Annotated in this window: 54 protein-coding genes (2 of these 54 cut by a window edge); 23 read left to right on the top strand and 31 right to left on the bottom strand. The window is 69.9% G+C overall.

What is annotated here, in order from left to right:
- From AAHG09_RS19235 to AAHG09_RS19205, 7 genes are all read right to left on the bottom strand, one after another.
- Nucleotides 1–295 carry the 5' portion of a nitrate reductase gene (locus AAHG09_RS19235; RefSeq protein ID WP_342109052.1) on the bottom strand. 2402 nt of this gene lie to the left of the window's left edge, so only the first 295 of its 2697 coding nucleotides appear in the window; the start codon lies at nucleotides 293–295; its stop codon lies off the left edge, out of view.
- Between the two features lie 177 nt (nucleotides 296–472).
- A complete protein-coding gene (locus tag AAHG09_RS19230) occupies nucleotides 473–2077 on the bottom strand; it encodes a sulfite reductase subunit alpha (protein WP_342109051.1) in 1605 nt (534 codons plus the stop codon).
- The gene (locus AAHG09_RS19225; protein ID WP_342109050.1) at nucleotides 2074–3891 is read right to left on the bottom strand and encodes a NirA family protein; all 1818 of its coding nucleotides are present in this window, start codon (nucleotides 3889–3891) and stop codon (nucleotides 2074–2076) included. The genes AAHG09_RS19230 and AAHG09_RS19225 overlap by 4 nt, the downstream gene beginning before the upstream one ends.
- An 11-nt stretch (nucleotides 3892–3902) precedes the next feature.
- Nucleotides 3903–5171 carry an NAD(P)/FAD-dependent oxidoreductase gene (locus AAHG09_RS19220; RefSeq protein WP_342109049.1) on the bottom strand — a complete coding sequence of 423 codons (1269 nt, stop codon included), beginning with the start codon at nucleotides 5169–5171 and terminating at the stop codon, nucleotides 3903–3905.
- A 515-nt stretch (nucleotides 5172–5686) separates the two neighbouring features.
- On the bottom strand, nucleotides 5687–5848 hold the full coding sequence (locus AAHG09_RS19215; RefSeq protein WP_342109048.1) for a hypothetical protein: 162 nt from the start codon (nucleotides 5846–5848) through the stop codon (nucleotides 5687–5689).
- 146 nt (nucleotides 5849–5994) lie between these two features.
- Nucleotides 5995–6996, bottom strand: a complete 1002-nt coding sequence (locus AAHG09_RS19210; protein ID WP_342109046.1) for a CmpA/NrtA family ABC transporter substrate-binding protein — start codon at nucleotides 6994–6996, stop codon at nucleotides 5995–5997.
- Nucleotides 6993–7580: an ANTAR domain-containing response regulator gene (locus tag AAHG09_RS19205; RefSeq protein ID WP_342109044.1), complete on the bottom strand. Its 588-nt coding sequence runs from the start codon at nucleotides 7578–7580 to the stop codon at nucleotides 6993–6995. Before AAHG09_RS19205 ends, AAHG09_RS19210 begins: the two co-directional genes overlap by 4 nt.
- Nucleotides 7581–7808: 228 nt before the next feature.
- On the opposite strand from AAHG09_RS19205, the gene AAHG09_RS19200 reads away from it, so the two are divergent.
- The 8 genes from AAHG09_RS19200 to AAHG09_RS19165 all read left to right on the top strand — a co-directional run bounded on the left by AAHG09_RS19200 (nucleotide 7809) and on the right by AAHG09_RS19165 (nucleotide 19438).
- On the top strand, nucleotides 7809–8471 hold the full coding sequence (locus AAHG09_RS19200; protein ID WP_342109043.1) for a hypothetical protein: 663 nt from the start codon (nucleotides 7809–7811) through the stop codon (nucleotides 8469–8471).
- Nucleotides 8472–8593: 122 nt separating this feature from the next.
- On the top strand, nucleotides 8594–10483 hold the full coding sequence (locus tag AAHG09_RS19195) for a glycoside hydrolase family 15 protein (protein WP_342109042.1): 1890 nt from the start codon (nucleotides 8594–8596) through the stop codon (nucleotides 10481–10483).
- On the top strand, nucleotides 10480–12555 hold the full coding sequence (gene tkt, locus AAHG09_RS19190) for a transketolase (RefSeq protein WP_342109041.1): 2076 nt from the start codon (nucleotides 10480–10482) through the stop codon (nucleotides 12553–12555). The genes AAHG09_RS19195 and tkt overlap by 4 nt, the downstream gene beginning before the upstream one ends.
- Nucleotides 12556–12724: 169 nt before the next feature.
- Nucleotides 12725–15571 carry a bifunctional transaldolase/phosoglucose isomerase gene (locus AAHG09_RS19185; RefSeq protein WP_342109040.1) on the top strand — a complete coding sequence of 949 codons (2847 nt, stop codon included), beginning with the start codon at nucleotides 12725–12727 and terminating at the stop codon, nucleotides 15569–15571.
- 281 nt (nucleotides 15572–15852) lie between these two features.
- Nucleotides 15853–16830, top strand: coding sequence for a phosphogluconate dehydrogenase (NAD(+)-dependent, decarboxylating) (gene gnd / locus AAHG09_RS19180; RefSeq protein ID WP_342109039.1), 978 nt, complete (start codon nucleotides 15853–15855; stop codon nucleotides 16828–16830).
- 9 nt (nucleotides 16831–16839) lie between these two features.
- A complete protein-coding gene (gene pgl / locus AAHG09_RS19175; protein WP_342109038.1) occupies nucleotides 16840–17565 on the top strand; it encodes a 6-phosphogluconolactonase in 726 nt (241 codons plus the stop codon).
- Between the two features lie 102 nt (nucleotides 17566–17667).
- Nucleotides 17668–18732, top strand: a complete 1065-nt coding sequence (locus tag AAHG09_RS19170) for an HD-GYP domain-containing protein (RefSeq protein WP_342109037.1) — start codon at nucleotides 17668–17670, stop codon at nucleotides 18730–18732.
- Between the two features lie 184 nt (nucleotides 18733–18916).
- Nucleotides 18917–19438, top strand: a complete 522-nt coding sequence (locus AAHG09_RS19165) for a cysteine dioxygenase family protein (protein ID WP_342109036.1) — start codon at nucleotides 18917–18919, stop codon at nucleotides 19436–19438.
- 16 nt (nucleotides 19439–19454) lie between these two features.
- Here the strand turns inward: AAHG09_RS19165 and AAHG09_RS19160 are convergent, their stop codons facing one another.
- Both AAHG09_RS19160 and AAHG09_RS19155 read right to left on the bottom strand, forming a co-directional pair.
- Entirely contained in the window at nucleotides 19455–19916 is a 462-nt protein-coding gene (locus AAHG09_RS19160) for an Lrp/AsnC family transcriptional regulator (protein ID WP_091719498.1), read from the bottom strand.
- A gap of 126 nt (nucleotides 19917–20042) precedes the next feature.
- Nucleotides 20043–21167, bottom strand: a complete 1125-nt coding sequence (locus AAHG09_RS19155; RefSeq protein WP_342109035.1) for a 2'-deoxycytidine 5'-triphosphate deaminase — start codon at nucleotides 21165–21167, stop codon at nucleotides 20043–20045.
- Between the two features lie 274 nt (nucleotides 21168–21441).
- On the opposite strand from AAHG09_RS19155, the gene apaG reads away from it, so the two are divergent.
- The 3 genes from apaG to speG are packed head-to-tail and all read left to right on the top strand — an operon-like array spanning nucleotide 21442 to nucleotide 23604.
- On the top strand, nucleotides 21442–21834 hold the full coding sequence (gene apaG, locus AAHG09_RS19150; RefSeq protein WP_043355208.1) for a Co2+/Mg2+ efflux protein ApaG: 393 nt from the start codon (nucleotides 21442–21444) through the stop codon (nucleotides 21832–21834).
- 37 nt (nucleotides 21835–21871) lie between these two features.
- Entirely contained in the window at nucleotides 21872–23041 is a 1170-nt protein-coding gene (gene argE, locus AAHG09_RS19145) for an acetylornithine deacetylase (protein WP_342109034.1), read from the top strand.
- Nucleotides 23038–23604, top strand: a complete 567-nt coding sequence (gene speG, locus AAHG09_RS19140) for a spermidine N1-acetyltransferase (protein WP_342109033.1) — start codon at nucleotides 23038–23040, stop codon at nucleotides 23602–23604. The genes argE and speG overlap by 4 nt, the downstream gene beginning before the upstream one ends.
- Nucleotides 23605–23647: 43 nt before the next feature.
- Here speG and AAHG09_RS19135 read toward each other — a convergent pair whose 3' ends face one another.
- The 4 genes from AAHG09_RS19135 to AAHG09_RS19120 form a co-directional block, all read right to left on the bottom strand.
- Nucleotides 23648–24874 carry a hypothetical protein gene (locus tag AAHG09_RS19135; protein ID WP_342109032.1) on the bottom strand — a complete coding sequence of 409 codons (1227 nt, stop codon included), beginning with the start codon at nucleotides 24872–24874 and terminating at the stop codon, nucleotides 23648–23650.
- A 170-nt stretch (nucleotides 24875–25044) separates the two neighbouring features.
- Entirely contained in the window at nucleotides 25045–26070 is a 1026-nt protein-coding gene (locus tag AAHG09_RS19130) for an Hsp33 family molecular chaperone (protein ID WP_342109031.1), read from the bottom strand.
- A 233-nt stretch (nucleotides 26071–26303) separates the two neighbouring features.
- Nucleotides 26304–27284, bottom strand: coding sequence for an ornithine carbamoyltransferase (argF, locus tag AAHG09_RS19125; protein ID WP_342109030.1), 981 nt, complete (start codon nucleotides 27282–27284; stop codon nucleotides 26304–26306).
- Between the two features lie 170 nt (nucleotides 27285–27454).
- On the bottom strand, nucleotides 27455–28645 hold the full coding sequence (locus AAHG09_RS19120; RefSeq protein WP_342109029.1) for an aspartate aminotransferase family protein: 1191 nt from the start codon (nucleotides 28643–28645) through the stop codon (nucleotides 27455–27457).
- Between the two features lie 269 nt (nucleotides 28646–28914).
- Between AAHG09_RS19120 and AAHG09_RS19115 the strand changes: the two genes are divergently transcribed.
- The 3 genes from AAHG09_RS19115 to AAHG09_RS19105 are packed head-to-tail and all read left to right on the top strand — an operon-like array spanning nucleotide 28915 to nucleotide 30529.
- Complete coding sequence (locus AAHG09_RS19115) at nucleotides 28915–29388, top strand: RidA family protein (protein ID WP_342109028.1); 474 nt, start codon at nucleotides 28915–28917, stop codon at nucleotides 29386–29388.
- 2 nt (nucleotides 29389–29390) lie between these two features.
- Entirely contained in the window at nucleotides 29391–30137 is a 747-nt protein-coding gene (locus tag AAHG09_RS19110) for a glycerophosphodiester phosphodiesterase family protein (RefSeq protein WP_342109027.1), read from the top strand.
- The gene (locus AAHG09_RS19105) at nucleotides 30134–30529 is read left to right on the top strand and encodes a lysozyme inhibitor LprI family protein (RefSeq protein ID WP_342109026.1); all 396 of its coding nucleotides are present in this window, start codon (nucleotides 30134–30136) and stop codon (nucleotides 30527–30529) included. The genes AAHG09_RS19110 and AAHG09_RS19105 overlap by 4 nt, the downstream gene beginning before the upstream one ends.
- 126 nt (nucleotides 30530–30655) lie before the next feature.
- Here the strand turns inward: AAHG09_RS19105 and AAHG09_RS19100 are convergent, their stop codons facing one another.
- A complete protein-coding gene (locus tag AAHG09_RS19100) occupies nucleotides 30656–30976 on the bottom strand; it encodes a hypothetical protein (RefSeq protein ID WP_342109025.1) in 321 nt (106 codons plus the stop codon).
- A 218-nt stretch (nucleotides 30977–31194) separates the two neighbouring features.
- On the opposite strand from AAHG09_RS19100, the gene AAHG09_RS19095 reads away from it, so the two are divergent.
- Both AAHG09_RS19095 and AAHG09_RS19090 read left to right on the top strand, forming a co-directional pair.
- Nucleotides 31195–32463: a GNAT family N-acetyltransferase gene (locus tag AAHG09_RS19095; protein ID WP_342109024.1), complete on the top strand. Its 1269-nt coding sequence runs from the start codon at nucleotides 31195–31197 to the stop codon at nucleotides 32461–32463.
- Nucleotides 32460–33620 (top strand): M20 aminoacylase family protein, encoded by a 1161-nt coding sequence (locus tag AAHG09_RS19090; protein WP_342109023.1) that lies wholly within the window; start codon nucleotides 32460–32462, stop codon nucleotides 33618–33620. Before AAHG09_RS19095 ends, AAHG09_RS19090 begins: the two co-directional genes overlap by 4 nt.
- 118 nt (nucleotides 33621–33738) lie before the next feature.
- On the opposite strand, the gene AAHG09_RS19085 is transcribed toward AAHG09_RS19090, so the two are convergent.
- The 7 genes from AAHG09_RS19085 to modC form a co-directional block, all read right to left on the bottom strand.
- Entirely contained in the window at nucleotides 33739–34392 is a 654-nt protein-coding gene (locus tag AAHG09_RS19085) for a TetR/AcrR family transcriptional regulator (protein WP_412760056.1), read from the bottom strand.
- A 5-nt stretch (nucleotides 34393–34397) separates the two neighbouring features.
- Nucleotides 34398–34868 (bottom strand): nuclear transport factor 2 family protein, encoded by a 471-nt coding sequence (locus AAHG09_RS19080; protein ID WP_342109171.1) that lies wholly within the window; start codon nucleotides 34866–34868, stop codon nucleotides 34398–34400.
- 76 nt (nucleotides 34869–34944) lie between these two features.
- Nucleotides 34945–35511, bottom strand: a complete 567-nt coding sequence (locus AAHG09_RS19075; protein WP_342109022.1) for a helix-turn-helix transcriptional regulator — start codon at nucleotides 35509–35511, stop codon at nucleotides 34945–34947.
- 184 nt (nucleotides 35512–35695) lie between these two features.
- Nucleotides 35696–36601: an alpha/beta hydrolase gene (locus AAHG09_RS19070; RefSeq protein ID WP_342109021.1), complete on the bottom strand. Its 906-nt coding sequence runs from the start codon at nucleotides 36599–36601 to the stop codon at nucleotides 35696–35698.
- A 327-nt stretch (nucleotides 36602–36928) separates the two neighbouring features.
- On the bottom strand, nucleotides 36929–38569 hold the full coding sequence (locus AAHG09_RS19065) for a TadG family pilus assembly protein (RefSeq protein WP_342109020.1): 1641 nt from the start codon (nucleotides 38567–38569) through the stop codon (nucleotides 36929–36931).
- On the bottom strand, nucleotides 38566–38943 hold the full coding sequence (locus tag AAHG09_RS19060; RefSeq protein ID WP_342109019.1) for a TadE/TadG family type IV pilus assembly protein: 378 nt from the start codon (nucleotides 38941–38943) through the stop codon (nucleotides 38566–38568). Before AAHG09_RS19060 ends, AAHG09_RS19065 begins: the two co-directional genes overlap by 4 nt.
- Before the next feature lie 187 nt (nucleotides 38944–39130).
- Nucleotides 39131–40234, bottom strand: coding sequence for a molybdenum ABC transporter ATP-binding protein (modC, locus tag AAHG09_RS19055; protein WP_342109018.1), 1104 nt, complete (start codon nucleotides 40232–40234; stop codon nucleotides 39131–39133).
- Between the two features lie 62 nt (nucleotides 40235–40296).
- Here modC and AAHG09_RS19050 point away from each other — a divergent pair, with 62 nt between their 5' ends.
- A complete protein-coding gene (locus AAHG09_RS19050; RefSeq protein WP_342109017.1) occupies nucleotides 40297–40977 on the top strand; it encodes a glutathione S-transferase in 681 nt (226 codons plus the stop codon).
- Between the two features lie 48 nt (nucleotides 40978–41025).
- Here the strand turns inward: AAHG09_RS19050 and modB are convergent, their stop codons facing one another.
- The 3 genes from modB to AAHG09_RS19035 form a co-directional block, all read right to left on the bottom strand.
- Nucleotides 41026–41718 carry a molybdate ABC transporter permease subunit gene (modB, locus tag AAHG09_RS19045; RefSeq protein WP_342109016.1) on the bottom strand — a complete coding sequence of 231 codons (693 nt, stop codon included), beginning with the start codon at nucleotides 41716–41718 and terminating at the stop codon, nucleotides 41026–41028.
- Between the two features lie 11 nt (nucleotides 41719–41729).
- Nucleotides 41730–42545: a molybdate ABC transporter substrate-binding protein gene (modA, locus tag AAHG09_RS19040; RefSeq protein ID WP_342109015.1), complete on the bottom strand. Its 816-nt coding sequence runs from the start codon at nucleotides 42543–42545 to the stop codon at nucleotides 41730–41732.
- A gap of 487 nt (nucleotides 42546–43032) precedes the next feature.
- Nucleotides 43033–43176: a hypothetical protein gene (locus AAHG09_RS19035; RefSeq protein WP_342109014.1), complete on the bottom strand. Its 144-nt coding sequence runs from the start codon at nucleotides 43174–43176 to the stop codon at nucleotides 43033–43035.
- Nucleotides 43177–43465: 289 nt separating this feature from the next.
- Here AAHG09_RS19035 and AAHG09_RS19030 point away from each other — a divergent pair, with 289 nt between their 5' ends.
- Nucleotides 43466–44398: a 50S ribosomal protein L11 methyltransferase gene (locus tag AAHG09_RS19030; protein ID WP_342109013.1), complete on the top strand. Its 933-nt coding sequence runs from the start codon at nucleotides 43466–43468 to the stop codon at nucleotides 44396–44398.
- Nucleotides 44399–44428: 30 nt separating this feature from the next.
- Nucleotides 44429–44617, top strand: coding sequence for a ribosome modulation factor (locus AAHG09_RS19025; protein WP_342109012.1), 189 nt, complete (start codon nucleotides 44429–44431; stop codon nucleotides 44615–44617).
- Nucleotides 44618–44636: 19 nt separating this feature from the next.
- Here AAHG09_RS19025 and AAHG09_RS19020 read toward each other — a convergent pair whose 3' ends face one another.
- The gene (locus AAHG09_RS19020; RefSeq protein WP_342109011.1) at nucleotides 44637–44918 is read right to left on the bottom strand and encodes a hypothetical protein; all 282 of its coding nucleotides are present in this window, start codon (nucleotides 44916–44918) and stop codon (nucleotides 44637–44639) included.
- A 176-nt stretch (nucleotides 44919–45094) separates the two neighbouring features.
- Between AAHG09_RS19020 and AAHG09_RS19015 the strand changes: the two genes are divergently transcribed.
- The 4 genes from AAHG09_RS19015 (at nucleotide 45095) to AAHG09_RS19000 (ending at nucleotide 50150) form a co-directional block, all read left to right on the top strand.
- Nucleotides 45095–46939 (top strand): aminopeptidase P family protein, encoded by a 1845-nt coding sequence (locus AAHG09_RS19015; protein ID WP_342109010.1) that lies wholly within the window; start codon nucleotides 45095–45097, stop codon nucleotides 46937–46939.
- Nucleotides 46940–47074: 135 nt separating this feature from the next.
- Complete coding sequence (locus AAHG09_RS19010) at nucleotides 47075–47359, top strand: hypothetical protein (protein ID WP_342109009.1); 285 nt, start codon at nucleotides 47075–47077, stop codon at nucleotides 47357–47359.
- Nucleotides 47331–47858 carry a hypothetical protein gene (locus tag AAHG09_RS19005; protein ID WP_342109008.1) on the top strand — a complete coding sequence of 176 codons (528 nt, stop codon included), beginning with the start codon at nucleotides 47331–47333 and terminating at the stop codon, nucleotides 47856–47858. The genes AAHG09_RS19010 and AAHG09_RS19005 overlap by 29 nt, the downstream gene beginning before the upstream one ends.
- A 135-nt stretch (nucleotides 47859–47993) precedes the next feature.
- Entirely contained in the window at nucleotides 47994–50150 is a 2157-nt protein-coding gene (locus AAHG09_RS19000) for a protein-disulfide reductase DsbD family protein (protein WP_342109007.1), read from the top strand.
- Nucleotides 50151–50301: 151 nt separating this feature from the next.
- On the opposite strand, the gene phoB is transcribed toward AAHG09_RS19000, so the two are convergent.
- The 6 genes from phoB to pstS all read right to left on the bottom strand — a co-directional run.
- Nucleotides 50302–50997 carry a phosphate regulon transcriptional regulator PhoB gene (phoB, locus tag AAHG09_RS18995; protein WP_243997091.1) on the bottom strand — a complete coding sequence of 232 codons (696 nt, stop codon included), beginning with the start codon at nucleotides 50995–50997 and terminating at the stop codon, nucleotides 50302–50304.
- A 131-nt stretch (nucleotides 50998–51128) separates the two neighbouring features.
- Nucleotides 51129–51848, bottom strand: a complete 720-nt coding sequence (gene phoU, locus AAHG09_RS18990) for a phosphate signaling complex protein PhoU (RefSeq protein ID WP_342109006.1) — start codon at nucleotides 51846–51848, stop codon at nucleotides 51129–51131.
- 74 nt (nucleotides 51849–51922) lie between these two features.
- A complete protein-coding gene (gene pstB, locus AAHG09_RS18985) occupies nucleotides 51923–52753 on the bottom strand; it encodes a phosphate ABC transporter ATP-binding protein PstB (RefSeq protein ID WP_342109005.1) in 831 nt (276 codons plus the stop codon).
- A 25-nt stretch (nucleotides 52754–52778) separates the two neighbouring features.
- A complete protein-coding gene (gene pstA, locus AAHG09_RS18980; protein ID WP_342109004.1) occupies nucleotides 52779–53666 on the bottom strand; it encodes a phosphate ABC transporter permease PstA in 888 nt (295 codons plus the stop codon).
- 7 nt (nucleotides 53667–53673) lie between these two features.
- Nucleotides 53674–54651, bottom strand: a complete 978-nt coding sequence (pstC, locus tag AAHG09_RS18975) for a phosphate ABC transporter permease subunit PstC (RefSeq protein WP_342109003.1) — start codon at nucleotides 54649–54651, stop codon at nucleotides 53674–53676.
- Nucleotides 54652–54736: 85 nt separating this feature from the next.
- Nucleotides 54737–55669: the 3' portion of a phosphate ABC transporter substrate-binding protein PstS gene (gene pstS, locus AAHG09_RS18970; protein WP_342109002.1), read on the bottom strand. Its footprint extends 108 nt past the window's final position; 933 of the gene's 1041 nt are visible here — the last part of the coding sequence; its start codon lies off the right edge, out of view — the gene reads right to left on this strand; the stop codon is at nucleotides 54737–54739.

Here is a 55669-nt window from a genome sequence, read left to right as displayed (position 1 = left end):
CATCCGGGCCATGCTCCTCGGCCACCGCGCGGAGCTGTTCGGTGAGCGTGTCGAGGGCCGCATCCCAGGAGACCCGCGTGCCGTCGATCTGCGGGTGGAGCAGGCGGTTCTCCAGCGACAGGGTCTCGCCGAGCGCCGAGCCCTTCGAGCACAGGCGGCCGTAATTGGCCGGGTGGTCGGAATCGCCCGCGATGCCGGCGCCGCCCTGCCCGTCCGGGGTCGCGAGCACGCCGCACCCGACCCCGCAATAGGGGCAGGTGGTCCGCACCGTCTGCGCCGCCGCAGGTTGGGTCATGGCTTCTTCCTCGAAGGGTCGTCCTGGGCGGGAGCAAGCTCCGCGCCGCCGTTTCCCCTCCCCCTTGCGGGGAGGGGTCAGGGGTGGGGGTGGCGCAGAAGGCACCGCCCGAGCCCCATCCTGCGCCACCCCCACCTCCGGCTCCTCCCCGCAAGGGGGAGGAGAGCACGTCGCGCCTCAGTACACGTCGGCCTGATACCGCCCGGCCTTCTTTAAGGCCGCGAGATACGCCACCGCGTCCTCGGGGCTCTTGCCGCCGAACTGCGCCGCCACGTCGATGATCGCCCGCTCCACGTCCTTGGCCATCCGCTTGGCATCGCCGCAGACGTAGAAATGCGCGCCGCCCTCGAGCCACTTCCACAGGTCGGCACCGTTCTCGCGCATCCGGTCCTGGACGTAGGTCTTCTCGGTGCCGTCCCGGGACCACGCCAGGGACAGGCGGGTGAGCACCTTGTCGTCCTTCAGCCTGGTCAGCTCGTCCTTGTAGAAGAAGTCGCTGGCCTGACGCTGGTGGCCGTAGAACAGCCAGTTGCGGCCAGGCGCCTGCGTGGCGGCGCGCTCGCGCAGGAAGGCCCGGAACGGCGCGACGCCGGTGCCGGGGCCGCACATGATCACGTCCTTCGACAGATCCTCCGGCAGGCCGAAGCCGTGTGCCTTCTGGAGATAGACCTTCACCCGGGTCTGCTCGGGCAGGCGCTCGCCGAGATGGGTCGAGGCCACGCCGAGCCGCAGCCGCGAGCGGTGGTTGTAGCGAACCGCATCCACGGTCAGCGACACACGGCTGACATCCATCTTGGGCGAGGACGAGATCGAGTAGAGCCGCGGCTGCAACTCGTCGAGCGCCTCTAGGAACACTTCGGCGTTGGGCCGCGCGCCGGGGAACTTGTGGAGCGCGCCGAGCACGTCGAGATAGGCGGCGTCGCCGTCCGGATCCTCGCCGGAGGCCAGCGCCTGCGCCTTCTTGCGGGCCGGTCCCGAGGTGAGGAGCGACAGGAGCTGGTAGAGGTTGTCGGGCGCGGCACCCAGCGCGTAGTTCATCAGCAGGTGCTCGCGCAGGGTCCGCTCGCCGATCAGCCGCTCGGGCCGGGCGCCGAGTTCCGCGATCACCGCATCCACCAGCGCCGGCGCGTTGGCAGGGAACAGGCCCAGCGAATCGCCGACCTCGTACTGGATCGGCGTGCCGTCCAGCCCGATCTCGATGTGCCACGTCTCCTTCTCGCCGCCCGGATCGTTCAGGCGGCGGCGGGACAGGAACAGGGCCTCCACCGGGTTCTCGCGGCAATAGCCGAGCGGTCCGAGATCGGCCGCCGCCTTCGGGGCGTCGTCGTCCGCCTTGGGCGCGGCGGGGGCGCCGCCTGCGGCGCCGAACTCCTCGTCCAGCTTCTTGAGCATGCGCAGGGTCTCTTTGCCGCCGGGCTGGCAAAGGTTCAGGCGCGCCTCGTTCTTCAGGAAGATCGCGTTGGCGTAGTCGGCGCAGTTGTAGCCGCACTGGCCGCAATCCTGCTGGGCCATGGCGGCCATCAGCTTCTGCGGTTCGGGCCGGTCCTTGGCCATCGCCATCCGGTCGGCGATCGGCACGGAGGGGTCGTGCCAGGGGGCGTCGTCGTTGTCGGCGAGTCTCGGGCCGGTCGACGGCGCTTCGCCCGTCGCGAGCGCCGTGGCGCCCGCGACGGCGGGGCCGAGGAGCGCCGCGAAGTAGCCCGACAGCCACGCGCGCTGATCCTCGTTGAAGGGCGCGGTCTCGGGGATCAGGACGAGGGGGGGCGAGACGTGCTGGGTCATGCGGCGGCCTTCAGGGCGGGCTGGTCCTCGGCGGCGTCGCGGAGCGCCTCCGCGCCGGTGCGGCTGGTGAAGGCCTGGAAGCTCTCCTCGGGGCCCTCGCGGCGGGCGAGGTAGGCGCGCAGCAGCGCCTCCACCCGGGCGGGGCAATCCTCGGCCTTGACGGCCTTCCAGATCTCGGTGCCGATCTTCGGGTTCTCGGCGAAGCCGCCGCCGACCACGATGTCGTAGCCCTCGACGGTGTCGCCCTCCTCGGAGACGACGACCTTGGCGCCGATCAGCCCGATATCGCCGATGTAGTGCTGGGCGCAGCTGTGATGGCAGCCGGTGAGGTGGACGTTCACCGGCACGTCGAGGTTCGGCATCGCCTGCTCGATGTGGTCGGCGATGATCAGGGCGTGGCCCTTGGTGTCGGAGGCCGCGAACTTGCAGCCGCGGGCGCCCGTGCAGGCCACGAGGCCGGAGCGGATGCCCGCCGCCTTGGTGGTGAGTCCAAGATCGAGCACCCGCTGCTCCACCTCGGCGACCTTCGCATCCGGAACCCCGGAAAAGATGAAGTTCTGCCAGACGGTGAGGCGGATCTGGCCGTCGCCGCACTCGGCCGCGATCCTGGCCAGCGCCCGGACTTGATCGCTCGTCATCTTGCCCACGGGCAGGACCACGCCGATCCAGTTGAGGCCGGGCTGCTTCTGGGCGTGCACGCCGACATGGGCGAAGCGGTCGGTGGCCTTGCGCGGCGCGACGTGCTCCGGCGCGACCCGGTCGAGCTTGCGGCCGAGCTTGTCCTCGACGGCGGCGAGGTACTTGTCGAAGCCCCAGGCGTCGAGGACGTACTTCATCCGGCTCTTGTTGCGGTTCGTCCGGTCGCCGTGCTCGATGAACACCCGGATGATCGCGTCGGCGACCGCGTTGCAGTCCTCCGGCCTGAGAACGATGCCGGTGTCGCGGGCGAGGTCCCGGTGGCCCGAGATGCCGCCGAGGACGAGGCGCATGTAGATGCCCGGCGGCACCGAAGCGCCCTCCAGAACTTCCACGGCCTGGAAGCCGATGTCGTTGGTCTCCTCCAGGGTCGGCATCACGCCGCTGCCGTCGAAGGCGACGTTGAACTTGCGCGGCAGGCCGTAGAGCGAGCGGTCGTTCAGGATCCAGTTGTGCCAGGACTTGGCGAGCGGGCGCGTGTCCAGCAGCTCCTGCGCGTCGATGCCGGCGGTGGACGAGCCGGTGACGTTGCGGATGTTGTCGGCCCCTGCGCCCTGGGCGGTCAGCCCGATATCGGTGAGCCCATCGAGGAAGGGCTGGGCGTGCTCCGGGCTGATTTCCCGCACCTGCAGGTTCGCCCGCGTGGTCACGTGGACGTAGCCGCCGCCATGCTGGTCGGCGAGGTCGGCGACGCCCGCGAACTGCCAGTGGTGCAGGATCCCGTTGGGGATCCGCATCCGGCACATGTACGAGACCTGGTTCGGCGCGACCCAGAACATCCCGTGGTAGCGCCAGCGGAAATTGTCCTCGGGCTTGGGCTGCTTGCCGGCGGCCGCCTCCTGGATGAGCCGGTTGTGGCCGTCGAACGGGCTTTCGGCGCGCTTCCACTTCTCCTGCTCGCAGAGCTTGCCGCCGTCCTTGACGGTCCTGTCCTGCGCCTTGATGTGGATCGCGTCCGGGCCGGTCGGCTCGGCGGGCGGGGCGGAGGCCCCGGCCCCGCCGCTCGCGAGGCCGCCGGTCATGCGGACGGCGGCGATGCCGGAGGCGAAACCTTCGAGGTAGCGCTTCTGCTCGGCGTCGAACGTGCCTGCGGCGGTCTGGGTGTTGGTCTCGGCCATCGCGTGCCTCCCTAAGCGGCCAGCGGCTCGGGCGCGGGGCACCCGAACATCACGTCGTCCACGTTCTCGATCGGATCGCCCGTGCGGATCAGGCGCTTGCACGCGGCCTGCTCCGCGATGTCGCCCACGAACACCGCGCCGATCAGCTTGCCGTCGCGCACCAGCAGCTTGCGGTAGAGACCGGCCCCGGGGTCGGAGAGCACGATCGCCTCGGCGTCGTCGGGCGTGTCCACGATGCCGGCCGAGAAGACCGGCAGGCCGGAGACCTTGAGGCTCGTCGCCAGGGACGTGCCCCGGTACTCGGCCGGCTGGCCGGCGAGGTGGCGGGCCAGCGTGTCGGCGTGCTCGTAGGCGGGCTCGACGAGGCCGTAAACCAAGCCACGGTGCTCGGCGCATTCGCCGAGCGCGAAGATGCGCGGATCGGAGGTGGTCATCCGGTCGTCGACCGTGATGCCGCGGTTTGTCGCGAGCCCCGCGGCCTGCGCCAGCGCCACCGAGGGGCGCACGCCCACCGACATCACCACGAGGTCCGCGGGAAGCACGGTCCCGTCCGCCAGGACGAGGCGCTCGACGCGGCCGTCGCCTTCGACTTGTGCGGTATCGGCCTGGAGCCGCACCGTCACGCCGCGGGCCTCCAGGGCGCGCTTCACAAGCCCGGCGGCGTGGTGGTCGAGCTGGCGCTCCATCAGCCGGTCCATGACGTGGAGCAGCGTCGTGTCGACCCCGAGCCGGGCGAGCCCGACCGCGGCTTCGAGGCCCAGAAGGCCGCCGCCGATGACGATGGCCCGGGCATGCCGAACGGCGGCCCGGCGGATCGCCGCGACGTCGGCGAGATCGCGAAACGTGATGACGCCAGGAAGATCCATGCCGGGCTTCGGCAGGCGGATCGGCAGGGACCCGACCGCAAGCACCAGCTTGTCGAAGGGCAGGACGTGGGTCTCGCCCACGATGACGAGCCCGTTCTCCCGGTCGATCTGGGTGACCGGCGCGCCGGTGATCAGGCGGATGCCGTGAGCCTCGTACCAGTCGAGGCCGCGGAACGCGCAGGCCGCCTCGTCGACCTCGCCGCCGAGCAGCGAGGAGAGCAGGACCCGGTTGTACGCCGCCTGGGGCTCGGCGCCGACGCAGGTGACGTCGAAGCGGCCGGGGGTCCCCTCGGTCAGGCGCTCGAGGAAGCGCAGGGAGGCCATGCCGTTGCCGACGACGACCAACCTCTCGCGCGGCAGGCCGGTCTGGCTACGCGCGTCGTGTATGCGGGTGTCGCTCAGGGATGTCGCCATCGCTCGATCGCGTCTGGAACCTCGATTGCAGGATCGTTGGCGGACCGCCCACGAAAAAGCCGCTGCCGGTGACCCCGGGGCAGGCTTCGAGCCCCAGGAGAACCGGATCAGCGGCCTCGCTGACGGCGCTGCCCGTCGCCGTTGACGGACGGATGGGATCAAGCAGCTTCCGTGCCAGATCCAGCGCCGGGCGCGGGGAGGCGGACCTGCTGCTGAGAACGTGGTCTGATTGGAAGGGGTGGCGCAGCCGGCGAGCCGCCTGCGCTGCACAAAGAGCAGGCGCTGCTCATCAATCCAGTGAGCGGGCGGACGTCGCGCGTCCGTTGAGCCGTCGCTCGCTGCCGCAGAATTCAGCGGATGAGCCCGTCCACCGCCTCATCCGGAGGCGGCAGGGCGGAGCTGGAATGTCCGTCGCGGTGACCGACACAGCGACATCGCCCTGCGGGGGAGGACGGAACGGCTGCGTTTCAGCCCCGCCCGTGCCTTCCGAGAAGGCACTCGACCCCGGCGTTACGTCAGATCAGCGCCGAGAGCAGGGCGAGCAGACCGATGGTCGGCATCGCTCCGACCACCAGCGCCCAGTACCAACCGCGGCTGACGCCGGCCCGGCGATTGTCGTTGTTGGCCCGCGGGGGCCTGCCGCCGCGATAGATATGACGGCGAAGCTCGTCGCGCATCCGCGGATGCGACGAATACGAGCCAGTGTCGAGTTTGCGGCATCCGGGCATGGTAGAAACACAACGGGCCACGCCGCCCGACGTTCCGGACCGATCCGGCCCTGCGGTGCAGCTTCGTGACGAAAGTGTTTCGCTGTCGCCCGGTCCTAGAGATCGACCGTCGCCGCGCGGTAGAGATCCGGCCTGTAGAGGGTCGGAATCGCGCCTTCGAAACGGGTGCCATCCGCGATCTGGCGGGCGGCCTGCATCTGCGTGAGCAGCCACATCGCCTGCGCCGGTCGCGGCTCCTGGATGGCGGCGCCGAACGTCAGCGGCGCACCGACGCCCGGCTGCTCCGGCGACCCGTCCGGCAGGGCGCACCCGACGATTGCCGGATCGAGATCGAGATAGGGCCGGCGGGCGAGGCGCTGGATCAGCTCCGGTCGGTTCTCGGGATCGGCGCACCAGCGCCCGGCCTGCGTCACCGCGCGGACCAGCGACAGGATCGCGCCGTCGAGCCGCTCGGAGACGGCCAGCACCTTCTCGGGGGCATCCGGCGCAAGCGCGCTGCCCAGCACAGCGATCCGCCCGTGCCCCGCCGCCGCCGCGACGTCGTTCCACGGCGCGCCGGCGCAGAAGCCGTCGACGAGGCCCCGCGCCAGGGTCTCCACGCTGTATTGCGGCGGCACCACGACGGTGCGGAACGCCGCTGGATCGAGCCCGCCGGCCTCGGCGAACAGCCGCAGTTGATAGCTGTGGCATGAGAACGGGTGGACGGTGCCCAGCGTCAGGGGCCGGCCCATCGCGCGCCGCTCCTCCGCGATGCGGGCGAAGGCGCGGGCGATGGCGGTCGGCGTCTCGCTCTCCGGCGCCATCGCGTCCCAGAGGCTCCGCGCCAACGTGATGGCGTTGCCGTTGATGCTGAGCTGCATCGGCACGATCAGGTCCGAGGGCGGCCCCGACAGGCCGAGCCGGCTCGCCAGCGCCAGCGGCGCCAGCATGTGGGCGCCGTCGAGATGGCCGAGTGCCAGCCGGTCGCGCAACGTCGCCCAGGAGGGCTCGGCGGTGAGGTCGAGGTCGAGACCCTCCGTCCGGGCGAAGCCCAGTTCCTGCGCCATGATCAGGGGCGCGGCGTCACAGAGCGGGATGTAGCCGAGCTGAAGCCTCATCCGAGCAGGTCCGCGGTGGTCACGATCGCCCGGGCGATGTCGGCGATCTTACGCTTCTCGTTCATGGCTTTGCGGCGCAGCTGCTTGTAGGCCTCGTCCTCGGTCAGACCCTTCATGCTCATCAGGATGCCCTTGGCGCGCTCGATGAGCTTGCGGTCGGCAAGCTCGCCCCGCGCCTCGGTGAGTTCCCGCTGGAGCCGCGCGAAGGCGTTGAAGCGCAGGATCGCGATGTCGAGGATCGACTTGATCCGCTCGGCCCGCAGCCCGTCCACCACATAGGCCGAGATCCCGGCATCAACGGCGGCCTGCATCATGGTGGTGTCCGAGCGGTCGACGAACATCGCCACCGGCCGCTCGACCTGCCGCGACACGCCCGACATCTGCTCCAGAATGTCCCGGCTCGGGCTCTCCAGGTGAATCACCACCACATCGGGCTTCAGGGCGGTGACCCGCTCCGTCAGGTCGGCGGTGTCGGGAATGATCACGACGCGGCCGACGCCCGCGGCGCGCAGTCCTTCCTCGAGAATCGCCGCGCGGGCGCGGCTGGGATCGATCACGGCGACGGTGAGGCTGGTTTCGGTCATCGGAGCCCGGTTACGGGGCGGCTCGTCACGGAAGGAGCCCGAGCGGGCCCGCCAAGCGAAGCAAGGTGTATGCCCTCCGCGGGCAGCGCTGGAAAAGCAGGGCCGCGGGCGTCGTCCCCCGCCGTTTGCGGCGGATTGCAACGGCGGCGAAAAGAAACGGTCCCGTTTCCGCCGCAATGCGGGCTCCATCCTGAACGCCTCGGAATCGTAGGGGGATCGGTGATTCGGATGCGCAGGCCAGATCAGCCCGCTCTCACGGAAGCCGGCGCCGCTCGCGTCACGATGCCGTTCCTGCCAACCCTGGCTGTCATCGCCCTCTTGGGGGTGGCGTCGTTCTATTGTCCGTCGTCGAACCCGGTCCAGGCGCCGCATGCGGAGCGCGCGCAGGCGGATCCGCTGACGACCGCGTCCCTCGCCGAGGTGCCGGTGGCGCCGGCCGCGACGGCGTTCGCACAGCCGCCCGCCCCCGCGGCCGGGCCGGGACGTCTTCCCGCGGCCCTGATCTTCGCGGAAGCCTTCCCGCTCGATGCGGTGGCACCGAAGGTTGCCGCATCCACCACCCATCTCGCGGCGTCGGGCCGGCCGGCCCCGCGCATGACCGTGGCGAATCGGCGTGCCTGCCCCGGGCGTCGTTGCCCGGACGCCAGCCAACGCGGCACCGATCCGTTCGTCGCCGCCCACGCGGAGGCCGCGGAGCCGGCAGGGCGCACCCTGATCCCCGGCCCGGCCCTGCCCTTCGTCGATGTCGTCGCCGAGACGGTGACCGACACGGTGACGGAAACCCTGTCGCCGGCCGCCCGTGTGGTTGGCGATGCGGCCGCGTATGTGCGCGACGGTGCGGTCGCGGTCCGGGGCACCGTTTCCCTGGCCGTGGCCGACTGCCTGCGCTGATCGCGCCGCGCGCGGTCGGCGCCTCCATAGCGGACCGTACCTCTGGACCTGCCCGTCGCCCGTCCTAGGTGCGTCGCAGCGGACGGTCGAGGCTTCCGGCCGCTGACCGGAGCCGGGGCCGGATGGCTGAACGCATCGAGGATTACGCGCTGATCGGCGATTGCCGCAGCGCCGCGCTGATCAGCCGGCAGGGCAGCGTCGACTGGCTGTGCTGGCCGCGCTTCGACGCCGCCGCCCTGTTCACCAGCCTGCTCGGGACTGAGGCGCACGGCTTCTGGAAGATCTTTCCGGAGGCCGAGCATGTCGAGACGCGCTGGTCCTACCGGCCGGGCAGCCTCGTGCTGGAGACGCGGCACATCACCCGGCAGGGCGAGGTTCTGGTCACCGATTTCATGCCGGTCGGCGACGGCTCGCACCTCGTGCGGCTCGTCGACGGCGTCCATGGCCGCGTCGCCATGCGGATGGAGATGGCGGTCCGGTTCGATTACGGCTCGGCGGTGCCCTGGGTCTCGCGCTCGGAACTCGGCGACCTGCGCGCCGTCGCGGGCCCCCACAAGGTGGTGCTGCGCTCGGACGTGCACCTCAAGGGATCCGACACGCAGACGACGGTCGCCGAATTCACCGTCCAGGCCGGGGACAAGCACCGGTTCGTGCTGAGCTACGGTCCCTCCCACGAGGACGATCCGGTCGCGATCGAGCCGCGCAAGGCCCTCGCGATCGCCGATCAGGGCTGGCGCGACTGGTCGAGCCGCTGCGCCGGCGGCACGGCCTGGGACCGGATGCTCCAGCGCTCCCTGCTGACCCTGAAGGCGCTGATCTACGAGCCGACCGGCGGCATCGTGGCGGCGCCCACCGCCTCCCTGCCGGAGGGGCTCGGCGGCGAGCGCAATTGGGATTACCGCTTCTGCTGGCTGCGCGACTCGACCCTGACGCTCATCGCCCTGATGGATGCGGGCTATATCGACGAGGCGCGCAACTGGCTCGGCTGGCTGCTGCGCGCGGTGGCGGGCAACCCCGAGCAGGCGCACATCCTCTACGGGATCGGCGGCGAGCGGCTGCTGCCGGAAATCGAGCTCGACTGGCTGCCCGGCTACGAGAACTCGAAGCCCGTGCGGATCGGCAACGCAGCGGCGAACCAGTTCCAGATCGACGTCTATGGCGAGTTGTTCGACGCGCTCTATCAGGCCCATGCCCGCGGCCTGCCGGTCAGCGAGGACGGCCTGCGCGTCGGCCTCGCGATCCTCGGCCACCTGGAGACGGCGTGGCACCAGCCCGACGAGGGGATCTGGGAGGTCCGCGGCGGACCGCGCCATTTCACCCACTCGAAGGTGATGGCCTGGGTGGCGTTCGACCGGGCGCTGCGCATGCACGAGATGCACGAGTCCGGCGCCACCGAGGAACACGCCCGGCGCTGGCGGGCGGCCCGCGACCGGATCCACGCCGAAGTCTGCGAGAAGGGGTTCGACCCCGAACTCAACAGCTTCGTCCAGTCCTACGGCTCGAAGGCGCTGGACGCGAGCCTGCTGCTCATCGCCCATACCGGCTTCCTGCCGCAGGACGATCCGCGCGTCGTCGGCACCGTCGCGGCGATCGGCAAGAACCTGATGCGCGACGGCTTCGTCCTCCGCTACGAGACCGAGGGGCAGACCACCGACGGTCTGAAGGGCAACGAGGGGGCTTTCCTGCCCTGCACGTTCTGGTACGCCGACAACCTGATCGGCCTCGGCCGGCGTGACGAGGCCCGGGCGATCATCGAGCGCCTGATCGGCATCTGCACCGATCTCGGCCTCGTGAGCGAGGAATACGACGTGCAAGCCAAGCGCCTTGTGGGTAACTTCCCGCAGGCCTTCACCCACGTGGCGCTCGTCAACACGCTCCTCAGCTATACGCGCGGCGAAGGGCCGGCGGATCGGCAGGGTGGTAAGGGCAACGGAGCTCCCCCCGCCGTCCTGCGGCAGCGCGAGGCCGACAAGCGGCACGCGCAAGGCGAACTGGAAGACGTACAATCATGAGCGGTGCTGACACTCCCGCCAAGGCGGCCCTCGCTGAGATCGACACCCTCAGCATCAATACGATCCGCACGCTCGCGATCGACGCGGTGCAGAAGGCCAATTCCGGCCATGCCGGCGCGCCGATGGGCCTCGCGCCCGTGGCCTACACCCTGTGGAACCGCTACCTGCGCTACGACCCGGCGCATCCGCATTGGCCGAACCGCGACCGGTTCGTCCTGTCCTGCGGCCATGCCTCGATGCTGCTCTACGGGCTGCTGCATCTGGCCGGCGTCGCCGAGAGCGACGGCGGCAATGCCCCGGCGGTGTCGCTGGAGGACATCAAGAAGTTCCGCCAGCTCGACAGCCGCACCCCCGGTCACCCGGAATACCACTTCACCACCGGCGTCGAGACCACCACCGGCCCCCTCGGCCAGGGTGTCGCCAACTCGGTCGGCATGGCGATGGGCAGCCGCTACCTCGGCCAGCACCTGAACCGGCCGAACCTGCCGCTGTTCGACTACAACGTCTACGCAATCTGCTCGGACGGCGACCTGATGGAGGGCGTGGCCTCGGAGGCGGCGTCGCTCGCCGGCCATCTGCGGCTCGGCAACCTTTGCTGGATCTACGACGACAACACCATCACGATCGAGGGCCACACGGAACTCGCCTTCGGCGAGGAGGTGGCGACCCGGTTCCTGGCCTATGGCTGGCAGGTGGTGCGGGTGGCCGACGCCAACGACGTGCACGCGCTGGCCGGCTCGATCGAGACGTTCCTCGCCACGAACGACCGGCCCACGCTGATCATCGTCAAGTCGGTGATCGGCTACGGCGCGCCGAACAAGCAGGGCACCGCCAAAGCCCATTCGGACGCGCTGGGCCCGGACGAGGTCAAGGGTGCTAAGCGCGCCTATGGCTGGCCGGAGGACGCACAGTTCCTCGTGCCCGACGGCGTCCAGGAGAATTTTCGCGATGGCATCGGCAAGCGCGGCGCCGCTCTCTACGATTCCTGGCAGGGCCTGCTCGCCAAGGCCAAGGAGGCGGATGCCGATCACGCCGAGGATCTGAACGCCTTCCTGGAAGGCCGCCTGCCGGAGGGCTGGGACAAGGACATCCCGGTCTTCGAGCCGGATGCCAAGGGTCTCGCGACGCGCGAATCCTCCGGCAAGGTGCTGAACGCCATCGCGCAGCACGTGCCGTTCCTGCTCGGCGGCTCGGCGGATCTGGCGCCGTCCAACAAGTCGAACCTGACCTTCGAGGGCGCGGGCTCCTTCGGCCCGTTCTCGCCGGGCGGCCGCAACCTGCATTTCGGCGTCCGCGAGCACGCCATGGGCTCGATCGTGAACGGCTTAGGCCTCTCGGGGCTGCGGGCCTACGGCGCGACCTTCCTGGTCTTCGCCGACTACATGCGGCCGCCGATCCGGCTGGCTGCGCTGATGGAGCTGCCGGTCTTCCACATCTTCACGCACGATTCGATCGGCGTGGGCGAGGACGGACCGACCCACCAGCCGGTGGAGCAGCTCCTGTCACTGCGCTGCATTCCCGGCCTCGTCACCCTCCGCCCGGCCGACGCCAACGAGGTCGCCGAGGCCTACCGGGTGATCTTCTCGTCGAAGAACCAGCCGGCGGTGCTGGCCCTCTCGCGGCAGCCGCTGCCGACGCTCGACCGCACCAAGTTCGGCGCGGCGTCGGGAACCGCCAAGGGCGCCTATGTGCTTGCTGATTGCGAGGGCACGCCGGAGGTGATCCTGCTCGGCGCCGGCTCCGAGGTACAGCTCTGCATCGGCGCCTACGAGGCGCTGACGGCGGAGGGCGTGAAGGCCCGGGTGGTCTCGATGCCGTCCTGGGACCTGTTCGAGCGCCAGGATCAGGCCTACCGCGACTCGGTGCTGCCGCCCGCCGTGAAGGCGCGGGTGGCGGTCGAGCAGGGCAGCGTGATCGGCTGGGACCGCTACGCCGGCTCCGAGGGTGCGATCATCGGCATGCACACGTTCGGGGCTTCGGCGCCGATCAAGGATCTCCAGACCAAGTTCGGCTTTACCCCCGAGAAGGTACTGGAGGCCGCGAAGGCCCAGATGGCCAAGCACAAGCGGTAGCCCGACGGCTTCTCCCCTCCCCCTTGCGGGGAGGGGTCAGGGGTGGGGGTGATGCAGGATCGAGCGTCGAGGTGCCTCCTGCGCCACCCTAACCTCCAACTCCTCCCCACAAGGGGGGAGGAGAGTGCGTTCCGCGGGCGGAACGCGGCACGCGAGACGAGGAATCGACATGAACGCGCTCAAGGCCCTGCACGACGAACAGGATCAAGCGGTCTGGCTCGACTTCGTGGCCCGGGGCTTCATCCAGAAGGGCGAGCTGAAGCAGCTCGTGGAGCGGGACGGCCTGCGCGGCGTCACCTCCAACCCCTCGATCTTCGAGAAGGCGATCGGCCACTCGGACGAGTACGACGCCAGCATCAAGGCCGTGCAGGAGACCGGCGACAGCCGGGTCATCGACCTCTACGAGGGCCTGGCCATCGCCGACATCCAGGCGGCGGCCGACGTGCTCCGCCCGGTCTACGAGGCGAGCGACGGGGCCGACGGCTACGTCAGCCTGGAGGTCTCGCCCTACCTCGCCCTCGACACCGAGGAGACGTTGTCCGAGGCCCGGCGCCTGCACAAGGCGGTCGCCCGCGACAACCTGATGGTGAAGGTGCCGGCGACGCCTCAGGGCATCCCGGCGATCCGCCAGCTCACCGCTGAGGGTATCTCGATCAACGTCACCCTGCTGTTCTCGCAGGAGGCCTACGAGGCGGTGGCCCGCGCCTTCATCGACGGGCTCGACGCGCGCGCCAAGGCCGGTCACGACGTCTCGCGGATCGCGAGCGTCGCGAGCTTCTTCATCAGCCGGATCGACGTTCTGGTCGACAAGCTCCTCGACGAGAAGATCGCGCAGGCCAACGACCCCGACGAGAAGATCGCCCTGGAGCAGCTCAAGGGGAAGGTGGCGATCGCCAACGCGAAGCTTGCCTACCAGCGCTACAAGCGCATCTTCGCCGAGTCCAAGTGGACGGCTCTGGCCGAGAAGGGCGCCAAGGCGCAGCGCCTGCTCTGGGCCTCCACGGGCGTGAAGAACAAGGCCTATTCCGACGTGCTCTACGTCGAGGAGCTGATCGGCCCCAACACCGTCAACACCATGCCGCCCGCCACTATGGATGCGTTCCGCGACCACGGCGTGGTGCGGGCGACCATCGAGGAGGACGTGCCGGGCGCCGAGGCCGTGATGGCCCGCCTCGCCCGGTCCGGCATCGACATCGAACGGATCGCCGAGCAGCTGGTGCGCGAGGGCGTCCAGCTGTTCATCGACGCGGCCGACAACCTGCTCGGCGCAGTGGCGGGCAAGCGCGCGGCGCTGCTCGGTCATCGCCTCGACGGCCAGAGCCTCGCGCTCGACGAGACCCTGGCGAACGCCGCGAAGAAGACCGTCGAGACCTGGCGCGCGAGCGGCGCGATCCGCCGGCTCTGGGCGGGCGACGCTACGGTCTGGTCCGGCCAGGACGAGGCGAACTGGCTCGGCTGGCTGCACATCGTCGAGGAGGAGCTCGAAAAGGTCGCCGACTATGCCGCCTTCTCCGATTGGGTGAGGAGCCAGGGCTTCACCGACGCGGTGGTGCTGGGCATGGGCGGGTCGAGCCTCGGCCCGGAGGTGCTGAGCCTGACCTACGGCCAGCGCGACGGTTTCCCGAAGCTACAGATCCTCGATTCGACCCACCCCGATCAGGTGCGCGCCCTGGAGGCGAGCATCGATCTGGCGAGGACGCTGTTCATCGTCGCGTCCAAGTCCGGCTCGACCCTGGAGCCCAACGTCTTCCGCGACTATTTCCTGGGCCGCGCCAAGGACGTGCTCGGCGAGAAGGCCGGCGAACACTTCGTGGCGGTCACCGATCCCGGCTCCGACATGGAGCGCGCCGCCAAGGCCGATAACTTCAAAACAATCTTCTACGGGGTGAAGCAGATCGGCGGGCGCTACTCGGTGCTGTCGGCCTTCGGGCTGGTGCCGGCCGCCGCCATGGGCCTCGACGTCAAGGATCTGTTGGAGCGGGCACGCATCATGGTCCGCTCCTGCGGTCCGGTCGTGCCGCCGGCCGTCAACCCCGGGGTGCTGCTCGGGACCGCCATGGGTGCGGCGGCGCTCGCCGGCCGCGACAAGGTGACGGTCATCGCCTCGCCCGCGATCGAGAGCTTCGGCGCCTGGGCCGAGCAGCTCATCGCGGAATCGACCGGCAAGCAGGGCAAGGGCTTGGTGCCGGTGGACGGGGAGCCCGTCGGGGTCCCGGCGGTCTACGGCCACGACCGGTTCTTCCTCTACCTGCGCCTCGACGGCGGCGCCGCCATCGAGCAGGACGAGGCCCTCCGCGCCCTGGAGCGCGACGGGCACCCGATCGCCCGGATCACCCTCGATTCCGTCGAGCAGCTGCCGCAGGAATTCTACCGCCTGGAGATGGCGACGGCGGTGGCCGGCGCGGTGATCGGCATCAACCCGTTCGACCAGCCCGACGTCGAGGCCAGCAAGGTCGAGACCAAGAAGCTGTTCGCGGAGGCCGAGGCCAGCGGCGCCCTGCCCTCCGAGACGCCGCTCTTCGCGGACGACACCATCGCCCTCTACGCCGATCCAAAGAACGCCGAGGGGCTGAAGCAGGCCTCGGAGGGGCTGGACGCGGCGCTGAAGGCGCAGGTCGCCCGGTTGAAGGACGGGGATTACCTCGCCCTCCTCGCCTACGTGCCGCGCAACGAGCAGACGGCCGGCCTCCTGCAGGAGCCCCGGCTCGCGGTTCGGGACGCCCGCAAGGTGGCGACCTGCCTGGAATTCGGGCCGCGGTTCCTGCACTCCACCGGCCAGGCCTACAAGGGCGGGCCGGATACCGGCGTGTTCCTGCAGATCACCGCGGATCCGTCGGAGGACCTGCCGATCCCCGGCCGGAAGCTCGGTTTCAGCACCGTGGTGGCCGCGCAGGCCCGGGGCGATTTTGCGGTCTTGGCCGAGCGCGGGCGGCGGGCGCTGCGGGTCCACATCAAGGGGGATCTCGAGGCCGGGCTGAAGCGGATCGCGGCGGCGCTCAAGGCCGCGGTGGCGTGACACGATGCGGGGCCGGCGATCGAGGATCACCACCCTTTTCCCGGGCGCATGGAGCGCTAGCGGAATGCGACCCGGGATCCAGCACAAGGAGACGCGCAGCGTCCGTATCGGAATGCGTCTCCGCTTTTGAGCCGCTTCGCGGCACGTCTTCTCCTGGGTCCCGGATCACCTTCCACTCGCGTTCCAGGTGTCCGGGAAAAGGTCGCGATGGACCGGGAACGTCAGTGACGCCGTAAGCCTCTGAACCTCACCTGGTGGGGTCGATCGAAGGAAGAGCAGCGATGCAACTCGGCATGATCGGCCTCGGCCGGATGGGCGGCAACATCGTCCGGCGCCTCTTGCGCGATGGGCACACAGCCGTGGTGTTCGACCAGAACCCGGAGGCCGTGGCGGCCCTGGTCGAGGCTGGCGCCACCGGCGCGTCGAGCCTGGAGGATCTGGTCGCCAAGCTCGAAAAGCCGCGCGCGGCCTGGGTGATGCTGCCGGCGGGGCCGATCACCGAGCAGGCCGTCCAGACCCTCGCGGGGCTGATGCAATCCGGCGACTGCATCATCGACGGCGGCAACTCCTTCTACGGCGACGATGTCCGCCGCGGCCTCGCTTTGAAGGAGAAGGGCCTGCATTACGTCGATGTCGGCACCTCGGGGGGCGTCTGGGGCTTGGAGCGCGGCTACTGCATGATGATCGGCGGCGACACCGAGACCGTCGACCGGCTCGACCCGATCTTTAAGGCGCTCGCCCCCGGCATCGGCGACATCCCGAAGACTCCGAACCGCGAGGAGCGCGATCCCCGCGCCGAGCTGGGCTACATCCATGCCGGGCCGACGGGCGCCGGCCACTTCGTCAAGATGGTCCACAACGGCATCGAGTACGGGCTGATGCAGGCCTACGCGGAGGGGTTCGACATCCTCCGCCATGCCAATTCCGAGGGTCTGCCGGAGGAGCGCCGTTTCGACCTCGACCTGGGTGACATCGCCGAGGTCTGGCGGCGCGGCAGCGTCGTCTCGTCCTGGCTCCTCGACCTGACCGCTCAGGCGCTCGCCGGCGACGAGCAGCTCTCCGAATTCTCCGGCCATGTCGATGATTCCGGCGAGGGCCGCTGGACCATCAACGCCGCCATCGAGGAGGGCGTGCCGGCGACCGTGCTGTCGGCCGCCCTCTACCGCCGGTTCCGCTCCCGCGAGCACGAGAGCTACGCCGACAAGCTGCTCTCGGCGATGCGCAAGGGGTTCGGCGGCCATCAGGAGCCGAAGAAGTAGGGGCGCGTCATGAGCCTGCCCGCCGGCACCCATGTTCTGCAGGATCCGCAGGCCGTCGCCCGCGAGGCGGCCGAGCGGCTGATCGTGGCCTGCGGCGAGAATCATTCCGAGCGGATCGCGATTGGCCTGTCCGGCGGCTCGACCCCGAAGGTGCTGTACGGCCTCCTCGCCAGCCCGGACTACGCGACCCGGGTGCCGTGGGAGCGGGTCCACTGGTTCTTCGGCGACGACCGGGTGGTCCCCTGGGACGACGAACGCAGCAACGTCCGCATGGTCCGGGAGGCCTTCGGCCACGGCGCGCCGATCCCGCCGACGCACCTGCATTTCATCCCCTCCGACTTGGGCGCGGAGGCCGGCGCCCGCGCCTACGAGCGCACGCTTCTCGACTTCTACGGAGCCGACAGGCTCGATCCCGACCGGCCGCTGTTCGACCTCGTGCTGCTCGGCCTCGGCGAGGACGGGCACACCGCCTCGCTCTTCCCCGGTAAACCGGCGGTGGAGGAGACGGAACGGCTCGTCGCGCCGGTGCCCGAGGCGGGGCTCGCGCCGTTCGTGCCGCGGATCACGCTGACGTTTCCGGCGCTGGCCTCCTCCCGGCATGTGCTGTTCCTCGTGACCGGTGCGGGGAAGCGCGCGCCGCTGGCCCGCCTCGCCGCCGGCGAGGATCTGCCGGCGGGCCGCGTCGCCAGCGCGGGTGCGGTCGCGTGGCTGCTGGATGCGGTGGCTGCGGGCTGATGTCGGGCGTTACGGTCTGGCAAGGCCGCGGCGTTACGCTGTTCCGATCCGGGGCGTTGCGCCGATCGTGGAATGACGCCGGCCGTTGCAAAGACGGGTGAGATGCACGCGGGCACCCTCGTCCTCTATACGGACCAGCAGCCGGACCACTCCGACCTCCTGCCCGCGCTCCGGTGCATCGCCCGCTGCACGGTGCTGCGTGCCGCCGAGATGCCGCCGCCCGGCCCGCATCTCGCCCTCGTGGTCGATCTCGACCTGTTGCAGCCCTCCCCGCTCATCGGCCTGCGGGCCCTGATCGCGAATACGCCCGATCTGCCCCGCATCTTCCTGATGCGCAGCATGGGTCAGCGCAGCCTGGCGGCGGCGCGGGGGCTGGGCGGCCGCATCTGTCTGCCCGCCGGCACGCCGATCGAGACCGTCGTGGACGCCCTGCGGACCCAGATCGGGATCCCGAAGGCCGCGATCGAGCGGCCGGCAGCCGGTCCGTCCCGGGTTGCCCGCGCCGCCGACGCGGCGGGCGGCGTGATCGCCGACCTGCTCGATGCCGCGCGCGGATCGGGGGGCATTGACCCCGCGCGGATCGAGGAGGGCCTGGAACCGGTGCTCGGGGCGGTCGGTGCCGGCGGCCTCGCATCCTGGCTGGCGACCGTGCGGGCCTACGACGACGCCACGTACCAGCACTGCCTGCTGGTGGCGGGCCTCAGCGCCGCCTTCGCGATCGATCTCGGCTTCTCGTCCGCCGACCGTCAGCAACTCGTGCGCGCCGCCCTCGTCCACGATGTCGGCAAGGCCCGCATCCCCCTGGCGATCCTGAACAAGCCGAGTCCGCTCGATGCGCGCGAACGGGCCGTGATGCGGGAGCACTCGGCCGTCGGCCACGCGATCCTCCTTCAGGCCGGCGGCTTCGACGAGACCGTGCTCACCGTGGTCCGCCACCACCATGAGATGCTCGACGGCTCGGGCTATCCCGACGGGCTCCGGGGTGAGGCCATCCCCGACATCGTCCGGTTGATCACGATCTGCGACGTCTACGCGGCCCTGATCGAGCGCCGCCCCTACCGGGCCCCGATGCCGGCCGCCGACGCCCTGGGCATCCTCGACGGCATGGCGGGCAAGCTGGACCCGATCCTGGTCCGGGCGTTTGCGCGTACAGCAGCCGGCGCCTGACGAACGCCTGGGAGACCGATTCCGCTGCAATCGGCCCGCTCGGCAACCACATTTCTCCAACTCGCCCGATCGGGCAATAATTCTCCCCGAAACGATGGAGGCCATCGAAACAACGCAACCTCGATCCGGTCCGGGCGCGATACGTTCGCCGTCATCCAAGGCGCCTGACGTCAGGAGATTTGCGATGGTTCATGCGAGCACCTCCGCCGAAGTCGAGGCGATGATGGCGGATCTCTCAGTCTCGGCCGGCCGCGCCCCGGAGGCCTATCTCGCCGCCGCGCGCACCACGCTGCTGCGTCTGCTGGCGCACCCGGAACTGCTCGATCCGGCCCGCCTCGTCGGCCGGGGCGAGGGCCTGAGCCGCAATCTGCTGTTCGGCACCGAGGACATCAGCGTCTGGGCCATGGTGTGGGCGCCCGGCGCGGTGACGCCGGTGCACGATCACCATTGCTCGTGCTGTTTCGGCCTGCTGCGCGGCACCTTGCGCGAGACGTGGTATCGCCCGATCAGCGAGACCCACGCGGTGCCGACCCTGGATGCCGTACGCCGGCCGGGCTACGTCGCCTGCATGATGCCGTCGGGCCCGAACCTGCACCGGATCGTCAATGACGGGCCGGAGGCGGCGATCTCGATCCACGTCTACGGCTACGACCACCGGGCGCAGAATTCCTCGATCGACCGCACCTACGAAATCGCGGCCGGCTGACGCCACCGCTCCCCAGTCACGCCACGTAGAGGGTCGGGACGGCAGTCGTGTATTTCATCTCCTCCATGGCGATGGAGGAGGACAGGTTTGAAAACTCGAGCTTGGCGATGAGCCGCTGATACACGGCATCGTACGCCTCGATGTCGGGCACGACGATGCGCAGCAGGTAATCGATCTCGCCGGTGAGACGCCACGCCTCGACGATCTCGGGGAAGTCGGCGACGATCCGCCGGAACGCCTCGGACCAGTCGGCGGCGTGGCGCGGGGCCTTCACGGCCACGAACACCGTCGTCGGCACGTTGACCTTGCGGCGGTCGACCAGGGCGACCCGGCCGCGGATCACCCCGGAGGCTTCGAGCTTCTTCACCCGCCGCCAGCACGGCGCCGCGCTGACGCCGACCCGCTCGGCGAGTTCGGCCACGGGCAGCGTCGCGTCCTGCTGGAGGATGTCCAGGATCTTCCGGTCCACCGCGTCCATGCGATCCAGGCTCCCCTCGGGCGCTCGTGCTCAGACGCACTCACTTCGTTCATGCGAGTGAGCACTCGCTCATTGTTCGAGCATCAATTTTCAGACTCGGCTGAAGCCTCCGTCTGGATCGATGCACTAGAGCACGAAATGCTTCGAGAGCTTGAGCCCCTGCGCCTGATAGTTCGAGCCAGCCCCCGCGCCGTAGAGCGTCTCCGGCACGTCGAGCATGCGCTCGTAGACGAGGCGGCCCACGATCTGGCCATCCTCCAGCAGGAACGGCACGTCGCGGGAGCGGACCTCCAGCACGGCCCGGGCGCCCGCGCCCCCGGCCCCGGCATAGCCGAAGCCCGGATCGAAGAAGCCCGCGTAATGGACCCGGAACTCGCCGACCAGGGGATCGAACGGCACCATCTCGGCGGCGTGGTCCGGCGGGACCTGTACGGCTTCCTTGGAGGCCAGGATGTAGAACTGGCCGGGATCGAGGATCAGGCTGCCCGATCCGTCGGCCGCCAGCGGCTCCCAGAAATCGGATGCCTTGTGGCGCCCGGGGGCGTCCACATCCACGAGCCCGGTATGGCGCTTCGCCCGATAGCCGATCAGCCCGTCGAAGCCGGACAGATCCACCGAGACCGCCACGCCCCCCTGGAAGGACGGATTGCCTGCATCGACCAGGGCCGAACGGGCGTGGAGCAGGCCGAGCTCGGCCTCGTTGAGCCGCGGCACACCGCGGCGGAAGCGGATCTGGGACAGGCGCGAGCCGGTGCGGACCAGAACCGGGAAGGTGCGCGGCGAGATCTCGGCGTAGAGCGGGCCGTCATAGCCGGGCTCGACCTGATCGAACGCTTCGCCCCGGTCGGTGATCACCCGGGTGAACACGTCGATGCGGCCGGTGGAGCTCTTCGGGTTGGCCGCCGCCGCGAGGTCGCCGGGCAGTGCCAGCCGCTCCTGCAACTCGGCGATGTAGACGCAGCCGGTCTCCAGCACCGCCCCGGGCCGCAGGTCGATCCTGTGCAGCGCGAGGCGATCGACGCAGGATTGGACCGTCCGCCCCGCCCCCGGCAGGAAGCTCGTCCGCACCCGGTAGGCGGTGCCGCCGAGGCGCAGGTCGATGCTCGCCGGCTGGATCTGGTCGGCCGCGAACGGGCTCTCCGTGCGGAGGCCGCCCGCCTGTGCCAGAGCCGCGATGGCCTGGGCCGGCAGGATGCCGCTGCGGCTCCCGGCGCCCGAATCGGCGCTTCCCGTGGCTGCGCCCGCTGTCATCGCGCCCGTACCTCTCTCGCGCGCCGCCGGCCGGTCCGCGTCCGGCTCCGTTTTCCTCCGGGACTGGCTAACGCGCCCTTAAGCCGTCCGGCGAGCCGCCACGGGGCGACCCGCCCTGGCCGATGCCCGGATCGGCTCGGCGCCGGGCTCGGAAGCGCGCGAGGTAGTCCGCCGCAATTGACGGGGATTCTATAGGCAACTACCACCGCGCAGGAAGCGCGTTTCGTTCTGCTTCAGCGAATCGTATCGTCCGAAAGAAGGGCCGAATAGGGCGATGTACAAGGCTGAAACGCGGGGAATCAGTGTGACTGTCCAGTCTCGTTTCGTCGAGGAGGAATCTTCGCCGAACGAGAGCCGCTATTTCTTCGCTTATACGGTGGAGATCGTGAACAACGGCAGCGAGCAGGTGCAGCTGCGGTCGCGCCACTGGCGCATCATCGACGGGCACGGGGCCTGCCAGGAGGTGCGCGGCACCGGCGTGGTCGGCAAGCAGCCGGTGCTGGAGCCCGGCGAGTCCTTCTGCTACACCAGCGGCTGCCCGCTCAACACGCCCGACGGGCTGATGGCCGGCAGCTACACCATGGCGACGGTGGCCGGTGAGAGCTTCGAGGCCGAGATCCCCGCCTTCTCCCTCGACAGCCCGCACGTCCGCCGCAGCCTGCACTGAGGCCTCGGAGACCCGGGGCTTCGTCCCGGAGGAATCCATGCCCGCGACCGGCGAGCGGCTGAGCCCGCTCGACATGCTGGCCCGCCTCGTGTCCTTCGACACGGAGAGCGACAAGTCCAACCTCGCCCTGATCGACTCGGTCTGCGCCTATCTCGACGGATGGGGTGTCCCGTACCGGCGCCTGCCGAACGCGGCCGGCGACAAGGCGGCCGTGCTCGCCACGATCGGACCGATGGTCGAGGGCGGCGTCGTGCTGTCCGGCCATACCGACGTGGTGCCGGTGACGGGGCAGACCTGGAGTACCGACCCGTTCACCCTGCGCGTCGCCGATGGCCGGGCCTATGGCCGGGGCGCAGTCGACATGAAGGGCTTCGATGCCCTCGCGCTTGCCCTCGTGCCCGACATGCTGGCGGCCGGCCTACAGAGGCCGATCCACATCCTGCTCTCCTACGACGAGGAGACGACCTGCCTCGGCTCGATGGACGGGATCGCGCGTTTCGGCACCGACCTGCCGCGGCCCGGAGCCGTGATCGTCGGCGAGCCGACCGGCCTGGAGGTGGCGGATGCGCACAAGAGCATCGTGACCTGCCTCACCACCGTCCATGGCCGCGAGGCCCATTCGGCCCGGCCGGCCCTCGGGGCCAACGCCGTGGCGGCCGCCTGCGAGCTGGTGGCCGGCCTCAACCGGATCGCCGATCTGATGATCGAGCGCGGCGACGCCTCGGGCCGGTTCGACCCGGCGGCCACCACGGTCCATGTCGGGACGATCCAGGGCGGCACCGCCCGGAACATCATCGCCAAGGAATGCCGCTTCCATTGGGAGTACCGTGGCCTGCCGGACCTCGATCCGGCCGAGATCCCGCGGCTGTTCGCCGAGGAGGTGGCGCGGGTGACCCGGGAGCGGCTCAACCGCTACGGCGAATTCGGGCGGATCGAGACGCTGGAGGAGGTCGATATCCCGGGCCTCGCGCCCGATCCGGGCTCGGCGGCGGAGCGCCTGTGCCTGCGGCTCGCCGGCCGCAACCGCACCGTGGCGGTGCCCTACGCCACCGAGGCCGGCCGGTTCCAGGCGGCGGGCCTGCCGACCGTGGTTTGCGGGCCGGGCGATATCGCGCAGGCGCACCAGCCCGACGAGTTCATTACCCTGGACGCCCTCGGCCGGGGCGAACGATTCCTGCGTGATCTGATCGAGGCTTGCGCGGCATGAGACCGCTGACCGACGTCACCATCAAGCTGCGGCCGTTGGAGCGGGAGGACCTGCGCTTCGTCCACCAGCTCAACAACAACGACAGCATCATGCGCTACTGGTTCGAGGAGGCCTATGAGTCCTTCGCCGAACTGCAGCAGCTCTACGAGCGCAACATCCACAACCAAGGCGAACGCCGCTTCATCGTGGCCGATCCGAGCGGCGAGCCGGCCGGGCTGATCGAGCTGGTCGAGATCAACCACCTGCACCGGCGCTGCGAATTCCAGATCGCGATCCACCCGGGCTTCCAGGGCCGGGGCTATGCGTGGCAGGCGACCCGGATCGCCATGGATTACGCGTTCAGCGTGCTCAACATCCACAAGCTCTACCTGCACGTCGACCGGGACAACGCCCGGGCCGTGCGCATCTACGAGCGCTGCGGCTTCCGTCCGGAGGGTGTGCTGAAGGACGAGTTCTTCGTGAACGGGCGCTACCGCGATGCCGTGCGCATGTGCCTGTTCCAGCCGGATTATCTCAGGGCCCGCGGTGGCGGCGACATCGCCGAGCCCGTTTTGAAAGTCTGAGGGAGGGGCCCGAAAGCCCCTCCCCCCGAACGATCGGACCCGATCAGTTGCGCCCGGCACCCGGCTGGCCGCCGCCGGTCCGGCCGCCCTGGGCGCCGCCCATGCCGCCGCCGCCATTGGCGTTGCCCTGCAGGCCGCCGCGCTCGCCGCCGCCCGTCCGGCCGCCTTCGGCGCCGGGCTTCATGCCGCCCTGCTGGTTGCTGCGCTCGGACGCGTTGCGGATGCCGTCCTGCTGGTTGCCGCGCATGTCGCTGTTGCGCATGCCGTCGTTACGCCCGTTGCGCTCGGCGTTGCGCTCGGCGTTGCGCTCCATGCCGCGATCGGTCCCGCGTTCCATCTTGCCGGCCTTGCGGCCGTTGTCGCGGTCGGTATCGCGGCCCTCGGTGCGCGACGCATTGCGGATCCCATCCCGGTCCCGCTCGCCGTTCCGGTCGAACCGGGCGCCGGCGCGCTGCTCGGAGCGGAAGCTCGCGCTGACGGCAGCGCCGCCGCTGAGACGACGGTACTCCGCGGAGCCGTAACGGACGCGCTGGCCGCGGATCGTCACGAAGCGATCCTCCTGCACCGACACGAGGCGGCGGTACTCGGGCGAGCCGTACAGGACGCGCTGGCCGCGGATGACGACGTAGCGCTCCCGCGGGCCGGTCGCGCGGACGCTGACCAGACGGCGATACTCCGGCGAGCCGTAGAGGACGCGCTGGCCGCGGATCACCACGTAGCGCTCGCGCGGGCCGCGGTGCTCGACGATCAGGCGGCGGTACTCCGGCGAGCCGTACACGACCCGGCGCCCGCCGATGAACACGAACCGGCCCTCGCGGCGGAAGCCGCCCTCGACCCGATCGGTCCGCACGTCGGTCCGGCTGCTGACATCGGTGCGGCCGCGGACGTCGACGCGGTCGCCGTCGCGATCACCGCGGGTCGTCCGGTCGGCGGTGCGGGCGTCGTTGCGGTCGCCGCGCGCGGCGCCGGCCCGGTTGCCCGAGTCGCGATCCTGCGCCATCCGGTTCTCGCCGCCGCGGCCCTGCTCGGCCTGACCCGGGCCGGCCTTGCGCTCTGCGGCCGCTTGGTTGCCCTGCTGGCCGCCCTGCATGGCGCCGCGATCACCACGCTCGCCGCCCGTCCGACTGCCTTCGGCGCCGGACTTCATGCCGGCCTCGGATCCCCCCTGCCCCGCGCGGCCGGCCATCCCGGCCCCGCGCTCGGCGCCTTGCTGCGCGTAGACCGAGGTGCTCATCAGCAGCGCGGCCAAACCGATCGACAATCTCCGCATGGCGTTTCTCCAATGTTGAATCTGCCACGCAACGTCGAAGGTCCGAAAAGGGTTCTGGCCGGGCTCCTCAAAAAGTCACGCAACGAATACCGATATTTGTGCGTTTCGCGAGTAAAGCTTGGCTGTAAGTCGCCGCCGAAAGCCTGGGCCGGCGACCGCGGGGCCGGACTCTACTGCTTCGGCTGATCCGCGATCTCGGCCTCGACAAGCTGGGGGTCGAGGTCATAGCGCCGCGAGCAGAACTCGCAGGTGATCACGATGCGCCCGTCATCCGCGACCATGTCGCGCCGCTCCTGTGGGCTGAAGGAGCGGATCATGCCCATCACGCGCTCCTGGGAGCAGCGGCAGGTCTCCTGCACGGGCTGGCGGTCGAAGACGCGCACCCCGCGCTCGTGGAACAGCCGGTAGAGCAGCCGCTCGCTCGACACGTTCGGATCGACCAACTCGTGATCCTCGATCGTGGCGACCAGCGAGCGCGCCTCGACCCAGGCGTCGTCCTCGGGGGCCTCGCCCGAGAGATGCGCGTGCCCCTCCGGGATGTCGCCGGGCGGCAGGTCGGCGAGGCGGGCGCGGTCGATCGACTGGGGCAGGAACTGCACCAGCAGGCCACCGGCCCGCCAATGCCCGGCCCCCTCCTCCACGGCCTCGGCGACCGCGAGGCGAACCTCCGTCGGGATCTGCTCGGACTGGCGGAAATACTGGTGGGCGGCCTGCTCCAGGCTCTGGCCTTCCAGCGCCACAACGCCCTGGTAGCGGCTGGCCGTCGTGCCCTGGTCGATGGTCATGGCGAGGTGCCCAGTGCCGATCAGGTCGGCATCCTTGAGCGGCCCGGAGCCGAGGGCCGCGACGCGCTCCGCCTCGAAGCGCGCGGTGGCGCGCAGGCGATCGGGGGCCTCGAAATCGACCACGATCATGGCCACCGGCCCGTCGGTCTTGGTCTGGAGCTGGAAACGGCCCTCGAACTTCAGGGAGGAGCCGAGCAGCACGGTGAGCGCCGCCGCCTCGCCGAGGAGCCGCGCCACCGGGTCCGGATAACCGTGCCGGCGCAGGATCGTGTCCACGGCGGGGCCGAGCCGGACGACGCGCCCGCGCACGTCCAGCGCCTCAACGGCGAAGGGCAGCACGGCGTCGTCGCCGCCCGCATGACCGTTGCCGGCCTGCGGGGTATCCGAGTGCGATGGGGTTCCTGAACTCATGCTCGCTCCGATCGATGCGCCAGTTCGCGATGACATGGGCGCCGAGGGGCGTGAGGGGCGGGTCCGAACGGAGCGATCCCTCACCCCGTCCGCGCCCCGTGGGAGGACGGGCGCGCCGCGCCACATCCGTCGCCGGGATGCCGCCTATCGGCAGCCGTGATGGGGATACGGGCCGCGCGTGCCGCCCGCGTCACCCTATATGGTGTGCCGAAGCCGCGGGCGCGAGCCCGGACTCAGAGCCCGGCCGCGCGCAGGCACCAAGCCAGGATGCCCTTCTGCGCGTGCAGGCGGTTCTCGGCCTCGTCGAACACCACCGAGCGCGGGCCGTCCATCACCTCGGCGGTCACCTCCTCGCCGCGGTGGGCGGGCAGGCAGTGCATGAAGATCGCGTCCGGGTTGGCCGCCGCCATCAGCTTGGCGTTGACCTGATACGGGCTCAGCAGGTTGTGCCGGTGGGCGTCGTCGTCGTCGCCCATCGAGACCCAGCAATCCGTCACCACCGCATCCGCACGGTCGACGGCGGCGAAGGCATCCGTGGTGACGTTGAGCTTGGCGCCCTCCTGCTTGGCCCAGGCGATCAGCGCGGGCGGCGGCGCCAGTTCCGGCGGGCTCGCGACGTTGAGGGTGAAGTCGAACTTTGCCGCGGCGTGGACCCAGCTCGCCAGCACGTTGTTGGAATCGCCCGACCACGCCACGGTCCGGCCCTGGATCGGGCCGCGATGCTCCTCGAAGGTCAGCACGTCCGCCATGATCTGGCAGGGGTGCGAGACCTTGGTCAGCGCATTGATCACCGGCACGGTGGCGTACTCGGCGAGTTCCAGCATCTGCCCGTGATCGAGGATGCGGATCATGATCGCATCGACGAAGCGGGACAGGACCTGCGCGGTGTCGCCGATCGTCTCGCCGCGGCCGAGCTGCATCTCGGAGCCGGTGAGCATCAGCGTCTCGCCGCCGAGCTCGCGCATCGCCACGTCGAAGGAGACGCGGGTGCGGGTCGAGGGCCGGTCGAACACCATCGCCAGGGTCTTGCCCGTCAGCGGCCGGTCGGCGGCCCGCTCGCCCTTGCGCCGCACCGCCTTGATGGCGGCGCTGGCATCGAGGACCCGGCGCAGCTCCGCCCCGGAGAAATCCTTCAGATCGAGGAAATGACGGGGGCCGGCACCGTTCAGGTGCGGGGCCGGGGCCTTCGCCTGGCCATTCATCTGGGCTTTCATCGCGTCACAATAACTAGAGTCTGCTCAACGATCACCTGATCATGAACCGTACTCTACCTCCTGGCAGGGGCATTTCCGTCCGACACGGCGGGAACGACCGTATCCGGAAACGCTTCGGGCCGCCCGCAGCCGAGCGGCGGGCGGTGTTCGATCGTCTCGGGGACGTGGATCTACTCGGCTGCGCCGCGCACGGCCTCGAATCCGGACGCGGCCGCGTCGAGGCGCCGGACCGCCTCGTCGATCTCGGCCTCGCCGATGGTCAGCGGCGGCAACAGGCGGACGATGTTGTCGCCCGCCGGGATGACCAGAAGATGCGCATCGCGCGCGGCGGCCGCGAAATCGGTGTTCGGCACGCCGAGCTTGAGGCCGAGCATCAGCCCCTCGCCGCGGATCTCCTCGAAGACGTGCGGATGCCGGTCGCGCAGAGCCGCGAGCTTCTGCTTGAGCAGCAGACCCGACCGGGCGACCCGGTCGAGGAAGCCGTCCCCCAACACGACGTCCAGCACGGCATTGCCCACCGCCATGGCGAGCGGGTTGCCGCCGAAGGTGGTGCCGTGCGTGCCGGCGGTCATCCCCCGAGCGGCCTCGCGCGTGGCCAGGCAGGCGCCCATCGGGAAGCCGCCGCCGATACCCTTGGCGGCGCTCATGATGTCCGGGGTGATGCCCGACCATTCATGGGCGAACAGCTTGCCGGTGCGGCCGATGCCGGTCTGGACCTCGTCCATGATCAGGAGCAGGCCGTTGGCGTCGCAGATCTCGCGCAGGCGGCGGAGATCCGCGGTGGGAATCACCCGCACGCCGCCCTCGCCCTGGATCGGCTCGATCATCAGCGCGGCCGTCTCCGGGCCGATCACGGCCTCCAGGGCCGCCCAGTCGCCGGCCGGGACCTGATCGAAGCCCTCGGCCTTGGGGCCGAAGCCCTCCAGGTACTTCTGCTGCCCGCCGGCCGCGAGCGTCGCCAGCGTCCGCCCGTGGAAGGCGCCCGCGAAGGTGACGATCCGGAAGCGCTCCGGATGTCCGTCGACCGCGTGGTACTTGCGCGCGATCTTGATCGCCGCCTCGTTGGCCTCGGCCCCCGAGTTGCAGAAGAACACAACGTCGGCGAAGGTCGCCGCGACGAAGCGCTGGCCCAGCCGCTCGCCGCCGGGAATCTCGAACAGGTTCGAGGTGTGCCAGATCCGATTCGCCTGCTCGGTCAGGGCGCCGACGAGGTGCGGATGGGCGTGGCCGAGCGCGTTGACCGCGATGCCGGCGCCGAAATCGAGGTATCGCTCCCCGCCCTCCGTCACGAGCCAAGCGCCTTCGCCGCGCTCGAAGGCGAGCGGCGCGCGGACATAGGTCGGCAGAAGGGCTGACGTCACGGGTCCCATCTCCGTTCTTCCATCGATCCCGGAGCAAGCGTTAGCCGGCTCCAAATGAAAGTGCCGCCTCAGTCAGGGGCGGCACGCGCGCGATTACTATGAAAGTGCGCGGCTCTGTCAACGTTCGATGCACGTTGCAGCCGCGCGGCAGGTCTGCGCGATGCTTCGCAACACCCAATTTCTACCCGCTGCAAGGACTGCGCCCCTTGCGTGACGGGGTGCGGCCATGCTCCTGCTCCGGCGGATTTCGATCAGCGACGGAGCCCCCGATGAGCACGATCAAGGAACGCCTGCAGGCGCTCGGCCTCACCCTGCCGAAGGCGGCGGCGCCGGTGGCCAACTACGTGCCGTTCGTGCGCACCGGCAGCCTCGTGGTGATCTCCGGCCAGGTCTGCTTCGGTGCCGACGGGGCCATCGCGGCCGAGCACAAGGGCAAGGTCGGCGGTACCGTCTCGGCGGAGGCCGGCAAGGCGGCCGCCCGGCTCTGCGCCCTGAACGTCCTCGCCCAGCTCGAAGCCGCGGTCGGCGACCTCGACCGGGCCGTGGTCCAGTGCGTGCGGCTCGGCGGCTTCATCAATGCGGCGCCGGGCTTCTCGGCGGTGGCCGGCGTCATGAATGGTGCCTCCGACCTGATGGTCGAGCTTCTGGGCGACCGGGGCCGCCATGCCCGCTCCACCGTCGGCGTAGCCGAGCTGCCCCTCGACGCGGCCGTCGAGGTCGAAGCGATGTTCGAGGTCCACTGACGATGGCGGCGCCGGACTGGCTGACCGCGCGGCCGATCGCCCATCGCGGGCTGCACGACCGGGCGGCGGGCCGGCCGGAGAACACGCTGGCCGCGGCCCGGGCGGCGGTCGCCGGCGGCTTCGCCATCGAGTGCGATGTCCAGCTCAGCCAGGACGGCGAGGCGATGGTCTTCCACGACGCCGCCCTCGGGCGCCTGACCGGTGCGAGCGCGGCGGTGGCGGAGCGCTCGGCCGCCGATCTTGGCACGCTGGCGATCGGCGGGACCGCCGAGACGATCCCGACCCTGCCGGCCTTCCTGGCGGCGGTGGCCGGGGCGGTGCCGGTGGTGATCGAGGTGAAGTCCCGCTACGACGGCGACCTGCGGCTGGTCACGCGCGCCGCCGCGGTGGCCCTGGCCTATGACGGGCCTGTGGCGCTGAAATCCTTCGATCCGCAGGTGGTCGCCGCCCTGCGCGATCTCTGCCCGACGATCCCGCGCGGAATCGTGGCGGAGACGACCCAGGACGACCCGGCTTACGCGGCGCTGCCGCCGACCATGCGGCTCGCCCTGTCCAACGTCCTGCACTTCGCCGAGACCCGGCCCGACTTCCTGTCCTGGCGGGTCGACGACCTGCCCTGCGCGCCGACCTACCTTTGCCGGTTGCTCGGGCGGATTCCCGTCATGGCCTGGACGGTGCGGACCGAGGACCAGCGCGCCCGGGCGGGCACGCATGCGGACCAGATGGTGTTCGAGGGCTTCGTGCCGTGAGGCGAGCCGCCTGCCTCGCCGCGTTTCTCTGCGCGGCGGCGCCGGCTCGGTCGGCCGATCCGTGCGCCGGCACGGCCCAGATGGACCTCAACGCCTGCGCCGGAGCCGCCTACGCCCGCGCGGATGCGGCGATGAACGTCGCCTACGGCAAGCTCATGAGGCGGATCGGCCCGAAGGCGAAGGACGGCCTGCGCGCGGCCCAGACGGCGTGGCTGCCGTTCCGGGACGCGAGCTGTACTCTTGAGGCCATGGGTGTCGCGGGTGGCTCGATGCAGCCGCAGGTCCGGGCTGAGTGCCTCACCCGGACAACCGTCGCGCGGACCAAGGTCCTCACGGGCTACCTCACCTGCGTAGAAGGGGATGCCAGCTGCGTCGGGCGGTTCGAGGAGTGAGCCCACAAGCCGGCGCGGGCTTTTCTAAGCAGGTGACGCAAACGTCGCTGCTGGCGTCGCGACAAACATCTGCGACCACACACAGTCCTCAGCGGACGAAGCGTTAGCCCGCCAGCGCACTTCTGCTCAAGTCAGCTTCCGAAGGCTATCCAGGAAAGCTGAAACCTCGCGGCGATTCCACGATGCCCCCTGCGTCCAGAAATCCAGAAGCGCATCGTGGTTGAGGCGTACCCAGGCGATCACCTTCGCGGCTGCGGCGCGTGAGGTCGGGTTCTGAAGAAAATCGGCTCGAATCTTGGGTTCGACCTTGATGGACACGATCAGGCAGGGAAGTGTTCGGCCGGCTCGATCAGGGTACCATTTCACGCGTGGGCCATGCGACCCAAGGGCGGTCGATATGAAGATCGTGCCGGGAACGTTGGTGTCCTGCTCATCGAGGTTGCTCATCTCGCACAGAACATCCTCGGCAAAGTCGTCCGGTGGGCAATGGTCAGCTGCCCTGCGAAACCGAAGGTCTGCCCGAGGGCGAATCACGCTCGCTCCTGATCGACTCTGGCCCAGTCAGGAACGAACGTGCGACTCCCGCGCCAATCTGACAAGGCCATCCGCCGCGCCGCGCGCATCCGCCCGCTTGCCCCTGCCCGGGCAGGGATTAGACTCACGGCATGAAGCAAGCACCCGGGCCGACACCGGAAACCCCCACGCTCACCGTGCGGGCGCTGCCCGGACTCAAGGAGATCGGCGCGGCGGATTGGGATGCCTGCGCCTTCTCGGCCGAAACCCTGGCGGCGGGCGACGAGACCCACAACCCCTTCGTCTCCCATGCCTTCCTGTCGGCCCTGGAGGATTCCGGCTGCGTCTCGCGCCGGACCGGCTGGCTCCCGCTCCACGTCTCCGTCGAGCGGGACGGCCAACGGCTCGGCGTGGTGCCCTGCTACCTGAAATCGCACAGCCAGGGCGAGTACGTGTTCGACCACGGCTGGGCCGACGCCTACGAGCGGGCCGGTGGCTCCTACTATCCGAAGCTCCAGGTCAGCATCCCGTTCACGCCGGTGACGGGCCCGCGCTTCCTGATCGCCCCCGGCGCCGATCCCGACGAGGCAACCGCGGGGCTCGTGGCGGGCCTTCGGGCGCTGCGGGGCGAGACCAAGGCCTCCTCGATCCACGTCACCTTCATGCGCGAGGCGGAATGGGACCGGGCCGGCGCCGCGGGCTTCCTGCAGCGCACCGACCAGCAGTTCCACTGGGAGAACGACGGCTACGCCACGTTCGACGATTTCCTCGCCGCCCTCGCCTCGCGCAAGCGGAAGAACATCCGCAAGGAGCGCCGCGACGCCCTCGAGCCCGGCATCACGGTCGAGCACCTGACCGGCGCCGCCATCACCGAGGCCCATTGGGACGCGTTCTACGCCTTCTACATGGACACCGGCTCGCGGAAATGGGGCCGGCCGTACCTGAACCGAAAGTTCTTCTCGCTCCTGTCGGAGCGCATGGCCGACCGGGTGCTGCTGGTGATGGCCAAGCGCGCAGGCGACTATATCGCGGGCGCGATCAACCTGATCGGCGATACGGCCCTGTATGGCCGCAACTGGGGCTGCATCGAGGACCACCCGTTCCTGCATTTCGAGGTCTGCTACTACCAAGCGATCGACTTCGCGATCGCCCGGGGCCTGAAGCGGGTCGAGGCCGGGGCGCAGGGGGAGCACAAGCTCGCCCGCGGCTACCGGCCGGTGCTGATGCATTCGGCCCACGACATCGCCGATCCGGCGCTCCGCCGCGCCGTGGCCGATTACTTGCAGCGCGAGCGCGCCCACGTCGCCGAGGCGGTGGACGTCCTCGACACGCTGACGCCGTTCCGGCGTCCCGACGGGGGCGGTCCCTGTGACGACGCGGAGCCCTCCACGACATCCCCCCCGAGAGTGTCCGAGACATGAGTCCGATCGATCACATCAAGGCCTATGCCGACGAGCTGACCGCGCTCCGTCGCGATCTCCACGCCCATCCGGAGCTCGGCTTCGAGGAGGTGCGCACCTCCGGCATCGTCGCCGACATGCTGGAGAAGCTCGGCTGCGAGGTGCATCGCGGGATCGGCGGCACCGGCGTGGTGGGCCTGCTCAAGGGCCGCACCGACAACGGACGCCGGATCGGCCTGCGGGCCGACATGGACGCCCTGCCGATCGAGGAGGAGACCAACCTCCCCTACCGCTCGACCTATGCGGGCAAGATGCACGCCTGCGGCCATGACGGCCACACCACGATGCTGCTCGGCGCCGCCCGCTACCTCGCGGAGACGCGCAACTTCGACGGCACGGCGGTCTTCGTGTTCCAGCCCGCCGAGGAGGGCCGCGGCGGCGCCCGGGCCATGCTCAAGGACGGGCTGTTCGAGAAATTCCCCTGCGACGAGATCTACGGCCTGCACAACCAGCCGGGCGGGGGCGCCGGCACGATCAAGCTGCGGCCCGGGCCGATCATGGCGGCGGCGGACTTCTTCGACATCCATATCCGCGGCAAGGGCATCCACGCGGCCCAGCCGCACCGGGGCACCGATCCGATCATCATCGCCACCGGGCTCGCCCAGGCGCTGCAATCGATCGTCTCGCGCAACGCCGACCCGTTGAAGTCGATCGTGCTGTCGATCACCCGGATCGAGGCGGGCTCGGCCTACAACGTCATTCCGGAAACGGCGCATCTCGCCGGGACGATCCGCACCTTCGATAAGGAGATCCGGGCGCTTGCCGGCACCCGCATGCGCGAACTGGCGGCGGGCTTCGCCACGGCCTACGGCGCGGAGGTGACGGTCGATCTGCAGGACGTGTTCTCCGTGCTGGAGAACGCCCCCGAGCAGGCCGCCGCCGCCACGGAGGTCGCGACCGAACTCCTCGGGGCCGACAGGGTCGAGACGAACGTCACGCCGAAGATGGGCAGCGAGGATTTCGCCGACATGACCATGGCGGTGCCCGGCGCCTATGTCTGGCTCGGCGCCAATCCGGGCCCCGGCCTGCACAATGCCGGCTACAACTTCGACGACTCGATCATCCCGGTCGGCAGCGCCTTCCTGGCCCGGATGGTCGAGCGCCGCACCGCCGCGTGATGCGAGGGGCCGCCGCGGCGCTCAGCCCGCGGCGGCGGTCCTTGCGAGGTTCGTGGATCGGTTCTTGCCAAACGCGACCTGCCCCCTCTCCCGTGCGGGAGAGGGTTGGGGTGAGGGATCAGGTCTCTCCGGACAGGTCGCACCCCTCACCCTGTCCCTCTCCCGCACGGGAGAGGGGACCCGCGCTCAGTCCCACGGCCGTGGTGCGGAACGCCATGGCTGGGTCCGCTGACGCGGCCCTGGCCCGCAGCGCCGTCATCGCCCGCGAGAAGACCGCCGGATCGTCCAGCGCCCGGGCCAGCACGATGGCCCCCTGGATCTGGGCGACGATCTCTTCCGCCAGAGCATTGCTCGCCGCCGCATTCCGGCCCGATCGCTCAAGAGCACCGGCCAGGGCCGCGACCCACCGTGCGAAGTAGCTCCGCACCGCCGCGCCGAAGCGGTCGCGCTCCGAACCGAGCGCGACGACCCCCACGAGGCAGACCCGCCGCCCGGACCGGAAATACACTTCGACCGCGTCGAACATGTCCGACACTGCCTCCGCAGGGTGTTTCGCTTCGCGGAGCGGCGCGTAGAGGTTGGTCTCGAACCAGCCGTCGATCTCCTCCAGCACCAGGGTGGCCATCTCGGCCTTCCCGCCGGGGAACAGGTGGTACAGGCTGCCCTTGCCCAGGCCGGTCGCCCGGCTGATCAGCGCGAGGCTGGTGCCCTCGTAGCCGTGCGCGCGGAACACCTCCGCGAGCCTCTGGAGGGTTTCGGCCCGGCCGGTCACGGTCGTCAGAGCCCGAGATCGGTGAGGCCCGGGTGGTCGTCGGGTCGGCGGCCGAGCGGCCAGTGGAACTTCCGGTCGGATTCAGCGATCGCCAGATCGTTGATGCTGGCGATCCGGCGGTGCATCAGCCCATGCGCATCGAACGCCCAGTTCTCGTTGCCGTAGGAACGGAACCACCGCCCCTCCGCGTCGTGCCATTCATAGGCGAAGCGCACCGCGATCCGGTCGCCGCCGAAGGTCCAGACCTCCTTGATCAACCGGTATTCGAGTTCCTGCGCCCACTTGCGCTGAAGGAACGCCACGATGGCCGCGCGCCCGGTCAGGAACTCGCTGCGATTCCGCCAGACGCTGTCGGGCGTATAGGCCAGCGCGACGCGCTCGGGGTCGCGCCCGTTCCAGGCATCCTCGGCCATGCGGGCCTTCTGGGCGGCGGTCTCCGCGGTGAAGGGCGGAAGGGGCGGACGGTCGGACACGATGCGCGGCTCCAGGATTTGTACCGATCGGTACAAACTGGCTGCTTCGAGCGGCGTTTGTCAAACGATTTCTGGCCGGTCAGGACGGTGGCCGGTCTGCCCGGAACGCCGACGGCGGTGCGCCGACTTGTCGGCGGAACATGCTCGCGAAGGCGCTCGGACTCGCGTAGCCCAAGGTCAGCGCCGCCTCGGTGACCGAGCCGCCGCCTGCCAGGATCGGCAGGGCTGCCAGGATCCGCGCCTGCTGCCGCCAGAACGAAATGGGCATACCGAATTCCTGCTCGGCCAAGCGGGCGAGCGTCCGCTCGGAGGTGCCGGCGATGGCGGCGAGTGCCGCGATGTCGTGCCGTTCGCCGGGCGCCGCCAGGATGGCTTCGCAGGCCCGGCGCAGCCGCGGCTCCGTCGGAAGTGCAAGCTGAAGCGGGCAGCGCGGCAGGGTCGCGATCTCATCGATCAGCACGCCGAGTAGTCGGGCGTGCCGCCCGTCGGGATCGGGCGCGCCGGCGGTTTCGATGGCCCGCACGATCAGGGCACGCAGCAGCGGAGAGACGACGAGGCTGGCGGCTTTATCCGGCAGGCCGGGCGGCACGGCATCGCGGGCGAGGTAGAGGGTCCGCAACGAGACCGCGCCGCGGGCGCGGAGCATGTGGGCCTCGCCCGCCTAGATCCAGAGCGCACGTTGGGGCGGAACGAGCCACAGGCTTCCGGCCGCGCGGATCTCCATCACGCCGGCCGTGGCGTAAATCAGTTGCGCCTGCGCGTGGCAGTGTGGGCCGACCACACAGCCATCCGGGTAGTCGCAGCTCGCGCAGATGATGTCCGGGGGCCGGTCAGGTGCGGGCTGCATCGCCGAGATGGGCCGCGAACCAGTCGCGCGCCGCCGTGCTGGTCCGATCGAAGTGCCGGATATAGGGGTCGAAATGCCCGCCCGGCACCATCACGAGGTGCTTGGGCGGCAGCGCCCGCTGATACGCCTCCAGGCATAGATCGGTGGCGGTCAGCAGATCCTGCTCGGCAACGATCATCAGCAGGGGCGTCGGGCTGATCCGGGCGATGTGGATGCCCGGCTCGTTCTCGCGCGACATCTCTGCGCTGCGCAGCGTCACGGCATTGCGCCACGCGGGCGCGAAGGCCTCCGTGCCGGTGAAGAAGGCATAGCTGTCGGGCCCCGGCATGGCGCAGGGCTGCTGCGGGTCGGGGGAGACCGCCGGCAGCATGGCGGGCTCCTCGCCGCGGAACCGGGCGGCGCGGTCCGCCTCGAAGCGGCGCAGCTGAGCTGGCACCAGATCCGTCCGGGTGCGGCGCTGCGCCGAGACCGAGCCGCTGATCTGTGGAACCTGCGCGACGACGCAGCGGACCCGCCGGTCGATGGCCGCCACCTCGATCACGTGGCCACCGCTGTAGCTGGTCCCCCAGATGCCGATCCGGTCCGGATCGATCCACGGCACGGTCTGCGCGAAGCTGAGTGCGTCCCGGTAGCCCCGCTTCTGGAGCACCGGGTCGACCTCCTGCCGAGGCAGGCCCTCGCTGGCGCCGAGGTTGGCATGATCGTAGACCAGCACGCCGAAGCCGGCGGCCTCGAAGACCTCGGCGTAGCGGTCGAGATACTGCTCCTTCACGGCCGAGAAGCCGTGCGCCATCACGATGGCGGGGGCCGTGCCGGCGGTCCCATCCGGGCGGTAGAGCCAGCCGCGCAGGGTGCGGCCCTCCGAGACAAAGGCGATATCGGTCCGCATCGGGCGCTCCGTGATGAATCGAACGTATTTTGCACCGGATCGGCCAAACCGCGCGCCGGGTTCGGTCAAACGCGGCATCAGATCCGCCAAGCTGTCGGCTCCGGGGCCGCGATGGACGTCGACAGGGGCCGGCATCGGTGCGAGTCTCGACGTTTCGCGGGATCGCGCGTGACGAGGCAGTGAGATCGGGCAGGCCCATGTCGTCGGAAATACGGGAATCGCGCGCGGCGCTCATCCTGCTGGCCGTGTCGGTCGGCGCCGTGCTGCTGTTCGGTGCGTTCACGCTGTTGACGCAGATCGGGTGATCGCGTCCGAGGCTCCTGGGCCTCACTGCACCAGCACGGCTTGGCTGCAGAGCACGCCGTCCACGTCGACATCCGCGTAGCCGAGGCGGAGGCCGAGGCTCCGCAGGGTGGTGTCGAGCACGAGGTCGAGCGCCGGGGCGAGGGCCGAGAGGGTCGCGCTGAGCGACGTCTGGAGCAGCGGGCTCACGCCGATGCCGTTGACGCTCAGCGACAGGTTACCCAGCAGGCTCCCGATTACGGATTGCGTGAGATCGCCCGACGACACCGTCTTCACCGTGTGATTGGTGATGTCGGCCTCGTTGAACACGAGGGTCTGCGTCGTCGATCCGATCGTTGTCACCGCACGCCCCGAGACGTTGAGCAGGGGAAGCGCGATCAGGACCGCGGGCTGCGACAGGTTGGGGCTGGCGCTGCCGCCGGTGACGGCACTGCGCGGGACTCCCGCCACCGCGAGGGTAGCCAGGCCGGTCTGGGCCCGGATCGTCACCTGACGGGCGCCGCCGGCGCAGCTCAGCGCCTGCAGGGTCGCCTGGGCGGGGGCGATCTCGACGTAGATCGGCAAGGACAGCGTTCCCAGCCCCAGGGGGGCCGAGGCCGTGGCCTCGATCAGCAGCCGGGTCTGTGCGGTCTGGACGGTGGCGTTCGATCCCCCGGGCCGGACCCAGCCCGAGCTGCGGCGGCGCTCGCCGACCGCCACCGTCAGGCGGGTGGACAGGAGCCCCGGGATGGTCGCCCCCAGGTCGGCAGAGGCTTGGTTCTGGCCATTCGCCAGCGTGGCGATGGCCCCGACGATATTCATCAGGTCGATCGAGGGGCCGCCGAAACCCCGCGACGGTGCCAGAGCCGCGGCATCGCCCAGGGGCGCGACCTGACCGATCGGGATCGTGCCGCCGGCATTCGGCAGCGCGTTCAGGATGCCCGTCAGGGCGTTCACCGCGGCGCTGTTGCCCTGTCCGGCGACCCGGAGCGCCATCAGCATCTGCCCGACGCTGGCATTGCCTTGGACGATATCGGAATAGCTGGCCGCCTGCAGGTTCAGGCTGGTCGCCAGGGCGTCGAGGACCCGCAGCCCGTCGACCCGGGCGCCCAGAAGGGCGTTGTAATCGGCCACGCTGAGCGACAGCTGCGTGCCGAGCAGGCTTCCGAGCAGGGCGTTGGCGATGCCGTTGCCGAACTGCACGGTGCCCGAGCCGATGCTGAAGGCCGCGAACCGTGCGCTGGCGGCGGTGCCGGCCACCCGGAGCGGGACCGAGCCGGAGAGGCCGAGCGTCCGCCCGAAGGTCATCGGCACCGAGGTCGACAGGCCGACCCGCACGGCGTTCGCCGGGCTCGATCCCGGATGGAAGCGGCTGCCGGGTGCAACCCCTGGTACGCTCGCATCGTAGGTGCCGACATCCACGGTGGCGGCCGCGCTGCCGTAGCCGTTGTCGCCGAGCGAGCGGCGCGCCATCGTGTCGGCCTGGCTGGGATCGATGGCCGCCATCATGGCGGCGATGTCGGCCGCCCCCTGCGCCTTCCGGCGCGCCTGGAACACGAGGCCGAGATCGACCCCCACCGCACCGGCCGCCAGCAGGAATGTGCTGCCCAGCGCCACCAGGATGGCGACGTTGCCGCCGCGCGCGGTGCCGAAGCGGTGCAGCCGGTCCGCAATCCGGCGGATCACAGGCCCCCCTTCCGCACGCTGATCGAGCTGCGCAGCACGGTGGGCAGCATCGGCAGCAGGCGCGAGAAGGCGTTCACGCCGAGCGACGACGTATTAGCCGTGACCGTCACCGTGTAGATCGTGGCGTCGTTGGGGTCGGATCCGACCTGCACGGCGACGCTGCCCGGCCGGAACATCGCGCCCGTGCTCAGGCTGCGGTTCACGGTGCTCTGCGCCAGGGTTGCGCGCTCGCTGTCGGTGATGCCGGCCACCGAGGCACGCGCGGCCTCCGCCGCGATCTGGCGCAGGTTGTGGGCCGCGCCGAGGCAGATCCCGAGCATCCCGACGCCGGCGAAGAGCAGCAGGAGCATCGGCGCGACAAGGGCGAACTCCACCGCGGAGCTGCCGCTTCGGCAGGCTGATCCGCGGATCGTCTGGCGTTGGAGGATGCGCTGGATGCCCATCGTTCTGCCGCTAGGAGTTGTGTCGTGTCAGCCCTACAATCTATCGTGGCGCTTGATTACTAACCAAGGGTTGTATGATCGAAATGTAGATTGGGTTAAAAGTCAGTTTCGACCTGCTTCAGATCGCCACGGAGGTGCGGATCTGGCCGATGCCGGCCGGATCGAACGCGACGCTCTTCACAATGGCGAAGATGGGTTGCCCGGTCGCGAGCTCCAGATCGCGAACGGCTGCCCGGGTCACGCGCGCGACGAGATGCGCGCCGTTGCAGTCGATCTCCACCGCCACATCCTGTCCCGACGGGACCATTCCGCGGATTCGGCCGGTGAGGACGTTGCGCGCACTCAGTCCCTGGGGGCGCGTGGTCGCCAGCAGAACGTCGCGGGCGGGAATCCGCACACGCAGACGCGTTCCGACCGGGCGCGCCAAGCCCGGCACCAGCAGGCGCCCCGCGGGGCCGGTGAGATGCGCCAGTCCGCTGTCCGGATCGCTCGCCGCCACGACCATGTCGAGCAAGGCGCCGGCCTCGGCATCGTGGACCGGCGCGAGGTCGGCCCGCCTCAGGATCGCCTCGGCGGGGCCGAGGGCGGCCACGCGCCCGGACTCCAGCACGATCACCGTGGTGGCCAGCCGCGCGACCTCTGCGACCGCGTGGCTGACGTAGACGATCGGCACGCCCGCCTCGTCGCGCAGGCGCTCGATATAGGGCAGGATCCCGGCCTTCCGGGCCTCGTCGAGGGCCGAGAGGGGCTCGTCCATCAGCAGAAGGCGGGGCCGCGCGAGGAGTGCGCGCCCGATGGCGATCCGTTGACGCTCGCCCCCGGAGAGGCCGGTGGGCCGGCGATCGAGCAGGTGACCGATCCCCAGCATGCCGACCACCGAGTCGACATGCGCGGCATCGAAGCGCCGACGGGCGAAGACGCGGCCATAGCCGAGGTTGGCCCGCACGCTGAGATGCGGGAACAGCCGCGCGTCCTGGAACACCACGCCGATCCGCCGCCGATGGGGCGGGACGAAGAGGCGTGCTTCCGTATCCACCAGCGCGGTGCCATCGACCACGATGCGGCCCCGGTCCGGCCGGGCCAACCCGGCGATCAGGTCGATCAGCGTGGTCTTGCCCGAGCCCGAGCGCCCGAACAGCGCCGTGAGCCCCGGCCCGGCTTCGAAGGCGGCTTCAAGGGTGAAGGCGTTGCGGCGGAGGCTGAGGTCGACTTGGATGCTCACGGGGGGCAACTCGACTACCAGAGGGCGCGGCGTGTGCCCGCGTTGGCGGAGACTCAGCCGCGATGATCACGGTCCATCACCTCGAGAACAGCCGCTCGCAGCGCGTGCTCTGGCTGCTGGAGGAACTCGGGTTGCCCTACACGGTCAAGCGCTACGAACGCGATCCCAGAACGATGCGGGCGCCGCCGGAGTTGACCGCCATCCATCCGCTCGGCAAGTCGCCCGTGATCACCGACGACGGGGTCGTGGTCGCGGAGACCGGGGCGATCGTCACCTATCTCACCGCGAAAGCCGCCGGCGCCCTGGTGCCGGCACTGGGGACGGCGGAACACGCACGCTACATCTATTGGTTGCACTACGCGGAAGGATCGGCGATGCCGCCGCTCCTGCTCAAGCTGATCTTCTCCCGCTTGGCGTCGGGCAGTCCGTGGCCGCTGCGTCCCCTGGTCCGCCGGATCGCCGATACCGTGCTGCTGGGCTTCGTCGATCCGGATCTGCGCCGACACGCGGCCTTCTGGGAATCGGAACTGGCCGACAGGCCCTGTTTCTGCGGCGCGGATTTCACCGCCGCCGACATTATGATGAGCTTTCCCCTGGAGGCTTTCGCCGCGCGCGGCACCGGCACGGGGCCGCAGGTTCGCGCATGGTTGGATCGGATACACGCGCGCCCGGCCTATCGACGGGCGCTGCAGGCTGGCGGTCCCTATGCGTATGCGAGCACCGGCTGGTCGCCGACCGCGTGAGAGCCGTCGGCACGCTGGCGCGGTATGGGACGGGACCGGAATGGTCATTCACCCCGATCCGAGCCGTCGCCCGAGCCGGTTGGCCAGGAACTCGGAGGCGAGCAAAGCCGTCACCGAGATGGCGATCGACACCAGGGTGAGGCGCAGGGCCGGCCCTTCCCCGCCTGGGACCTGGGTCAGCGTGTAGATCGCCGAGGGTAGCGTCTGGGTCTCGCCCGGGATGTTCGACACGAAGGTGATGGTGGCGCCGAACTCGCCCATCGCCTTCGCGAAGGCCAGCACCGCACCCGCGATGCAGCCCGGCAGGCTGAGCGGTAGCGTCACAGTGAGGAACACCATCAGCGGGCTCGCACCCAGCGTCCCGGCCGCCTGCTCCAGGCGGCGATCCACCGCCTCGATCGACAGGCGCATGGCCCGCACCATCAGGGGGAAGCCCATAACCGCGCAGGCGAGCGCCGCCCCGGTCCAGCGGAAGGCCAGGACGATCCCCGCCTCCGCCAGAAGGCTTCCGAGGGGGCCCCGCCGGCCGAAAACAAGGAGCAGCAGGTAGCCGGTCACCACGGGCGGCAGGATGAGCGGTAGGTGGACCAGCCCGTCGAGGAGCGCACGTCCGAAGAACCGGCGCCGCGCCAGGATCCACGCGATGGCGAGCCCGGGGCCGAGGCTCGCGAGCGTCGCCACCGCGGCCACCTTGAGACTCAAGGCGACGGCGGTCCATTCAGCCGGCGTGAGATCCAGCACGGCGCCCGCCGCTATCGATCGGCGGTGGGCGCCCCGACCACCGAGAAGCCCTGGCGCTCGAACGCGCCTCGGGCCGCCGGGCCGCGCAGGTAGCCCAGCAGGACGGTCGCGTCGGGATTGGCCGAATCCTTGATCACTGCCGCCGGGTAGACGATCGGCGGATGGCTGTCGGCCGGGAAGGTCGCCAGGACTTGGACGCTGGGATCCGCCGCCGCGTCGGTGGCGTAGACGATGCCGAGCGGTGCCTCGCCGCGGGCGACGAGCAGCAGGGCTGCCCGCACGTTGTCGGCCTGGGCTACCTGCCCCTTCACGGCATCCCAGGCTCCGAGCTTGGTGAGGGCGGCCTTGCCGTACTTGCCGGCCGGAACGGCGTCGATCGTCGCCATGGCGAGCTTGCCGCCGCTGAGCAGCTTCGACAGCGTCGTGCCGAGATCCGGCGCCAGGGCGACCTGCGGATCGGATGCGGAACGCTTCGGCCCCGGTGCGATCAGAACCAGCGCGTTGCGCAGGAGATCACTCCGCGTGCCCGGCTTCAGCAGACCAGCCCGTTCGACATGATCCATCCAAGCCTGATCCGCCGAGATGAACAGGTCGGCGGGCGCGCCCGCCTCGATCTGCTTGGCGAGCGCGTTCGAGCCCGCATAGGAGATCCGCACGGTCTTGCCCGTCTGCTTCGCCCAGGCCGCCGTCGCATCGTCCAGCGCATTCTTGAGGCTCGCCGCCGCGAAGACCACGACGGGCTCGTCGGCTTGGGCCGGCAGGGACGCGGGAGAGAGCGCCAGCACGCCGAGGGCAAGCATGGCCAGGCTGCGTCGGGTCAGGCGCATGGCTGAGGGTTCCCTGTCGCCAGCCGTTATATCCGGCTGGGTATCACGGTAACCATAAAGACTCGCACGCGCCCGGCCAAGGTCTGGACGCGTGCCGGAGCGCGCCGCCGTGCGGACCACTCGGCCGTTGTCAGCTGTGCGCGGTGTCGCGGGGCTCCTGCGGCGCGTTTTCCGCGCGGTGAAGGCGGCTGAGGAGGACGAGGAGATGTCCCGGGAGCGGTCCGTCGGGGGTCGGGCCGCCGAACAGCCGCTCGCGCGGCCGGGCGGATGTCGACACCTCCCTGACGACCACTGGCCCACGGGGACCGGAACGCCTGGACTTGGTCACGCGGTACGCACCCTGCTTAATCACGTTTCACGTCGAAAGCCGGCCAAAAACGCCGATCTCCGAGCCAGGTTCCAGCCGTCGCGCCGTTGCCTGTGGTTAACGCGTGCGCACGGTGCCGCATTCCTGTGCGACCGCTTTTGCGATTCGCGAATGGGTTCATCACCACGTGCGGATATCGGGCCGCTCCCGCGTTCCGGCCTCCGGCGCTTCGGTCATGCCGGTCGCCACCAAGAGTCCCCACAGCCACGCCACGCCCGTGGTGGCGCAGGCGAGCGCGGCGCTGATGAGGAGAGGGACGGTCATCACATGGGCCGGCCTGGCAAAACTGGCGCGCCACCGCTTGAAGGAGTGGCGCGCCCGAGTTGTGGGTTTCCGCTTTGAAAGCCGAAACTGTCTAACCAGACATTTCGGTTCGAGAAAGCAATTTAGGATGGTGTCGAATGAAGTATTGAACTTTGTGTCTCCCGAGCAACAAACGGCAACGCGTCCCAGGCGTGCGCCGGCCGGATCGGCGCCGCGGCGGCGATTTTTTCGCCGCTCCAAGCCATTGCCCCCTGTGCTGTCGCGCGCGCCGGCGCTACAGCCCGGTCCCATGCTGGAAGGTCTGCCGCCCCATCGCCCCTCCCACGTCCTGCGCCTCCTGACCGACGAGCGTTCGGCGCGGGCCATGACGGATCTGCTGGGGGAGATGTTCGATCCCACCGAGACCGCCGTTGCGGCCTTCGAGGATGCGGACGGGCGCACGTGGCGGCTTGAGGCCTATTTCGCCGATGCCCCCGACGAGGATTACGTTCGTGCGCTGATCCGGCCCGTGATCGGCGACGCCGCCGATACGGCCGAGTTCCACACGATCGACCAGCAGGATTGGGTCCGCGCCTCGCTGGAGGGGCTGAAGCCCGTCCGCGCCGGACGCTTCCTCGTGCACGGCTCCCATGATCGGGAGGCCGTGCGAGCCAACGACCTGCCGATCGAGATCGAGGCGGCGCTGGCCTTCGGCACCGGACACCACGGGACGACGCTGGGCTGCCTCCGGGCCCTGGTCCAAGTGCTCAAGCGGCGGCGCCCGGCCCATATCCTGGATGTCGGCACGGGCACCGGGATCCTGGCTTTCGCGGCCGCCAAGGCGCTACGGCAACCGGTCGTCGCGGGCGACCTCGACGTGGAGGCGGTGCATACGGCCCGGGAGAACGCCCGGGCCAATGGCCTCGGTCCCTATCTCAAGCTGTATCACGGCCCCGGGGTGCGCCACCGAAGTGCGGCTCGCCCGCGCCACTTCGATCTGGTCTTCGCCAACATCCTGGCTCGGCCGCTGCGGCTCCTCGCGCCCTCGCTGACGCGGGTCGTCGCCCCCGGCGGCGTCCTCGTCCTGTCCGGCCTGATCGAGCGCGATGTTCCGGGCGTGCTGTCGGCTTACCGCCACCAGGGCTTCGCCCTCGTGCGCCGCGGCCTGATCGAGGGCTGGGTCGCCCTCGTGCTGATGCGCGGCGGCGCGGCCGAACGCCCCCTGCGACGCCGCCGGCGCTGAACCGCGCGCAGACCTGCGGGTTGATCCGGCATGCGCCACACGCCGCTCCACGAATCGCCGTCGGATCCCATCGCGGAGGGCGCCCGCGCCCGGGCGCAGGGCCGCCCGAAAGATGCGTGCCCGTATCCCGCGAATTCCGAAACCCGGACCGCTTGGTTCGAGGGCTACGACGGCGTACCGGCCGAGCCGACCCACGACCCGGCATTCGCGGGCGACTGATCGGGCGATGGCGCCGCGCTCAGCGGGCCGCGCGTAACCGGCCGGGCCCGCGAACAGGTAAGGTCCCGACGTCCCTTTGGGCCGGCGCTTCGGCGTCTTCCGCCTTGGCCACGGGCGCACCGAGTGCGGCCATCAAGACGCGCAAGCCCTCGATCCACTCTTCGAGCTCCGCAAGCGACGCAAAGCCGTCACGGCGCACGACAGTATCGGGTTCAATCGTCACGACGGCATCGAAGCAGCCATCCGGTCTGTCGCTGACCCGGTAGTAAACACGGCGTGCCATCGCTGCAAGATAGGCCAAAATTCACGACGTGATAAGATTGCTCGCGATTTTTTAACGGTAAAAGTAACACGATCTGCTGCGATTGCTGGGTTGCACCGGTCGCGTGGCCGGCAGCGTGACCGGCCGTCTCCCCGAAGCGTGGCCTGGAACCGGACCGGTTGCCACCCCGGCGCCGCCCGCTCTACCCTTTCGACATGAACGAGCTGCCCCCCTCCCGACCGCGCCAGCGCTTCCAGACTTTCGACGATCCGGGCCATCGCAAGGGGGCTGAGCGGATCGAAGCCCTCCGGGCGGCCCTGCGCGAGACGGGGGTCGACGGTTTTGTCGTGCCGCGGGCCGACGAGCACCAGTCCGAATACGTGCCCGCCGACGCGGAGCGGCTCGCCTGGCTCACCGGCTTCACCGGTTCGGCCGGGACCGCGGTGATCCTGGCCGACCAGGCCGCCCTGGTGGTGGATGGCCGTTACACCCTTCAGGCCCCTGAGCAGGTCGATACCGGCATTCTCACCATCGTGCCGCTCGCCGAAGCGACGTCGGAGGCTTGGATCGCCGCCAACCTCAAGCGCGATCAGGTGCTGGGCTTCGACCCCTGGCTGAATACGCCGGATGGTCTCGCGCGCCTCGAACGGGCGGCGACGAAGGCGGGTGGCACGTTGCGGGCCGTGCCGAACCTCGTGGACGCCGTCTGGGCAGGCCGGCCGAAGCCGCCCGCCGGCCGGGTCAGCCGCCATCCGGATGCCCTGGCGGGCGAGACGGTCGCGGACAAGCTCGTCCGCGTCCGGGCGAGCCTGACGGAGGCCGGCTGCGACGCCCTGGTGATCTCGGACCCGCACAACCTCGCCTGGGCTTTCAACCTGCGGGGCGCCGATGTCGGGCATACGCCTCTGGCGCTCGGTTACGCGATCCTGCCGCGCGCGGGCTCGGCACGCCTGTTCCTGGTCTCGCCGGTGGTCGATCCCGACCTGCGTGCGGCCCTCTCCGCCACCGCCGAGATCCTGCCCCGGGCGGAACTGGAGGATGGCCTAGCTTCGCTCAGCGGTGTGCTGGTCCGGCTCGACGCCGCCACGGGCGCCGTAGCCCTGAAGGAACGGATCGAGTCGGCCGGGGGCACGGTCGATGTCGGCAAGGATCCGATCACCGGCATGAAGGCGGTGAAGAATGCCGCCGAGATCGCCGGCGCGCGCGCCGCGCATCACCGGGACGGGGCGAGCCTCGTGCGCTTCCTGGCCTGGCTCGACGCGGCAGCCGCGGCGGGCGGTCTCACCGAGACCGCCGCCGTCGAGGCGCTCGAGGACTTTCGCGATGCGGGCGGCGATCTGCGCGACGTGTCCTTCCCGACGATCTCGGGGTCCGGTCCGAACGGGGCGATCGTCCACTACCGCGTGACGCGGGCCAGCGACCGGACGGTCCGGCCGGGCGAGCTGTTCCTGATCGATTCCGGGGCGCAATACCCGGACGGGACGACCGACATCACCCGTACGATCGCGGTGGGCGAGCCGAGCTCCGCGATGCGCGACCGCTTCACCCGGGTGCTGAAGGGTCACGTGGCGATCGCCCGGGCCGTGTTCCCGAAGGGCACGACCGGCGCGCAGATCGATGCCTTCGCGCGGGCGCCCCTCTGGCAGGCGGGGCTCGATTTCGACCACGGCACCGGCCACGGCGTCGGCGCCTTCCTGTCGGTCCACGAAGGGCCTCAGCGGATCGCCAAGACCGGCACGGTGGCGCTGGAGGCCGGCATGATCCTGTCGAACGAGCCGGGCTACTACGCGGCCGGCGCCTACGGCATCCGGATCGAGAACCTCGTTCTGGTCGAGCCCCGTGACATCCCGGATGGCGAGCGCCCGATGCTCGGCTTCGAGACGTTGACGCTCGCCCCCTACGATCGGCGCTTGATCCGCCCGGATCTGCTCGATCCCGGCGAGCAGGCCTGGATCGACGCCTATCACGCCCGGGTCCGGGAAGCCCTGTCCCCGGATCTCGATGCCGGCGCGCGCACCTGGCTCGAGCAAGCGACGGCGCCGCTGGCGATTGATCGCTGATCGACCCACGGCGGCCGAGGCCGCATCCTGCGCCCTTGCGCACGCCCCGGCGGCGCGACACATTCAGCTGCGGACCGGTCGCCGTCGTCCGGCGAACGGCCAAGCTTTTGCCAAGGCCTTGGAAGGTGGTTGGTTATGCCCCCGGATCTCGCAGAGGTCGCCCGGGAGACGGCGAACACGGCGTTCGGCAGTCCCCTCGTCGAGGCGGTTCAGCTCGGTGATATGTTCGGTTCGGACGGCGATCCGGTGCGACGCGTCCGTTTGATCCTGAAGGACGATGCTATCGACCGACTCGATGGCGGGACGCTGCTCGATGCCAATCTGGCAATCAGCAGGGCGTTGCAAAAAGCCGGCGAGCCGTTGCGGGTCTTGGTCGAGTATGCCGAGCAACGTGAGCTCGACGAGCTTGGCGCTCATTAATCCGGATCATCTGTTCGTCCAAGCAGATGCGTTGCTTCGTCAATCGGGTCGCGGCTCACTGCGGCAGGCCGACCTGCGCCGCGCGGTCTCGAATGCCTATTACGGGTTATTCCACACGATCCTCATCGCCGCCGCCGACGAAGTGGGCGGGCGAAGGATGCGCGGCGATCCACTCTGGTCGCTCGTATACCGCTCGATTTCGCATCAGCGACTCAAGAACGTGTGTAGCGATCTGCGGGCGCATACGCTCAAGCCGAAGCTCAAACCTTATGAGCCAGCCAGGGGATTCGGCGGCCATGTGGCTGCGATCGCGGGTGCCGTCGTCGAGTTGCAGGATCGACGCCATGTGGCCGATTATGATCCCTCCGCGTCCCTGCTGCGCCTCGATGCGCGCGCCGCGCTTCAGGCCGCCCGCTCGGCGGTCGACCGGTTGAGCCAGCTGACGGAGGATCAGCGCAAGGCGTTCCTCTTCCTCATCCTGTTTGAAGCCCGCGGATGAGTTCCGGCTATGCGGTGATCCGGCATGCGACAGGAATCGGGCCAGCGCGCTAAAAGGCGTGGTCACGGAAAAGCCCGCGCCGCACGCCAAACGCCGCGCCTGAAACCGCAGCCGTCCGGTGCGCGAAGGGACAGCATGATCCGCCGCCTCGTCCTCCCGATCCTGGTCCTCGCTGCGAGCCTGTCGGTTACTCTGGCCCAGGGCCTGCGCACGCCGCCGGATCTCGTGCGATCGAGCCTCGTGGCCGAGCCGGCCGCGGTGGCGGGGGCGCAGCCCTTCACCCTGGCCGTGCGGATGCAGGTGAAGCCCGGCTGGCACGTCTACTGGCGCAACCCCGGGGATTCGGGGCTGCCGCCTGAGGTGACGTGGACGCTGCCGGCCGGCTTCAACGCCGGAGCGATCCGGTGGCCGGCGCCGGAGCGAATCCCGATCGCGACGCTAATGAACTACGGCTACGAGGGCGAGGTCACGCTCCTCGTCCCCGTGACGCCGCCGCCGAGCCTCGATCCGGCGCGCCCCGTGCAGATTCAGGCCAAGCTGACCTACCTCGTCTGCGAGACCGAGTGCGTGCCGGGCTCCGCCGACCTCGCCCTCACCCTGCCGGTCGGCGCGCCGCAATCCGATCCGGACAACGCCGCCCTGTTCGCCCGCGCCCGGGCCGCCCTCCCCGCCCCGGCGCTCTGGCCGCTCACCCTGTCGAGCCAGGGCGACACCCTGCGGCTCGACTTCGCGGCGACCGGCCTCAAGCCCGACTCCATCCGGAACGCCGCCTATTTTCCCTATGCCGAGACCGCGATCGACAACGCCGCCGCGCAGGTGATGTCGATCGATGGGGCCGGCCTGCACCTCACCCTCGCGCGGAGCAGCCCGACCGAAGCGGCTCCCGCAACCCTTCCGGGCGTGCTGACCCTCGATGAGGTGACCGAATCCGGCCCCCGCCGCCTCGCCTTCGCGTATGGGGACGAGCCGGTGCTTCCGGCCGCGGCCGCACCACCGGCGCCCGTCGAGCCGACCCCGACGGGATCGACTGCGTCCGACCTCGATGCGCTGACCCTCGCCACCGCGGCCGCCTTCGCGTTTCTCGGCGGCCTGATCCTCAATCTGATGCCCTGCGTCTTCCCGGTGCTGTCGATCAAGGTGCTGAGCCTCGTGCGGCACGCCGGCGAGGAGTCCGCGCGCCTGCGCCTGCACGGCCTCGCCTACACGGCCGGCGTGCTGGCGAGTTTTCTGGGACTGGCCTCGGCGCTGATCGCCCTGAAGGGCGGCGGGGCGGCGATCGGCTGGGGGTTCCAGCTGCAATCACCTCTGGTCGTGGCGGGGCTTGCGTATCTGCTGTTCGCGATGGGCCTGAGCCTGTCCGGCGCGGTGACGGTCGGCGGACGGCTCGCCGGTGTCGGCGACAGCCTCGCCCGCCGATCGGGCTTGAGCGGCTCGTTCTTCACGGGCGTCCTGGCCACGCTGGTGGCCACGCCCTGCACGGCGCCGTTCATGGGCTCCGCGGTGGGATTCGCCCTGACCCAGAGCGCCGCTGTGGCGCTCGCCGTGTTCGCGTGTCTCGGGCTGGGCCTCGCCCTGCCGTTCTTGGCTCTGACCCTTTGGCCGCCGGCCCTGCGGGCACTGCCGCGGCCGGGCGCCTGGATGGAAACCCTCAAGCAGGTGCTCGCTTTCCCGGTCTACGCCACCGTGGCTTGGCTGATCTGGGTCCTGGCACAGCAGGTCGATCCGCGGGGCCTGCTGGCGGCGTTGATCGGCCTCGTGCTGGTGGGGTTCTCCGCCTGGGCCTGGGAGCATGGCCGCAACGCCGGATCGGGGATGGCGCGGATTGCGCAGGTCTGCGCGGTCCTGGCGCTGATCGCCGTCGCGGCCCTGACCCTCAGGCTGCCGCAGGATCGCGTCCCGGCCTCCGCGCAGGCTGACGGTGCCATTGAGCCGTTCACGCAGGCCCGCCTCGACGCGCTGGTCGGCGCGCACAAGCCCGCCTTCGTCAACATGACCGCCGCGTGGTGCATCACCTGCGCGGTCAACGAGACGACGTCCCTCTCCACCAAGGCCGTGCGGGCCGCGATGGCCGAGCGGGCCGTGACCTACCTGAAGGGGGACTGGACCAATCAGAATCCCGAGATCACCCGCCTGCTGGAGAAGCACGGCCGGAGCGGCGTGCCGCTCTACCTGCTCTATACCGGCGCCGGGGAGCCCCAGGTGCTGCCGCAGATCCTCACCGAGGGGACGGTGCTGCAGGCTTTGGCATCAGTGCCGGCTGGCGCTGACCGGAGCGCCGCGCTGACCCGTTGACCGGGGTTTCCAAAGGGGGGCAGCCCTTTGGCGGGGCGTCGGGGCGGAGCCCCGGCATCCGGCTTGTCCCGACACCGGACAGCGTCCGGCACCAGGGCTCTGCCCTGGACCCGCCAAAGGTCTCGATCTTTTGAAACCGGAACTGGGCGCCTCAGGCTTCGAGGGAGAAGGTTTCGTCGAACGCGTAGCCGGAGCCGCGGACGGTGCGGATCGGGTCCGCCTGGCGCGGGCCGTTCAGCGCCTTGCGCAGGCGGCCGACATGCACGTCGACCGTGCGCTCGTCGATATAGACGTCGTGGCCCCACACCCCGTCGAGCAGCTGCTCCCGGGAGAAGACCCGGCCCGGCGCCAGCATCAGGAATTCGAGCAGCCGGAACTCGGTCGGGCCGAGATGCAGTTCCTCGCCAGCGCGGCGGACCCGATGACCGGTGCGGTCGAGTTCGAGGTCGCCGGCGGCCAGACGGTCCGAGACATGGGCGGGCTTGGCCCGGCGCAGCAGCGCGCGGATCCGGGCCAGCAGCTCCGGGACCGAGAACGGCTTGACGATATAGTCGTCCGCCCCCGTGCCCAGCCCGCGGACCCGGTCGCCCTCCTCGCCCCGGGCGGTGAGCATGATCACCGGCAGCCGTTCGGTCTCGCGCCGGGCGCGGATGCGACGGCAGAGCTCGATGCCCGACAGGCCGGGCAGCATCCAGTCGAGCAGGACCAAATCGGGCATCCGCTCGGCCAGGAGCAGTTCCGCATCGTCGCCCCGAGCCGCCGAATCCACCAGGAAGCCCTCGGCTTCCAGGTTGTAGCGCAGCAATGTGGTCAGCGCCTCCTCGTCCTCGACGATCAGGACTTGCATGCTCACGTTCGATGACCCGTTCTCGCGGCGGACCCGCCGATGGTGCCGGAGGCCCCGCCCTGTCTCAAGGTGCGCGCGTGGCGCTGCGCACCGCTATCCCGACGTCGACGCGCGCCGTCCGGGTTGATCCTTTACGAAGCCTGTCCCCCGTCCACCGTCGCGTAGTTCGACGCATCGTTCTTGGGGCGGTCGCCCGCGAGCGTCTCCCCGGTGGCGAGGTAATGGATCGTCTCGGCGATGTTGGTGGTGTGATCGCCGATGCGCTCGACGTTCTTGGCGCAGAACAGCAGATGCGTGCAGAACGAGATGTTGCGCGGATCCTCCATCATGTAGGTCAGGAGCTCGCGGAACAGCGAATTGTACAGCGCGTCGATCTCGCCGTCGCGCTCCCACACATCGTGGGCCGCCTGGACATCGCGGCTCGCATAGGCGTCCAGCACGTCCTTCAGCTGGCCCTCCGCCAGATCGCTCATGTGGCGCACGCCGAGCACGATCTTCTGCGCCGGCGCCTGATCGGAGATCGCCACCACGCGCTTGGCCACGTTCTTGGCGAGATCGCCGATCCGCTCCAGATCGCCGGAGACGCGGATCGCCGAAATGGTCTCGCGCAGATCGATCGCCAGGGGCTGGCGCCGGGCGATGAGCAGGACGGAGCGCTCCTCGATGTCCCGCTGAAGGGCGTCGAGGCGCTTGTCGGCGAGGATCACGGTCTGGGCGAGCCCGTCGTCGCGGCGCACTAGGGCGTCGGTCGCCTCCGCGGTCATCTTCTCCGCCACGCCGCCCATCTCCGAGATCGAGCGACGGAGATTTTCCAGGTCGGTGTCGTAGGAGGTAACGATATGGCCGGGCATGGGGTGGATCCTTCGATGGGGGCGTGCGAACCCACGCGTTGGGGCGATCCCGCGGAACCGGTCCTCGAAACGGCTTAGCCGAAGCGGCCCGTGATGTAGTCCTGCGTCCGCTGCTGCGTCGGGTTCATGAACATCCTTTCGGTCTGCGAGAACTCGACCAGCTCACCGAGATACATGAAGGCGGTGAACTGCGAGATGCGGGCCGCCTGCTGCATGTTGTGCGTGACGATCGCGATGGTGAACTCGTCGCGCAGCTGCTCGATCAGCTCCTCGATGCGGCCCGTCGAGATCGGGTCGAGCGCGGAGGTCGGCTCATCGAACAGGATGACCTCCGGGCGCTGTGCCACGGTGCGGGCGATGCACAGCCGCTGCTGCTGACCGCCCGACAGGCCCATGCCGGACTGCTTGAGCTTGTCCTTCACCTCGTCCCAGAGGGCGGCCTTGCGCAGGGACGACTCGACCCGCTCGTCGAGCTCTGCCTTCGGCAGCTTCTCGTAGAGGCGGATGCCGAACGCGACGTTGTCGTAGATCGACATCGGGAAGGGCGTCGGCTTCTGGAACACCATGCCGACCCGGGCCCGCAGGTCGTTCAGATCGACCTTCGGATCCAGGATGTTCACGCCGTCCAGCAGGATCTGACCCTCGGCGCGCTGCTCCGGATACAGGCTGTAGATCCGGTTGAAGGTGCGCAGCAGGGTCGACTTTCCGCAGCCCGACGGACCGATCAGGGCCGTGACCTGCCGATCGTGGAAGTTGAGGTCGATGTTCTTCAGCCCGTGGAACTGGCCGTAGTAGAAGTTCAGCCCCTTCACGGCGATCCGGACCGGCGCCTTGGTATCGGCGCCGGCCTTGGCGGAGGGGTGGATCAGGGGCTCGGCGGCGGCGGTTGCTGCAGCATTGCTCATCGGGTCGATCCTTCGGGCTCGCGCTTCAGCGGGCACGCTGCGGCTTGATCACCAGGCGGGCGATCACGGAGAGGGCGAGGATGGTCACGGTGATCAGGAGCGCTCCGGCCCAGGCCAGCTGCTGCCAGTTGGGATAGGGCGAGAGCGCGAACTGGTAGATCATCACCGGCAGGTTCGGCACGCCGCCCATGAGGTCGGCGTTGAACCAGCTGTTGTTGTTGAGGGCGGTGAACAGGAGCGGCGCGGTCTCGCCGGCGATCCGGGCCAGCGCCAGGATGATCCCGGTCACGATGCCGGCCGAGGCCGCGCGCCAGCTGACCTTCATGATCACCATGGAGGGCGGGGCACCGAGGGCCGCGCCGGCCTCGCGCAGGGTCCCCGGCACGAGGCTCAGCATGTCCTCGGTGGTCCGCACGATCACCGGCGTGGCGATGATCGCGAGCGCGACGCCGCCGGCCCAGCCGGAATAGCTGCCCATGGGCCGCACCATCAGCGTGTAGACGAACAGGCCGATCAGGATCGACGGCGCCGAGAGCAGGATGTCGTTGAGGAACCGGATCAGGACGGCCAGCTTCGAGGTCCGGCCGTATTCCGCCAGGAAGGTCCCGGCCATGACGCCGACCGGTGTCGCGATGACGATGCCGATCGCGGTCAGGATCAGGCTGCCCAGCACCGCGTTGGCGATGCCGCCGCCCTCGCTGCCCGGCCCGGGGGTCGGCTGGGTCAGCAGCGTCGGGGTGAAGCCGCGGATGCCCTCGACGATCAGCATCAGCAGGATCGAGCCGAGCACGATCACGCCGATCAGCGTGGCGAAGGCGCAGAAGCCGCGGAGCATTGCATCCGCCCGGCGCCGGCCGGGACGGACCCGGCTCCGCGCGAGGGGGGGCGCGGCGAGTGTGTTGATCGCGTCCATGGGAGCCTCAACCAACCCGCACGCGCGACGTCAGGATGCGCGCGGCGATCAGGACGATGAAGGTGATGACGAACAGGATGCAGCCGAGCGCCATCAGCGCGTTGAGCTGCATGCCGTCCGCCTCGTTGAACTCGTTGGCGATCCGGGACGCGATGGTCGAGCCGGGATCGAAGATCGAGGCGGAGAGGCGGTTGGCGTTGCCGACCACGAAGGTCACCGCCATCGTCTCGCCCAGCGCGCGGCCGAGGCCGAGCATGATGGCGCCGATGATCGAGACCGAGGCGTGCCGGATCAGCACGAACCGCGTCACCTCCCAGGTCGTGCAGCCGACCCCGTAGGCGCTCTCCCGCAGGATCGTGGGGATCTGGTCGAGCATGTCGCGGGCGATCGAGGCGACGAACGGCACGATCATGATCGCCAGGATGATGCCGGCGGTGAGCACGCCGACCCCCGAGGGGATGCGGGCATACAGCACGGTTCCTACGATCGGCAGGCCCTCGACGACGTTGGAGACCGGGATCTCGACGAAACGGGCGAAGAGCGGCGCGAAGATGAACAGGCCCCACATCCCGTAGATGATGCTCGGGACCGCGGCCAGGAGCTCGATCGTCATCGCGACCGGCTTGCGCGCCCAGCCCGGGCAGAGCTGGGTGAGGTAGATGGCGATGCCGAGGGAGATCGGGACGCCGATGACGAGGGCCAGGAGCGCGGAGCTCACCGTGCCGATGACGGCGACGAGGGCGCCGTACTGCTCGGTCCCGACGTTCCAGGCGCTGGATGTCAGGAAGCCGAAGCCGAATTCCCGGAAGGCCGGCAGGCCCCCGTAGACGATGGAGCCGATGATGCCGACGAGGACGGTCAGGACCAGGAGCGCCGCACCGTAGGCGCAACCGCGGAACAGGGCGTCCTGATTCCGGCTCGGACCCTTCCGCGCTGCGGCCGTGCGGGTTCGGCCGAGGGCAATCGTTTCAGTCAAAGCGGACATCCGCGGTTCTCTGCGATAGATGGCGTGGTAGCGCGGCGCGAACCCAGAAGCGAGGGAGGAGGTCGAAACCTCCCCCCGATAGAGCTTACATGTTGTAGACCGGCTTCCCGTCCTTGCCCTTCACGCTCTTCCACTCCTCGTGGATCAGCGTGACGACGTTGTCGGGCAGAGGAACGTAGTCGAGATCGGAGGCGAGCTTGTCGCCGTTCTTGTAGGCCCAGTCGAAGAACTTGAGCACGTCGGCCGCCTTGGCCGGATCGGCCGGGTCCTTGTGGACCAGGATGAAGGTCGCCGCCGTGATCGGCCACGCGTCCTCGCCCGCCTGGTTGGTGAGCGCGATGCCGAAGCCCGGAGCCGACTTCCAGTCGGCGCTGGCGGCGGCCGCCTGGAACGCCTTGTCGTCCGGCTGCGGGAACTTGCCGGCCTTGTTCTGCAGCAGCGCGTAGGCGAGCTTGTTCTGCTTGGCGTAAGCCGACTCGACGTAGCCGATGGAGTTCGGCACCTGCTTCACGGTGGCGGTCACGCCCTCGTTGCCCTTGCCGCCCTGACCGACCGGCCAGGAGATCGTCGTGGCGGCGCCGTACTCCTTCTTCCACCCGTCCGAGACCTGGGACAGGTAGGTCGTGAAGATGTTGGTCGTGCCCGAGGCGTCGGACCGATAGACCGGGGTGATGTTGATGTCGGGCAGCTTCAGCCCGTCGTTGAGCTTCGCGATCCGCGGATCGGTCCACTTCGCGATCTTCCCGGCGTAGATGTCGGCGAGCACGTCACCGGTGAGCTTGAGCTTGCCCGGCTCGACGCCGGCGATGTTCACCACGGGCACCACGCCGCCCATCACGGTGGGGAACTGCACCAGGCCGTCCTTGGCCAGCTGCTCGCCCTTGAGCGGCGCGTCGGTGGCGCCGAAATCGACCGTCTTGGCCTGGATCTGCTTGATCCCGCCGCCGGATCCGATCGACTGATAGTTGAGCCCGGAGCCGGTTTCCTTCCGGTAGGCCTCGGCCCATTTCGAATAGAC

Source organism: Methylobacterium guangdongense (assembly GCF_038442355.1).
Lineage (GTDB): Bacteria > Pseudomonadota > Alphaproteobacteria > Rhizobiales > Beijerinckiaceae > Methylobacterium > Methylobacterium guangdongense.
This window is presented reverse-complemented; position numbering and strand designations above follow the sequence as displayed.

Bases quoted from the DNA above. Each gene is read 5' to 3' on its own strand.
- AAHG09_RS19230 (WP_342109051.1), bottom strand. From the start codon at position 2,077: ATGACCCAGCACGTCTCGCCCCCCCTCGTCCTGATCCCCGAGACCGCG.
- AAHG09_RS19225 (WP_342109050.1), bottom strand. From the start codon at position 3,891: ATGGCCGAGACCAACACCCAGACCGCCGCAGGCACGTTCGACGCCGAG.
- AAHG09_RS19220 (WP_342109049.1), bottom strand. From the start codon at position 5,171: ATGGCGACATCCCTGAGCGACACCCGCATACACGACGCGCGTAGCCAG.
- AAHG09_RS19215 (WP_342109048.1), bottom strand. From the start codon at position 5,848: ATGCGCGACGAGCTTCGCCGTCATATCTATCGCGGCGGCAGGCCCCCG.
- AAHG09_RS19210 (WP_342109046.1), bottom strand. From the start codon at position 6,996: ATGAGGCTTCAGCTCGGCTACATCCCGCTCTGTGACGCCGCGCCCCTG.
- AAHG09_RS19205 (WP_342109044.1), bottom strand. From the start codon at position 7,580: ATGACCGAAACCAGCCTCACCGTCGCCGTGATCGATCCCAGCCGCGCC.
- AAHG09_RS19200 (WP_342109043.1), top strand. From the start codon at position 7,809: ATGCGCAGGCCAGATCAGCCCGCTCTCACGGAAGCCGGCGCCGCTCGC.
- AAHG09_RS19195 (WP_342109042.1), top strand. From the start codon at position 8,594: ATGGCTGAACGCATCGAGGATTACGCGCTGATCGGCGATTGCCGCAGC.
- tkt (WP_342109041.1), top strand. From the start codon at position 10,480: ATGAGCGGTGCTGACACTCCCGCCAAGGCGGCCCTCGCTGAGATCGAC.
- AAHG09_RS19185 (WP_342109040.1), top strand. From the start codon at position 12,725: ATGAACGCGCTCAAGGCCCTGCACGACGAACAGGATCAAGCGGTCTGG.
- gnd (WP_342109039.1), top strand. From the start codon at position 15,853: ATGCAACTCGGCATGATCGGCCTCGGCCGGATGGGCGGCAACATCGTC.
- pgl (WP_342109038.1), top strand. From the start codon at position 16,840: ATGAGCCTGCCCGCCGGCACCCATGTTCTGCAGGATCCGCAGGCCGTC.
- AAHG09_RS19170 (WP_342109037.1), top strand. From the start codon at position 17,668: ATGCACGCGGGCACCCTCGTCCTCTATACGGACCAGCAGCCGGACCAC.
- AAHG09_RS19165 (WP_342109036.1), top strand. From the start codon at position 18,917: ATGGTTCATGCGAGCACCTCCGCCGAAGTCGAGGCGATGATGGCGGAT.
- AAHG09_RS19160 (WP_091719498.1), bottom strand. From the start codon at position 19,916: ATGGACGCGGTGGACCGGAAGATCCTGGACATCCTCCAGCAGGACGCG.
- AAHG09_RS19155 (WP_342109035.1), bottom strand. From the start codon at position 21,167: ATGACAGCGGGCGCAGCCACGGGAAGCGCCGATTCGGGCGCCGGGAGC.
- apaG (WP_043355208.1), top strand. From the start codon at position 21,442: ATGTACAAGGCTGAAACGCGGGGAATCAGTGTGACTGTCCAGTCTCGT.
- argE (WP_342109034.1), top strand. From the start codon at position 21,872: ATGCCCGCGACCGGCGAGCGGCTGAGCCCGCTCGACATGCTGGCCCGC.
- speG (WP_342109033.1), top strand. From the start codon at position 23,038: ATGAGACCGCTGACCGACGTCACCATCAAGCTGCGGCCGTTGGAGCGG.
- AAHG09_RS19135 (WP_342109032.1), bottom strand. From the start codon at position 24,874: ATGCGGAGATTGTCGATCGGTTTGGCCGCGCTGCTGATGAGCACCTCG.
- AAHG09_RS19130 (WP_342109031.1), bottom strand. From the start codon at position 26,070: ATGAGTTCAGGAACCCCATCGCACTCGGATACCCCGCAGGCCGGCAAC.
- argF (WP_342109030.1), bottom strand. From the start codon at position 27,284: ATGAAAGCCCAGATGAATGGCCAGGCGAAGGCCCCGGCCCCGCACCTG.
- AAHG09_RS19115 (WP_342109028.1), top strand. From the start codon at position 28,915: ATGAGCACGATCAAGGAACGCCTGCAGGCGCTCGGCCTCACCCTGCCG.
- AAHG09_RS19110 (WP_342109027.1), top strand. From the start codon at position 29,391: ATGGCGGCGCCGGACTGGCTGACCGCGCGGCCGATCGCCCATCGCGGG.
- AAHG09_RS19100 (WP_342109025.1), bottom strand. From the start codon at position 30,976: ATGAGCAACCTCGATGAGCAGGACACCAACGTTCCCGGCACGATCTTC.
- AAHG09_RS19095 (WP_342109024.1), top strand. From the start codon at position 31,195: ATGAAGCAAGCACCCGGGCCGACACCGGAAACCCCCACGCTCACCGTG.
- AAHG09_RS19090 (WP_342109023.1), top strand. From the start codon at position 32,460: ATGAGTCCGATCGATCACATCAAGGCCTATGCCGACGAGCTGACCGCG.
- AAHG09_RS19075 (WP_342109022.1), bottom strand. From the start codon at position 35,511: ATGCTCCGCGCCCGCGGCGCGGTCTCGTTGCGGACCCTCTACCTCGCC.
- AAHG09_RS19070 (WP_342109021.1), bottom strand. From the start codon at position 36,601: ATGCGGACCGATATCGCCTTTGTCTCGGAGGGCCGCACCCTGCGCGGC.
- AAHG09_RS19050 (WP_342109017.1), top strand. From the start codon at position 40,297: ATGATCACGGTCCATCACCTCGAGAACAGCCGCTCGCAGCGCGTGCTC.
- modA (WP_342109015.1), bottom strand. From the start codon at position 42,545: ATGCGCCTGACCCGACGCAGCCTGGCCATGCTTGCCCTCGGCGTGCTG.
- AAHG09_RS19035 (WP_342109014.1), bottom strand. From the start codon at position 43,176: ATGACCGTCCCTCTCCTCATCAGCGCCGCGCTCGCCTGCGCCACCACG.
- AAHG09_RS19030 (WP_342109013.1), top strand. From the start codon at position 43,466: ATGCTGGAAGGTCTGCCGCCCCATCGCCCCTCCCACGTCCTGCGCCTC.
- AAHG09_RS19025 (WP_342109012.1), top strand. From the start codon at position 44,429: ATGCGCCACACGCCGCTCCACGAATCGCCGTCGGATCCCATCGCGGAG.
- AAHG09_RS19015 (WP_342109010.1), top strand. From the start codon at position 45,095: ATGAACGAGCTGCCCCCCTCCCGACCGCGCCAGCGCTTCCAGACTTTC.
- AAHG09_RS19010 (WP_342109009.1), top strand. From the start codon at position 47,075: ATGCCCCCGGATCTCGCAGAGGTCGCCCGGGAGACGGCGAACACGGCG.
- AAHG09_RS19000 (WP_342109007.1), top strand. From the start codon at position 47,994: ATGATCCGCCGCCTCGTCCTCCCGATCCTGGTCCTCGCTGCGAGCCTG.
- phoB (WP_243997091.1), bottom strand. From the start codon at position 50,997: ATGCAAGTCCTGATCGTCGAGGACGAGGAGGCGCTGACCACATTGCTG.
- phoU (WP_342109006.1), bottom strand. From the start codon at position 51,848: ATGCCCGGCCATATCGTTACCTCCTACGACACCGACCTGGAAAATCTC.
- pstB (WP_342109005.1), bottom strand. From the start codon at position 52,753: ATGAGCAATGCTGCAGCAACCGCCGCCGCCGAGCCCCTGATCCACCCC.
- pstA (WP_342109004.1), bottom strand. From the start codon at position 53,666: ATGGACGCGATCAACACACTCGCCGCGCCCCCCCTCGCGCGGAGCCGG.
- pstC (WP_342109003.1), bottom strand. From the start codon at position 54,651: ATGTCCGCTTTGACTGAAACGATTGCCCTCGGCCGAACCCGCACGGCC.